The sequence below is a fragment of the Arthrobacter sp. JUb115 genome (assembly GCF_004365035.1).
Classification (GTDB): domain Bacteria; phylum Actinomycetota; class Actinomycetes; order Actinomycetales; family Micrococcaceae; genus Glutamicibacter.
Genome location: NZ_SOBS01000002.1, coordinates 401,570 through 459,240, shown reverse-complemented (window position 1 = coordinate 459,240; position 57,671 = coordinate 401,570). Strand labels below are relative to the sequence as shown.

Sequence of the window (57,671 nt, the reverse complement as noted above, 5' to 3'; positions counted from 1 at the left end):
TTTCACGGAGAATCCCTCACCACTTAATTCGAAGCATGACCAAGCATAATTCGCTGGGCAAGCTTTCTTCGGGATGTTTGCTATAAGCCGTTTTGCGTCGCGCTCGTCCCTGGCGTTATTCCGATTCTTCTTCGAAGTCCGCGGCGCGGATTGCAAGGTCGGGAATGTTGGATTAGCAACGCGTGCAAGTAGGGATTGGCAGGTCGTCTACGATATGCTGTGGTGAGTGCAACACCGGCATCGAGCTCTGAAAACTGGTTTCAGTTTGGGAACTTGGCCTACGGCAAGCTAAGATGAAATGTCGGACTATGTTTCTATAGGAGTCATCATTAGCGAAAAGCGTTCTGATCGATCGTCACACGGCGAACTCGATCGCAACTCGCCTCTGGTTTTTTCAACCAGGGAGCTCGGCCGTTCGCCTGGCTCAATGAAAACTCTCAATGAGCAGGTTTCGGCACCCGCAGATGTGGGAAATGCACTTATCGGTATTCGTGGAGGATCTGAGCTTGACTTAGATCTTCGCTTTGAAGCCGTGCATGAAGGAATTCTGGTATCGGGTACCGCTACAGCGCAAATCGCTGGGGAATGTGGACGATGCTTGGAGCCCATCGAGTACGACTTCGAGGCTGATATTCAAGAGCTCTTCTATTATGAAGAGAGCGAAGAATTCGAAGACGATGATGATGTGGATCAGTATTGGGTGGTCGGTGACTTGATTGACATCGATCCGGTAGTACGGAGCGCAGTGGTTACCGCCCTGCCGTTCCAGCCGGTTTGCCGGGAAGATTGCTTGGGGCTCTGCAGTGAATGCGGAATCAGTCTCAACGATGACCCTCAGCATGATCATGAGATCCTGGATCCACGTTGGGCAGCGCTAGCGCAGCTGTCCGATATTGTCGCAGAGGATGCGACAAATGATAAAACGTCAGACAAGAGAGAAGAGAAGTAGTCGTGGCTGTTCCAAAGCGGAAGATGTCCCGTGCGAATACTCGTGCCCGCCGTTCTCAGTGGAAGGCTACCGCACCGAACCTGGTGAAGACCGTTGAAAACGGTCGCGTAACCTACAGCCTGCCTCACCAGGCTAAGGTTGTCACCGACTCGGCTGGTACCGAATTGTTCCTTGAGTACAAGGGTCGCAAGGTCGCAGACGTCTAAGACATGTCTTCAAAAGAAGAACTTATGAAGCGTCTCGGAATCAATATTGATTCCGAGACGTTTCGTCTTGCATTTACCCACCGCTCATATTCCTATGAGAACGGTGGCATTCCAACGAATGAACGCCTTGAATTCTTAGGTGATTCAATTCTTGGCTTCTGCGTTGCAGAATACCTATACGCAACTTTCCCGAATTTGCCAGAAGGCGATCTCGCGAAGCGGCGAGCGGCTATTGTCAGTACCCGCGCCTTGGCGATCATTGCCCGTGATTTGGAAGTGGGGGAGCACCTGCTCCTAGGACGTGGGGAAGCCCAGTCCAACGGAGCCAATAAATCCTCCATTCTGGCAGACACCATGGAAGCAATTCTTGGGGCCACCTACTTGGTTCAAGGCATGGAAGCTGCGCGCTCGTTTGTGCTTCGCTTCGTCACTCCACTGCTGGAAGATCATCGGCTGCTGGGCGCGACGACTGACTGGAAAACTGTAATCCAGGAAGAAGTAGCCTCCCAAAAGCTAGGCGAGATGCACTACCAGGTCACTGGTTCCGGTCCTGACCACGCACGCACTTACCTTGCCGAACTCCGCATCGGAAACGAGGGATACGGCCAGGGGCATGGGCCATCCAAGAAGGAAGCTGAGCAGGAAGCGGCACACAAGACTTGGCTGTTGCTGCATCCAGGTGAGCAGCTACCTAAGGGATAGCGTTTAGTTCATGCCAGAACTGCCAGAAGTTGAAGTGGTCCGAGAAGGACTGGATAAGTGGGTTCGCACTCGAACGGTACTAACCGCTCAAGTGCTGGACCCGCGGTCCGTCCGCCGTCATACCGACGGCGTTGAAGATTTTGAACAGACATTGAGCGGTTGCTCTATCGCTTCCGTGGTTCGCCGGGGCAAGTTCCTCTGGATGGACCTCGAAGGCCTTTCAACTCCGGCAGCATTGGTTGCCCACCTCGGCATGAGCGGCCAACTTCTTGTCGAAGAACCTGATGCTCACGATGAGAAACATCTAAAAGTCAGGCTCTCACTCAGCGAGAGATCCGATTTCCCCAGCGAACTGCGTTTCGTAGACCAGCGAATCTTTGGGGGAATGTTTATCTCCCCACTGGTTGCAACAACCGATGGGTTGCCTGCCGGAGCCGGGTCGCTAAAAGCATCGATCCCACAGGCGGCTGCTCACATTGCCCGAGACGTGATGGATCCTCACCGCAAGACCGAAGACCTGTACGTCGCGCTTCGCAAAAAGACGACAGAACTCAAGAGAGCCATTCTGGACCAGGGGATCATTTCCGGAGTCGGCAACATCTATGCGGATGAAGCACTTTGGCAAGCAGGCCTTTCAGGTTTGCGCAATACTGGCACTATCAGGCGTCCAGAAGTGCAACGCCTCAATGATGCTTTGGTTGATGTGATGACACGCGCCCTCGCCGCTGGTGGTACGAGCTTTGATTCTCTATACGTGAATGTTAACGGCGCTAGCGGTTATTTCTCCAGGTCCTTGAACGCCTACGGGCGCGAAGGCAAAGCCTGTTTGCGTTGCAGAGAAAACGGCCGTGAGTCTCTGATTCGTCGTGATCCCTTCATGGGCCGTTCTTCCTATAGCTGCCCAGTGTGCCAGCCGCGACCACGCCGTGCACCGAGATAAGCTACTTTTCTGAAATTTGGTCGAATACTTGCACAAGGATTTCCTGATAGTACTCCGGCTGATAATGATACGGTGAACTACCCCATTTATGATTTTCATCGGATAGGCTGATATCCAGAGACGGTTTTATTGATCTAAAACCCAATTCTCGAAGGTACGAAAAATATGGTTCGTATAACTTATTCGCGTAATGAGCGGACCAGTTTCTGAATTTAGGAACGTTACTGCCTTGACAAGAATGATCAGTCCAAATGGTCTCAATGTATATGCTATTGCTGAATAGACCACATTCTACGAGAATATCTTTGAGGGTAAGTACTCCTTGTTTCCAAAGCTCAAAGTGTTGGCTGGTGCCAAAATGAATCTTAGCCTTGGCATACGGAAAATCATCTAAAAGACTTGATTTGGATAGTTCCGCGGAGTTCGTGATGTATCGCCCGCCCTGGAGTCGATAAACTCCTAGTCGTTCACTTAAGATGTCAAATAGGAATACTTCGACTTCATTCGATTTTTCACGCAAAGTAGAGAAGAGCGAGGACTTAATGTCTCCGACTACCATCCGGGAATTAAAGTTTGTCGATGAATTTGCTGTGTTAATTCGTGTCTCGGGTAGCGAGTTGGCGCTAATAAGCGACTGGCGAGCGATGTAACCCGTTAAATAATGTTCATCCTTGACCAGTTCATAGGCATCCCTAGAAACGCAGCCACCGTATATGAAGAAATTTACCATTGTTCCTGCGAAATAAATATTAGTAGTTATGAGAGAAAAGATTATCGGATACTGAAGATCTTAACCTAGTAAGACTATTCTTAATTACCCGAAACTGAGCCAAGACATGATCCCACCCAAACTGTAAAGATCACGGAGTTGCTTCTTGTTTAGTGAACTTGCAGTTGATAATTTACGAATGTATTCGATATCGACAGTTCCCTGTAAAGCAGTACCATTCGTTTGTTCGAGAGCGCTAGATAACAGTTCTTGTCCAGTCTCCTTGTAAACTATCTGCCAAAAATTAACTCCCAATCCGTTGGCTTCCTCCACCTTAGCTTTGCGTTGCGCGGCATTAAGTTTGGGTTCGGTGGCATTTAGGCGTCGAAGAACGGATAGGAAAGTGCTATCAGCTTCACATTCAGGTGTGAGCCCTTTTACAAAATTAATTTTCTCGTTATTCTTTGGCCATGAACGTAATTCTCGTCGATTTCTTAGTTGTAATAGGTCTTGGCTGAACCTGTCGTAATCGAAGGGCCATGATAATAGATCAGGTTTCAGCGAGTCTAGTAAATCATGGCCAATGAGATTTGCCGATCTGACATGTTGCGTAGATCTTCTGGCTAATTCGAAACCAGCAACAGAATACAACGGGTCAAACCTAGAGCCAACACGACTCCATAATAAAGACGTCTGACCGATATGGTAGCGATTCCGATTATGCGTATAAAACGCATCGCCTATGAAACTGGCATCCTGATAAAGATGGGACAAGTGATCGAATTTTTTTGTTAGTAATGATGAAACGTTCGCGATTGCTTCTGGCGAAAAATAGGTGCTCTTGGTATTTGCTGTGGGCAGATAGCTTGATATAAGGAGGCTGCTATCAAGTCGACCAAGTGAGTCGGTAATTTTTCTGTTTCCAAAGAATGTTCGAAGCACTTCTCCGTAGCCGCCGCCCATTGCGCTAACTGGTACAGAGATTTCTCGACCGAACGGGCCCGTATTAGTTATTCCACCACTCGCAAAGAGTGCGCCCATTAGTCGTTCTGACATGTTCGTCGTTGGTGCAGTCGTGAGCCCTGCCCCGTCTACTCGTTGTAGGCCGTATTGTCTCGTCAGGCCATCGGCGATTATTCGATCGGTGGAACCTTCAGGGCCGGAACAGAATATATTGACTCGATCTCGCAGTTCTAGGTTCAATACTGCGGAGAGAACTAGGCGTGAGTCAAAACCGCCTGTCAAGTGTGCGGTGATTTGCTGAGAATTCGTCTCTGCTATTGCTTGGACAGCGCCTTGGACGTCAGATCGAAGAATTGTAAACAAATCATAGAGCGATGCAGAGTCAAGGCTCTCGCGAATCTTGTAATTCTTTGTAAAGATTTGATTTCCGTACAATACGAAATACTGAAAAGGCTCAAGTGAATGTACACCCTTGTAACTTGCAGGTGTGAGCCCTCCGTTGCCAAGCATGAGACGCTCTACCTGAAACAATGGATCCTTTTCCAAGATGATTCCATGTGTCTCGGCTGCATGTACAAGTTCTACGATGCTGGTAGAAACGAATGCTTTGCCCTGCTTATTGAGAGAGAACGCAAGTGCACCGCCCAGTGGGTCAGGCAGACAAGCGCTCCATGAATCTACTGAATCTTCAATGAATAGTGCACCAGGGTTTCGTGCACCTTTCGACCACCAATCAGCAAGTTCTTCAATACTCCACCGTTCCGCTGCTTGTGGTAGTGACGAATCGAGATCCGCAGTTCGCTGAATGCATGTTCCGTTTAGAATTACGCTTCCATCGAGCCAGAATCGTCGTGAACCACGAATAACGGGATCTTCATTCCGTTTCACAACTGTGTTTATTGGCGCCGAACTGATTGAGGTATGCGGTAACCCCGTAATCACCGGAGCATAGGTCTTAGTAGAAGCCATACGTCTAACCTTACTATGTGATGTTTGTTCAAGTCTCGGTGGGCAGTCCCCGTGACTACGAGCAACCTGAACCCAAGATGATAATCACGAATGAACGGTGACTAGAACTGGAAGTACGGGTGCCTCAACTGGCAAAATTTGATAGCCCTGCGTTCCAATTCGGAGCATGGTTAACGAGTGACTTAAGAGGTTCCATGTATTCGTTCGCAGGAGGGACTATGTGCCCCTTTCCCCAATTCTGGATCTTAAAATGAATATTTGATTGCTCACGCGTAGCAGCCTCAAAGCGCGAGAAATGATTCTCGTAATACAGTCTGTCACCAGTATTTTGTATGTATGCCACGGTATTTTCTCTTCCTTTGGCGTACCACTTTGACATGCTTGTTGGAATTTTTGCGGCAATCATTTGTGGGTTCCATCCCGGATACGCTTTTCGGGAGTAGTCGTCAAAGCGATCAGGTTTTCCGAGAAGTTCAATGCGAGGATTCATCACTAATGCAACTGACTCTGGAAAGTAGGTACTGTAATGAAGAGCCGCATATCCGCCAGCGGAGGAACCAAAAAAAATAAGATGTTTTTCTTGCCCGGGACGTTGTGTCAGGGCGATGATTGACGGGATGAACTTACCAGACGGAACTCGTTTGGTGCTTTGGTGCCAAAAAGTGAGTAGTTTTTCTGCTCCGCCACAAGCGGAGTCGGCGAAGGCGAGTAAGTTGACACCGAGCTTCTCAGCGAAACGCGATCCGGTAAAAATAGGATACTCAACGGTTTTAGGTCCAGTTGCCGCATGGAATGTGACAAGGGTCACCGGAGAATTTCGGTCTTCGAAATAGAAATCGAAATATCGTCCGTTGGATTTGATAATGGTAAGCCCTTCAGAAAGACCTGCACGAAGTGCGCTATCAAAGTCGTCAAATATGCGTCTACCGCGGGAAGAGTGCTTCTTAATGTTCCTGGTACGATTCAGCATATCGAGGACCTTATCTGGGGCTGGATAGTTATTTTGACGGTCGATGGCTTCGTGTTATCGCAACGAAATCTCATTTGACCCATTGCGGGTAAACGAGGAGCGCGCATTTTGTTTCGTGACTCCGGCTTTAGGGTAGGAGTGTCCCGCTCTTCTTCATATCGAAAACATGGGCAATTTTCGAGGGATGAACCTAGGTCGGACAGTGCGAGCTGCTTAGCGGGAAGCATTGTCAGTCTCACTGGCTTCCGTTTTTTGATGAAGTCAATTTGAGTTTGCTTCTTAGAATTTTAAATCTTTGGCATTCATCGAGAGGTCCATTAATTGTTCCAAGAGGCTACCGATTAGGGTGGACGGTGGTGGTGCGTGCCCTTCGGCGAATTCCCTGACGAAGACGATGTGATTATCGTCCAGCGAATTGATCCCTTCTTGTAGTTCTTTTTGCGTCGTCATTGACCAGAGGGGCTTGAGGTGTTTGCTCCGATGCCAATCAGCACTGTTCTGAAGGTAAATAACACGTCGGGGCGCGGTAAGAGTCTGGCTTCGCAAAACGTGGGTGTGTACTTTGGAATCGGTTCTGCTCTTACAAAATTGTTTCCAATCGGGTGAGCCTAAAGTCGCAAAGGCGAAATTAAACCGACTTCTCAAGTATGCTTTTACGAAGCGTTCTGCGTATTCATATATATCCGTTTGTGGATTCCAAACCAGCGCGGTCGAGTCTCCTTTGAACCTTGAAGCGATATTTAGCGCAGCAAATCCACCTCCTGATCCACCTATGAAAATCAACTCGCGTTTAAGGCTCTCCTGAAGGACAGTTAAAGTCGCGAGTAGATTAGCTGTGAAGTTGTCGGTTGGACCACCTGTGTACCAAGCTAGGCTTAAGGAAGCGTCATCATCGAGGCTTGGGTCCGCGACGGCGATTAGTGGAAGTTTTTTATTGTTCGTCAGTCCCAGTCCGGAAAAGAATGGCCCTTTCTTATCTCCTCGTGAAGAGATGGCACCTGTGAAGAACACTGGTTGTGCTTTAAAATCTGACGCATTAATATATTCATTTACATAAATGTCAATTGGGGATTCATCTTTACCAAATTGAATGGTGTGGATCCCCGGTAGCATAATCCAGCGATTTTTAAAATCTGACAAGTTGTCCCATACGTAGTGCAGAACTTGCCACTGCCTGTAGTTTTTATCAGTCATTGAAATCCTCGTTAGTTCTGGATGATAGGTGTTGAAAGGAGTGAGCTGTAATAGTGATTATGCTTAGAATAGCTGTGATTCACACTGTTTCTATATCTGTTGATCAGTCTAGCTGTTTTGATCGAAGATCAAACTAAAGGATCGTAGGCAGACTGACTCGGAATAACTAGTTATTCCGAGTAATTTTCGTGGCGACTAGAACTTGGTCATTGAACGGGGCCCAAGTGTCAACAGCCCACTGGCCAAAGCTTTTATCGGTGAGCGTCACACAGGCCAGACGATGTTTAGGGTCCACCCAGAGGAACGTACCAGACTGCCCAAAGTGTCCATAGGTGGACGCTGGATGGCTTGCGCCTGTCCAGTGCGGCGCTTTGGACGATCGGATCTCAAACCCGAGTCCCCAGTCATTCGGGTTCTGCCGGCCATAGCCGGGCAGAATTCCAGCGAGGTTCTCGAAATGCACACGCGTTGCCTCGCTCAATGTTTCTTGCGCCACGATAGTTGGGGTCAAAAGTTCGGCAGCGAATTTTGCCAGGTCGGCAGCGGTGGATCGGCCATCCTTTGCGCAGCTGCCGGCAATTTCTGTATCAGCCATCCCCAGGGGAGCGAAGACCGCTTCCTGGGCATACTGGGCCATGCTGATTCTGGTCTGTTGTTCCAGATGCTCTGCGAGCTTTTCAAAGCCGTAATTCGAGTATCCGCGTTTAGTCCCTACGGCAAAGCGGATGGTTCCGGAATCAAAGTCATACCCGGCTGTGTGCGCCAATAGGTGGTGCACGGTTGAACCCTCTGGCCCTGCAGGGTCTTCGAGGGTGATGGCTTCTTCTTCCAGAGCAACCAAGAACGTGTAGGCACTGAGCAACTTGGTCACCGAAGCCAAGGGGTAAACACGGGCAGTATCACCGTGCTGGTCAACGATTGCACCATTGCCGTTCACCACCACGGATACCGCGTTGTCACTTGGCCACTGGTCAATCTGCGTCAGAATGCTCATAGAATGATCTATCCCTCGATTTTCTTCCTCGGATTTTGCGAGCACAACCAGATAATCCCCAGTGCGCTTCGCTAGAATTGCGACAAGGATTGGGTTTGATTGCCCAACCCAACTTTAGCGATTTCGCCCAAACATAGGAACTTCACGCCGTGCATCTCAAGACTCTCACCGTTCGCGGATTCAAGTCTTTCGCATCGGCGACCACTTTTGAGTTTGAACCGGGCGTCACGGCTGTTGTAGGACCTAACGGTTCCGGCAAGTCCAACGTGGTTGACGCGCTGTCCTGGGTCATGGGTGAACAGGGTGCCAAGACGCTTCGCGGCGGCAAGATGGAAGACGTGATCTTTGCTGGCACTTCTGGCCGCCCACCACTGGGCCGTGCCCATGTGTCCCTGACAATCGATAACTCTGATGGCCAGCTGCCTATCGACTATGCAGAAGTCACTATCTCCCGCACGCTGTTCCGTACTGGTGGATCCGAATACGCCATTAATGGAAGTTCTTGCCGTCTTCTGGACATTCAAGAGCTGCTTTCGGATTCCGGTCTGGGTCGAGAAATGCATGTGATTGTCGGTCAGGGACAGCTGGACCGCATCTTGCACGCTACCGCTGAAGATCGGCGTGGTTTCATCGAGGAAGCGGCCGGCGTGCTCAAGCACCGACGGCGCAAGGAGAAAACCCTGCGCAAGCTGCAAGCGATGCAGGGAAATCTGGATCGTCTTGAGGATTTGAGCGCCGAGGTTCGCCGCCAATTGGCTCCGTTGGGACGGCAAGCGAAAATCGCTCGCCGTGCGCAGACGGTGCAGCTTGATGTCAGGGATGCAAAGTCCCGTCTGCTGGCAGATGATTTGGTCACACTGAACAACAAGCTGGCCCAGGATATTGATGACGAATCCAAAATCCAAGCTCAGCAAGAAGACGCTGCGGCACGCCTGGAACGCATCAAGAAGCACATCGCTGAACTGACTGCCCAGATGGAAACCATTACCCCGCGACTGGTTCAGATCCAGGAAACGTGGGTTTCGTTGAGCACGCAGGCAGAGCGTTATCGATCGCTGGCCGCGTTGGCTCGTGAACGCGGGAAATTGCTGGAAAGCAATGAAACCCATTTCGATTCCAGCCGTGATCCTGAGCGTTTGGAAGCTCAAGCTGAGCGAATGAGCGAAGAACTTGAGGAACTTGAAGAAGCTCTTGAAGACCGCCACGAGATTCTTGCTGAAGCTGTAGAGGCTAAAGAGCAGGCCGAGGAAGCATCACGCGCCGAACAGCAGCGGATGGCTGCCATGCTCCGTGCCGCGGCGGACCGTCGAGAAGGCATGTCACGGCTCGCCTCGCAGGTGGCTTCCGCACGCAGCCGTGTCGACGTGACCCGGGCCGAAATATCCCGCCTCCAGGAAAGCGTCCAGTCCTTCGACTCGGACCTTGAACTGGATTTGCGCTCTCACGCAGAAGTTGCCAGTGATCTTGAAAAACAATTGGCGGGCGAAGCCCAACTGAATATCGATTTTGAGAGTGCTGATCGGGAACACGCAGCATTGTCAGAAGAGCACAATGCCGATAGTCAGCGTGAACGCGAGCTATCGGTGCGTGTTTCCGGATTGCGTGCTCGCCTTGAAGCCCTGAAGTTGAACTCCAAACCAGATGATCAGTCATCACAGCTTCTTGGATCAACATCCGGACTGCTCCTCGGCCGTTTGGGGGAGCTGATTACGGTTAATCCGGGATATGAACAGGCCATCGCCGCGATTTTGCGTGACAGTGCAGAAGCTTTGGTAGCCAAGAACCTTGGTGATGCGTTGGAGCTCATCGAAGCCCTGCAACAGCAGCAGGCCAGCCAAGTATTCCTGCACGCCGAAGTTCTGCCAAGTGGTGCAAAGGCTACTGCAATGCCTAATGCCGTCAGTGCTCGTGAAGTTGTAGCTGCCGATGGCCCACTGGATAGCTTGCTTGATCAGCTTCTTGTTGGCCATTACATCATTGAGGAAATGAGCCAAGCTCCTGCGGCCTTGGTGCAGAACCCATCTGCGTTGCTCACCACCTTGGATGGCATCACTGTTTCGGCAGTTCGCAGTTCCGTGGGGGACTCAGCAGGCGCTTCCCTGATCGCGCAGCAGGCCTTAGTGGAACAGACGGAAACTGAACTCTCCCAGTGCCAGGAAGAACTTTCCACAGTCGAGCACAGATTGGCTCAGCGGGGACCAGAGCTTTCCATCGCTCAGCAACAACGCGATGAGGCCCTGTCGGCGCTGGCTGAATCTGATGCCGCCATTGATGAATTATCCTCGTATTTGGCACGTCTTGGACAGAAACTTCGCAGCGCGCGATCGGACAAAGCCAAGCTGGAAGAAAAGCTCGAAGCAACGCTGGAGAAGCTGGAAATCGAGCAGGAATCTCTGGAAGAGATTACCGAGCGCATGGAGCTAGCTTCAACGGATCAAGATGAAGAAACCGTTGATGACGCGGCACGAGCGGCTCTTGCAGATGCTGCAGCCGCGGCACGACAGCAGGAATTAGAAGCCCGGCTTGCCTTGCGCAGTAGTGAAGAGCGCGTTTCTGCGTTGCGTTCGCGCGTTGAGGGTCTGCGCCGCACTGCGGCAGCTGAGCGCAATCACCGTGAAGTTGCAGCTCGTCGAGCGGAGCAGCGCAAGGCGCAAGCAGCCAATGCGATCCGTATTGAGCAAGCTGCTGAGCGCGTCCTGCGTTTCATTGAAGTATCGGTATCGATGGCTGGCCAAGAACGCGAAGAGCTGGCTGGAAAGAAATCCGAACTGGAATCCATGCTGGGCAGCCAACGCAAGGAAGCGGAGCAGCTCTCCGCCGAGCTGGCCCGTCTTGCTGATGCTGTGCATCGTGATGAGATGGCCCGTGCGGAACTGCGGATGCGCATTGAGAATCTTGAGACCAAGGCCCTGGAAGAACTCGGATACACCCCTGATCACCTCATCGCCAACTACGGTCCAGACCAGCTGATTCCGGAGGCCCTCGACGAAGATGACAAGTGGGGCGCGCTGCGGCAAAACGTTGATGAAGAAGGCAATCCTGTCGGCACCCGGGCATATGATCGCGTCGAGCAGGAAAAGCGGCTGAAGAAGTCCGAACGCGACCTGGCGGCCTTGGGCAAAGTCAATCCGTTGGCACTTGAAGAGTTCGCTGCCTTGGAGGAACGCCATAAGTTCCTCTCCGGCCAGCTCGAGGATTTGAAGAAGTCCAGAGGGGATTTGCAGCAGATCATTGCCGACGTTGATTCCCACGTCGAGCGGGTGTTCACCGAAGCCTACAACGACACCGCCGTTCAGTTCAGGCGGATCTTCGATCGCCTCTTCCCAGGCGGCGAGGGCCAGCTGGTGCTCACCGATCCCGAGAATATGCTCACCACAGGCATCGAGGTGGAAGCGCGTCCGGCCGGCAAGAAGATCAAGCGGCTCTCGCTGCTCTCCGGTGGAGAGCGTTCGCTGACTGCTGTCGCGTTGCTGGTCGCCATCTTCAAGGCTCGCCCGTCGCCGTTCTACGTGATGGACGAGGTGGAGGCGGCCTTGGACGATATGAATTTGGGACGCCTGATCACGATCTTCGAAGAGCTGCGCGAGTCATCGCAGCTGATTGTGATTACCCACCAGAAGAAGACCATGGAAGTAGCTGATGCTCTGTACGGCGTCACTATGCGCGGAGACGGGGTTTCTACAGTGATTAGCCAGAAAATGGAACGAGCTGTGACGACGTAGCTATTGCGGTAAAGTAGGGATTTGCAGGGGCGAACTTGCATGCTCCGTAATTCACTGTCTCTACTGAGGATGACATGGCATTTTTCCGTAAACGTATCAATGATAACCCTGCTGTTTCGAAGAGTCCGGCACATCGGGAAACAGGGGAGGAGGATGTCCTCCCGAGCGGGTCGATGCTCCAGGGATCTTCTCCATTGGTGAGTGTGGTTATTCCCGTTTATAACGCCATGCCGTTCCTTACGGAACTGCTTAATTCTCTAGAAGCCCAGGACCTGGAACCAGAAGAATTTGAAGTCATTGCAGTGGATGATGGCTCGACGGATTTTGGCGGAGAGATTTTGGATGTCTATGCGAAGCGAAATTCGAACTTCATCGCCTTGCATCAAGAGAACAGTGGTTGGCCGGGCAAGCCGCGCAATGTAGGCATTGAAAATGCGCGTGGAGAATATGTTTTCTTCATCGACAGTGATGACCGGCTCGGTCCCCAAGCGCTCAGGCGCATGACTTCATTTGCGCTGGAGCATGACGTGGATGTCCTCGTTCCGAAAATGGTCGGTTTGGACGGCCGGAGAGTTCAAGCGAAGCTGTTTGAAAAAACAATTCTCGATGTGGACTACGACTTCATTCTGCGGACCCTTTCGCCGCAAAAGATGATCCGGCGACGGCTTCTCAATTCGCATGGCATCCGCTTTGTCGAAGAAAAAGTCAGGCTTGAAGATGGCATCGCCATGGTCGAAGCCTATTCCGCTGCTCAGCGAATCAGCATCCTGGGCGATTACAACTACTACGAGATCCGGCTAAGGTCGGACGGCCAAAATATTAGTACGCAGCAAATCGATCCTGCCGGTTACGTAGGTTCTTTGACCAAGATCGCGGAAACTATCGCGACGTACACTGGGCCGGATCTGGAAGTGGCCAGGAAGCGCATTGCCGGATTGTTCGTTCGCAAGGGTTTGCGTTTCTATGACGGACAACGTTTCCTGCGTTATACCGCCGAACAGCGCGCAGCATGGGTGTCGAGCCACAAGAGCTTCTTGGAAACCTTCCATCTGGATAATTCTGCAGCGCTCTTCAAGCCGCAAGAGGCAAAGCTGGTCGACGCCATCCTCGCCGGCGACTTGGAATACCTGGAGCAGCTTGCCCAGAATAAAATGGAAGCTGAGAAAGCGCCTGCAGTTGTTTCGGTCGAGAATACTGCTGAACGCATCTGTCTGGTCGTCGATTTTCCAGTCTCGGGACCGTCGCCAATCGGCATTCATATAAGGGATCGAGACACCGAAACCGTGGCAAGAGGCGAGCTTGCAGTTGACGAAAGCGGATCGCGGCTCACTGCATCTTTCCCGCGTGCCGCCGTGCTTGAATCGATTTCTCGCTTGGGCAACATCTTCATCGAGTATCAGGGCGTTCCTGCAAAGCGGATCAGGATGGGGAAAAGCGTTGCGAGCCAGGAATTCTCGGGTTTGCTGGTCTACGCAACAGCCAATGGGTATATGAGCATAGATGCTCGCCAAGCTAAGTAGCACCGCGCTATAGGGAGCCGGGGTACCAGCCTTTCCCGGGACAGGCTCCCTCCTGCAGAACACAGAGAGGCTCGTAGTTGCCCCAAACAGCAACTACGAGCCTCTGTGCAGCTAGGCGAACCCTAACTCGCAACGCCTACGAACACGTATTGAGGGTTCCGTCATTTCGGTAGGCAACAGTCTCGTCGAGAACCAGCGGACCGCCAATCAGCACATTAGTCCAACCTTCCATGCCGGTCAGCGCTGAGCCTATGGACTTAGGCAGGCAGGACTTTTTAGCCAGCAGCACTGGCGCGCCGTTGTAGCCTGCAGCAACGGCACCGCTCAGTCCGTCGGGGAAGCTCTTGCCGTTGGCAATGAACTGGCGCTGCGCACCATTTGGCCAGAAGGCCTTCGCGATGACAGCACTGGTGTCATAACGTGATTCTCCGCCGTAACGAGCGATCCTGGCATTCGGAAGCGCTTTTCGGATCTCGTTTTCCGCATTTCTGGAGATTGCCAGTGGCCCACCAGCCAAGTACACGGTGGAGGGATTCAGGCGCTTGAGCTGCTTCAAGATGGTGCTTGGCACGTATTTCTTACTGCTCAGCAGCAATGGAGCCTTGCGGTCTGCCGCGACAGCTGCCATGGACAGGGCATCAGGGAACGAGCGTCCAGATGCCACAAACACGTTCTTGGCAGAAGACCAATTCGTAGCAATCTCTGCGCTGGTTCCATAGCGCGTGTTTCCTGCTTCTCGGGATACCGGTGCATACTTCTTCAGCTGCGTGAACGTCTTGCTGCTGACTGCGGTTGGGCCACCTGCAATGACGATGCGGGACGGATTGAGCCGCTTGATTTCCGCAGCCACTGCGCTCGGCAGATAGGCCTGCTTGGTCAGCAACAGGGGTGCATTGTGGCGGTTGGCCAGCGAGGTAACTGATAGTGCGTCAGCGAAGTGCTCGCCGGAAGCCACGACAACAGTTTTGGCCCCGTAGGGGAAGGTGCGCTTGGAGATCGCAACAGGCGTTCCATAACGGTTGGCGCCAGACATGCGTGATGGGCCCAAGCGGGTCGGCCAGACATCCATATTGCCAAAGTAGCTGGTAGTCAGCTTGTACTGCGTGCTGCGGCGGTTCTTCGCGAAGTCGCGCAGCGACGTCAGATCGCCGTTCCACACGTTGGCATCCACATTCTTCGTTGACCCCAACAAATTGGAGTTGGAAGAATACTGCCAGACATTGAACGTGGTCCAGCCTTCAGGAAGTTCGCGGGGATTCTTCGCAACGTCAGCGGTGGGGAAGATCGAGACATGCAGTGGCCAGGACTTGAACGCTGCGGAATCACCCGTGCACTCATCCCACCACGACTGGGCCGTGTAGATCATCGGCAGGCGACCGGTCTTGGCCTTGACAGTATTGCCGAAGTCCTTGATCCAGGTAACCAATTGGGAAGGCGTCATGCCGTAGCACATATCGCCCTTGCCCTGCGGATAAGCGGTCTTGTTGTACGGGTTCCACTCGATATCCAGCAGTGGGGGCATGGTGTACCCGTCATTGGTCCACCCACCACCGTTAGCCATGAATTCCCTGGCCTGAACAGCACCGGAAGAATGGGCAGGCATGGCGAAATGGTACGCACCGCGAATCAGGCCGGCATTGCGCGACTTGGTGTAGTTCTGGCTGAACTTAGGGTCCTTGTACAAGGAAGAAGGCCACGACTGGGTGGCCTTGATGTAGGCGAAACGTGCCCCGTTTGCCTTGGCAGTGGACCAGTTCACGTCGCCTTGATGGCGGGAAACATCGATCCCAAGGGTGCCCGGTGGACGCCAGGTTCGCAACTCATCAAGGGAAGCCGGCGCGCCCACCTGGAACGGAACTGAAGTCGCAGAATCATTTGAAGACAGCTTCGCGAGATCCGCTAGCTCATCCATGGTAGGGATCGTCGCGTCACCGGTTTCGGCAATTCGCTTGGCACCCTGGCCCAGCTGGGCATCGAGGTGCTCGAGCTCCATTTCGGCCAGCGCCTTGTCGGCTAGCTGTACGCGTTCTTTCTTGGAAAGATCATCGTCTTTGGACAGTGCCTTGGAAATTTCTTCAGCTGCTGGAGTGGCAATAGCAGCCGGCGCACTTGGTGCTGGCGCCTCGGACTCAACTTCGCTGGTGCTGGTCCCGGTGGCCTCGGCCTCGCGAGACGGCGTAGACGATGGTTCCGGCGCATCAGCCACGGTAGCAGTGGGCGAGGGAGACTGAACAGTTTGAGCGGAGGGCTCTTCTGTTGGCGAGGCGAACCCCGGACCAGCAGAAAGCGGGATGGAAAGTGCGGCTATAACCGCAATTGATAGAGCTTTGGATCGTCGCGTCCGGATAGCCGGCATGGATTCCCCTGAATAATCGAGTGCAAGTGAAATGGCGAAAGCCTTTGCTAGTATATCTACCCGATGTTTCCCGGCAAGATTCCGGGAATTAATATCGCCGCCGATGCCAAGGGAAATCTAAAACTGCGGAATTGCTTAATCGGCCAATTCCACCGGTTTTATGGTCTTTGGAACCAACAGCCAGGCAACCACTCCGACCAGGCCCACGACAGCCGAAATGTTGAAGGCTAATTGGAAGCTGATCATGTCGGCCATGGCCCCGGCCAGCAGCGGGCCGATGATGGAGCCTAGATCGGTGCACATCTGGAATCCGGCCAGTGCCTTGCCGCCGTTGCGGCCGGAACCAATCACGTCAGCCACGGACGCTTGCTGTGCTGGGCCCAGCAGCCCGCCGCCAATGCCTGCCAGGACCGAGAAGACGATGAAGCCAACCAGGGAGGTCGAATACCCCATCGCGCCAATGGACACGAGCAGGACACTCATGCCAAGGACCACGGGGATCTTGCGTCCAATGCTGTCTGTCAGGCGACCGGAGAACACCAGCGCGCAACCATTGCCGATGGCAAACACCGTCATGGAGATTCCGGCGGCCGTGGCACCCATGGTTTGGCCGAACACGGCCAAGGCGAAAAGCGGGATCATGCTGTTGCGCACGCCGAACGCCAGCCAGCCGTAGCTGAATCCGGAGAACAATGCCGCCCGGTAGGCGGGGGAGACCAGCGCCTCGCGGGTGGTCACCACTTCAATATCGGAATGCCTTGATCGCGGGTTTGCCGCATCTGCATCCAGATCGCGGCGACGGCCCAAGGCCATGTAGACCACGCCTGCGGCAATCACCAGGGCGGTGCCGTAAATCAAGAACGGAATACGCATGCCCAGCGGGGCAAGCAAGGTTCCAAGAACCGGGCCGAAGACGTTGCCCAAGAGGAACGAGCCGGCATACAAGCCCGAGATGCGTCCACGGGATTTCTCCGGAGCCAGGCGCGCAATTAATGCCATGGCTGAAATGGTGAACATGGTCGACCCGAAGCCGCCCAGTCCACGAGCAATCAATAGCTGCGTATAGTCCTGGACCACAGCGCAAAGCAAAGTCGATACCGCAACTAGCAGAACGCCGGTGACGTAGATCTTGGGCTCGCCGAGCTTCCCTACCAGGACGCCTGCTACCGGTGCGAAAATCAATCGGGTAAAGGCGAAAATGCTGACAATAATAGTGGCGGCCGCATTGCCGACATCAAAGCTCACTGCATACTGGGGCAAGATGGGGGCGATGAGCCCGAAACCCAATGCGATGATGAATGCCGCAACCAGCAATACGCTGATCTCTTGGGGGATGGGCGCCTTGGCAGCACGGGTGGTTTTCAATGCCATATCAATTGAACAGATGGTTCTGCCGCTCAGCGAGCAGTAACCCTCAGCCTTTCTGGAACGACGAACGGGGCTAAGCAACCCACCTGCCAGTCTAGCCTTGAATGCAAAATGCGCTGATGCTGGTGCTGCCTGCCATATGATCCCTAAATGGTTGGAGATATGAGACGATTTAGAGCGTGTCTGATTCGCTTATATTAACCATCATCATTGTCGCGGTTGTTGCCGTGGTGGCCATTGGCGTCATTGCCTTCGTCACCAAGGGCCGCAAGCCTAAGACTCCGTATACGTCAGAGCGCGATGCAGACGACTTGCCAGCTGGCCAGAGTGCTGAGGGCGATACTGATGCCGCAGCGGACACTGCCGGTGCAAGCGATGCGCCTGTCGCGGTCCAAGAGCCTGCCGCACCTGCTGCGCCACAACTCGATGTTCCAGAACCAGTGCAGGGCCGTCTGGCCCGGCTGCGTGCGCGACTGACAAAATCCAACAGCATGTTCTCCAAGGGCCTGCTGGCCCTGCTCAGCCAAGACTCGATTGACGAGGATGTCTGGGAAGAGATTGAAGAAAACCTGCTGATGGCAGACCTGGGTACCGAGCCTGCACTTGAGCTTGTTGACGCACTGCGTGAACGAGTGAAGATTGAAGGCAGCAAGGACCCGGCTCGCGTCAAGGCAATGCTTCGCGAGGAACTGCTCAAGCTGGTGGATCCTAGCTTGGACCGCAGCTACCTGCCTGAACCGCATCCGGACCGCCCAAGCATCATCATGGTGGTCGGTGTCAACGGTGTTGGCAAGACCACCACCATCGGCAAATTGGCGCGAGTGCTCGTTGCGGAAGACAAGGACGTCCTGCTGGGCGCTGCCGATACCTTCCGTGCGGCCGCCGCCGAGCAGCTGGCTACCTGGGGCGACCGCGTGGGCGTGCCTACCGTGCGTTCCGAGATCGACGGCGCCGACCCGGCCTCCGTTGCCTTTGAAGCCGTTTCCGCGGGCATCGAGCAGGAAGTCGACATCGTCATGATCGACACTGCCGGCCGCCTGCAGAACAAGGTCGGCCTGATGGACGAGTTGGGCAAGATCAAGCGAGTGGTCGAGAAGAAGGCCACCATTGACGAAGTCCTGCTGGTCCTCGATGCGACTACCGGGCAGAACGGCCTGCAGCAGGCCAAGGTCTTCTCCGAGGTTGTCAACGTTTCGGGCATCGTGCTGACCAAGCTCGACGGTACTGCCAAGGGCGGCATCGTCGTGGCTATCCAGCGTCAGCTCGGTGTTCCGGTGAAGCTGGTGGGATTGGGTGAGGGTCCGGATGATCTCGCGCCATTCAACCCGGAAGACTTCGTGGACGCACTGCTCGAAGGCTAATCGATAATTCCATATTTTCTTGATCTCCCCGTCGTTTCCTGCGGCGGGGAGATCTTGCTTAAGCGGGCGCTGCGCATCTGTAATCCTGCACAGAGCGGTTTTGTTCCTGCTGGGCCATGGGGCGCGCACAGGGGTTGGAATCAAGGGAATCTTGCAGTGAGGTCAGTCACACCACTCGCTCCTGGGTCCGAAACTTTCCTTGGGGCCTCTACGGAAAAGATCTAGTCAGTGAGTGAATGGAACTTTTCGGGCGCCTTCTGGCCGCAGGTCACCCAAGGAGGCAGTGACCAGCGCTACAGAAAACGTCCAGACTACTTGGGTAAAGATGTTTTCTGGGGAAATGTGTCCCTTCAATCTGTACGCACTGCATGAGGGATACTCCGGTTGGTTCTGGATGCCCCCGTGCGGTCAGACCAGCCGGTAAAGGATCCATCCAGAAGTGTCGTCGAACCAAGACCTGCCCATACCAGTCAAGCAGGACCCTAAGCCCAGGGCTTTCCGCATGGACATCCAGGGCCTGCGCGCCATCGCCGTAGGTGTTGTCGTGCTGTACCACTTCTGGGGGCACTATCTGCCCGGCGGCTTCGTCGGAGTCGACGTGTTCTTCGTGATCTCGGGATTCCTGATCACTTCGCATCTGCTCGCCAAGCCGCCGAAGAATATTGGCGATGTCGTCAATTTCTGGATGAGGCGAGTCAAGCGGCTGATCCCTGCCTCCTTCTTGGTGATCCTGGCCAGCGTATTGGGCATCTGGTTCTTCGCACCGTCCACGGTGTGGCAGGACTGGGGGCTGCAAGCGATGGCCGCGACGTTCTACTTCCAGAACTGGTACCTGGCACTGACCAAGGTCGATTACCTTGCCGAAGGCGAAGCTCCAAGCCCCTTCCAGCATTTCTGGTCCCTGTCTGCAGAAGAGCAGTTCTATTTCGTATGGCCAATTCTGATCGGCGTGCTGATCTTCGCCGCAATCAAGTCCGGAATCAAGCCGGCAACCGCCGCGTTGGCCGGAATCAGCGCCGTCTTCTTGATTTCCTTCGGATACTCGCTATACGCAACCGCGACTGAACCGGGCAGCGCGTACTTCTCGACCTTTACCCGAGTCTGGGAATTCTCGGCAGGCGCCCTGGTGGCGGCTTTGGGAGCGCGTGCGCATGCGGCCAAGAAGGATGCGATGAGCTTGATCGGGTCGTGGGGCGGAGTCCTTGCCATCGCATTCAGCGCGGTGGCCTTTACCGGGCAGATGCCGTTCCCCGGATACATCGCAGCGATTCCCGTATTCGGCACCGCACTGATCCTGCTCTGCCATTCCACGCATAAGTACTCGCCGAACATGTTCTTGAGCAGCAAGCCGTTCCAGTTCTTCGGTGACAATTCCTATGCCATCTACCTCTGGCATTGGCCGCTATTGATCCTGATGCCGTTCATGGTGGATGACTTCAAATGGCCCCAGAAGATCATTGCCCTGGCCTTGACGCTGGTTTTGGCTGTTTTGACGCAGAAGCTTGTCGAGGTTCGATTCCGTAAGTTCATTGACGCCTCGGTACTGCTCACGGCGCCACGCTTCCTTGCCACGGGCAGCCTCGTCTTGGCTTTGGTTGCCGGAGCTTTCTACCTCAACACCGAACGCATTATCAATGACGCCCAAGACGTCGACAAGGCCTTGGCCCAGGTCGAAAAGGAGCTGGGCGAAGACTGCTTCGGTGCCGCGTCGCTCAGTGAATCATGCGGTGAAGCAGTGAATATCGAGACGGCCTACCAGCCGGTGGCTCCCGCCCCGGTAGTTGCGAAGACCGACAAGCCGGTTGTCTACAAGGACGATTGCTTCGCCAGCCAGGACGCCGACTACAAGGACCGCCCGGTATGCAACTACGGTGATGGCAAGATCAAGGTAGCACTGGTTGGAAACTCGCATGCAGGCCAGTGGATTCCTGCCTTGGAACCTATGGCGAAGAAGAATGGCTGGAGTATTGATACCTATTTGGCCAGCCGATGCGCCGTCATGGGCGAACCCCAGGTCTTTGACTCCAAGGCACGGGAAAAGGGCTGCGCTGATTATGGCAGCTGGGTGACCAAGCAGATCGAAAAGGAAGACTATGATCTGGTGATCAGCTCCAACCGCCAGTCCCTTCCGGTTTCCGGATACGAAATGGAAAACACCGCTGAGCCTGCCCAGAAGGCCTACGAAAAGATTCTCCAGGACTGGGCCGGCACCGGCGCCGCTGTAGCGGTCATCCGGGATACGTCCTTCCCGGGGGAGACCGTGGAGAATGTGCCTGACTGCGTGGCCTCCAGCGATGGCGAATTCAGCGAATGCAGTGGCGAGGCGAAGCAATGGATTCCGATGGATCCGCAAGCCGACGCGGTGAAGGCCCTGGATAAGCCGAATATTATCGACGTCGACATGAATGACCAGCTGTGCGAGGACGGACGCTGCTTTGCGGTAGTCGGTGGCATCGTGGCCTATTGGGACCACTCGCACCTGACCGAAACCTTTGCCGAGTCCCTGTCCCAGACCCTGGAATCCCGGCTGAAGAAGGAACTGGATTCGAAGGAACTGTTCCCGGCAGCATAGGGCTTTGCGGCACCTTGCTCGATAGGCTCTGGCTTCAACGCATTAATTGCGTTGCAGCCAGAGCCTATTTCTGATTCCTGATGCCCGTGACTGCCCCAGGAGCATCGCGGCCCGGGCGAAAAGCGGAAACGCTTGGCTCATCGGGCAGCCAGAATCGCCAGGGGAACTGCGGACCGCCGGCTATCCCCGCGACGCCAACACGGGGTCCGGTGCGCAAAGCCTCCGGGGGACCAGAGGCAGCATGGAGGGTAAAGGGTGCAGCGAACAGATCCAGCCCGTCATGTTCCAATCTCGTGAGTCCCAATGCGGTGGCCAAGTTCCCCGGTCCACGGGCCAGCTGGATTTCCGGGATGGGATTGCGGGCGTAGCGGATGGGCCGCTTCTCCAGTCTTCGTGCGTGGGCCAGGTCGGCGCCGGAAATAATTTCGCCAGAACGTATCAGCACCCCGGACGCAGCTCCTGGCGGTGAGCAAACGAAATTCAGGGCGTAATGCATTCCATAGGTGAAGTACACGTACGCGTGCCCGGGTTCCAGGAACATGGACGCGTTGCGATCGGTTTTCCTGTCCTTCGAGTGGCTGCCCGGATCATAGGGCCCTGCGGTTCCCAGGCCCATGTACGCTTCGGTTTCGGTGATGCGCACGCTGACCGGTCCATCACTGGAATCCACGGTGAGTACTGCCCCGAGCAACCGGGGCGCAACGTCCAAGGCATCGGGCAAGAAGAAAGATCGGTCCATGCTTCCAGTGTGCCTGCTCCAGCTAAATTGTCCCCGGCCCCTGTAAGGATCATGGGTACTTGAAACTTGGGGGTTCAAGCAACTCGCACTCGTGAAATGGGGAATGAGCATGAAAAGGTTCTTAGCAACTGCAACCGCACTGGCCGGAATTCTATCGATGGCTGCCTGCGGGGTATCGGCAGAAGAGTTTGAGGCTGCGCAAACCTCGAGCGCAGCCATAGCTGCTGAAAAGGAAGCACTGCAAGCCCAGCTGGCAGAAGCAGAAGTGCAATTGGCCCTGGCCCCAAGGAAGAAGCAGCAGAGCTTCGCGCAGCCGCGGCTGAGAAAGCCACGGCCAACAAGGCCAAGAAGGTCACCAAGCGTGCTCTGGCGCACATCATGAAGCAACCGGACTCGCACATTGATCAGAATGTGATTCTCTACGGGCTGGTCACCCAGTTCGACTCCGCGACCGGTCCATGCACCTTCCATACCGAGCTGAGCCACGCGCAGGTGGGCAAATACGACTACGAGCACAATCCGATGTTCACTGCCGGTGACGGCCTGGCGGACTGCGAGGCGCCGGATGGCGTCGTGGCCGAGGGCATCGTCCAAATCACCGCCACGGTGACCGGATCCCTGAGCTACGACACGAGAATCGGCGGATCCCCTACGGTGCCGAAGTCCCGAGTCGTGAAGATCAAGCGGCTATAGCCGCTGCCGGCGTCCGCCCCGGGCTGTTCTTTTGACCGTCGGCCAGCAGCACCGTGAACTGTTCGAAACGGCGGCGAAACATTGCCGAGAAGCAAACGTTACCCCCGGCAGGAACTTGATACACAGCGGAAACGAAGCAGCGAGTGTTCGGAAACATCGGGCGCGTTAGATAGTCATAACACCACCGATACACCGAATACCTTGAGGGGAAGTGATCCAGATGGAGTTGGATGTAGCCAGCTTATGGATCCTGATAGCTGCCGCACTCGTATTGCTGATGACACCGGCACTGGGACTTTTCTACGGCGGCATGACTCGCGCCACCGGCGTGGTGAACATGATGCTGATGAGTTTCTCCGCCGCGGCGATCACCGCCGTTGTCTGGGTGCTCTGGGGCTACTCGTTCTCCGCCGGGGAACCAGCCATCGCCGGAATCGTCGGCAATCCAATCAGCGACTTTGCCATGCACAATACCGAGCAGTCCGAGCTGCTCGCCGCCGGATTCGCCGGTACCTTCGCCATGATCTCGGTAGCCATCATCTCCGGAGCCATCGCCGACCGTGCCCGCTTTGCGCCATGGCTGTTCTTCGTCCCGCTGTGGGTCACCCTGGTGTACGCACCGGTGGCCTTCTGGGTCTGGGGTGGAGGCTTGCTCTCCGCAGACGGATTCCTGGGCAGCATCTTCGGCGAAGCCATTGACTTCGCCGGCGGCGCAGTGGTCCACACCAACGCAGGTATCGCAGCCCTGGTCCTGGCCCTGAAGTTGGGCCAGCGCCACAACTTCCACGATCGTCCGCAGCCGCACAACACCCCGCTGGTCATGCTCGGTGCCGGCCTGCTGTGGTTCGGCTGGTTCGGTTTCAACGCCGGTGCGGCGACCACCGTCGAGCAGGCTGGACTCATCTGGGTCAACACCCTGGCAGCTCCGGGTGCGGCCGTCCTTGGCTGGATCCTGGTTGAGAAGCTTCGCGGTTCCCGCCCCAGCTCGCTGGGTGTCGCCTCCGGCCTGGTGGCCGGCCTGGTCGCCATCACCCCTTCCTGCGCAGATGTGGCCCCGTGGGCCGCGATGCTGCTGGGCGTACTGGCTGGCGCCGGTGCAGCCTGGGCAGTGAACTTGAAATGGAAGCTGGGCTACGACGACTCGCTGGATGTTGTCGGCGTGCACCTGGTCGCCGGCTTGATCGGAACCCTGTTCCTGGGCTTCTTCGCCCTGCCAACCGAGGAGAGCGCTGGCGGACTGTTCTACGGCGGAGGCGTCGCCCAGCTGATCGCCCAGGCAGCCACCCTGATTGTGGTCATGGTCTTCTCCGCGGTGATGACCTGGGTCATCGCCACGGTCATTGGAAAGTTCAGCCCATGGCGTGTCGCGGCAGATATCGAAATTGCCGGCATCGACGAGGCGGAGCACAACGAAAATGGATACCAGCTGGTTTCCAAGTAAGGAGCGGAATCTGGAAAATAACGCAGCACAAGCACGAGGGGCAGGGCGTTTCTGAAACGTCCTACCAGGACCGCCGGTGGGCCATGCAGCCACCGGCGGTCCTGGCGTGTTCACGCCCGGGGGCGGGCACATGTGTAAATCATGGGAATCGCCTAGTTCGCTGGCATCAGCGGTGCACCGGCCCCTAGCGTGGCATTCACCAGCCGATTATTCCCAAGCAGCTAGGAGAGTGCCATGGCCAGCGAACCACAACAGCAAGCAAGCCCGGGAGGGGAACCGGTCTTGTCCGGCCCCGGCCAGGACAGCGAATTCCTGACCACCAACCAGGGAGCTCCCGTCAGCGATACCGACCACTCGCTGAAAGCCGGAGAGCGCGGGCCCACCTTGCTGCAGGATCACCACCTGCGCGAGAAGATCATGCATTTCGACCATGAGCGGATTCCGGAGCGCGTGGTCCACGCCCGCGGGGCTGGCGCCCACGGCTCCTTCATCAGCTACGGCAACGCCTCCGAGCTGTGCCGGGCCGATTTCCTCAAGCCGGGAAAGCAGACCCGGGTCTTCGTGCGGTTCTCCACCGTGGTCGGTTCCCGCGGCTCGATGGACACGGCCCGCGATACCCGCGGCTTTGCCACGAAGTTCTATACCGAAGAGGGCATTTTCGACCTGGTGGGCAACAACATCCCGGTGTTCTTTATCCAGGATGGCATCAAGTTCCCGGATCTGGTCCATGCCGCGAAGCCGCACCCGGATACCGAGATCCCGCAGGCGCAATCGGCCCACGATACCTTCTGGGATTTCGTCTCCCTGCATACCCCTGCCCAAGCCCACGTGATGTGGCAGATGAGCGACCGCGCGATACCCCGCTCGCTGCGCATGATGGAAGGCTTCGGCGTGCACACCTTCCGCATGGTCAACGAGGCGGGCAAAGCGTCACTGGTGAAGTTCCATTGGAAGCCCAAGCTCGGCGTGCACTCGCTGGCCTGGGAAGAGTCCCAGCTGGCCGCCGGCGCGGATCCGGACTTCCACCGCCGCGATCTGGCCGAAGCCATTGATGCCGGAGCCTACCCCGAATGGGAACTGGGCGTGCAGATTTTCCCCGACGACGGTTCGGGGGTCTTCGAGGGCATCGACCTGCTGGATCCGACGAAATTCGTGCCAGAAGAACTGGCCCCGGTCCAGCCGCTGGGCAAGATGGTGCTGGACCGCAACCCGGAGAACTACTTCGCGCAGACTGAACAGGTCGCCTTCCACCCCGGGCATCTGGTTCCGGGCATCGATATCAGCGACGACCCGCTGCTGCAGGCGCGGCTCTTCTCCTACCTGGACACCCAGCTGACCCGGTTGGGCGGACCGAACTTCGCGCAGATCCCGATCAACTCGCCGGACTCTCCGGTCAACGACATGTTCCGCGACGGCTTCCACCAGCACCGGGTGCCCAAGGGCATCGCGCCGTACAAGCCGAACTCGCTGGATGGCGGCTGCCCGTACATGTCGCAGGTTCTCTCTGGCCAGCAGCCTCCGCTGGACTTCCCGCAGCCTGTGGCCTCCGGAAAGAAGGTGCGTTCCGAGCCGGCCAGCTTCTCGGACCACTACAGCCAGGCGCGCCTGTTCTACATCAGCCTCTCGGCCGTGGAGCGCGCCCACGTGCAGCAGGCCTACTCCTTTGAACTGGGCAAGTGCACCGATACCGCGATCCGCCAGCGGCAGGTGGAATGCCTGGCGAAGATCGATACCCAGCTGGCCGCCGGGGTCGCCCAGGCACTGGGCCTGCCGGCACCGGCCGCAGTGCAGCTGGATGATCCGGTGGCCAGCCCCGTGCTGTCCCAGATCGGAAAAGCCTGGCCAGTGGACGGGCGCAAGGTCGGGGTGGTATTCAACAGCGGAAACCACCAGCACGTGCCAGCAATAGCCCAGGCGCTGGCCGAACGGGGCATGTCCCCGCTGCTCGTTTCGGCCTCCGGCGGCGAGGTGGCCCCGGACCTGCCCATTGACCGCACCTACCTGACGGCGCGCTCCATCGAATTCGATGCGCTGGTGCTCATCGGCCCGTTGCCGCCGGCCCCGGACGCCGCGGTTGCGCTGGATGCCAAGGCCGGCGCCTTGGGGGCAGGCGGGGTTCCCATCGACCCGCGCGTGGCGTTGCTGGTTGCGGAGGCCTACCGGCACAACAAGGCCATCATCACCCTGGACGGGCTCTCCGATGGCCTGCTGCAAGCGGTGGGCCTGGAAGATGACGCGCCGGGCATCGCACTGGTCGAGCTTTCGGCGGTGGCCGAAAGCGCGGAGCAGCTGCTGTCCACCCACCGCGCGTGGGAGCGTTTCCCGGTCGCCGAGTAGCAGCGCGGCCCAGCTGGCCTAGCAGGTGGCGCGGCAGGTGCATGATTCGATTTGCCTGCCGCGCCGGCCTGGCCCAGCAGCAGGGCCGGCGGCAATCAACTGGCACAGATAGCTGATGAAAAGAGGTGCAAGATGCCTTCAGGAACCGATAGCCATGCCGGGAACGGGAACGCGGCCGAAACCGCTGCCAAAGCCCGGCACGCTCCTGGACCCGATGCCGAATCCAAACCCGATTCCCCGCCGGATATGCACTCCAGGTCATGGAAATACGCGGCCAAGCGCTCCATCAGGGAATTCTCCCGGAAGAAATGCACGGACATGGCGGCCTCGCTGACCTATTTCGCGATGCTCTCCATTTTCCCGGCCCTGCTGGCGGTAGTCTCCCTGCTCGGAGTTGCCGGCCAGGCGGAGAACATGACCCGCAACATCCTCTCGCTGATCCAGGAACTGGCCAGCAAGGAAGTGGTCGAAACCCTGCGCCAGCCCATCGAGCAGCTGGCCTCGGCCCCGTCGGCAGGCCTGGCGCTGATTGCCGGTCTGCTCGGTGCGCTATGGAGCGCCTCGGGGTATGTCGGGGCGTTCGGACGGGCAATGAACCAGATCTACGAGGTGGCCGAAGGCCGGCCGTTCTACAAGCTGCGCCCGCTGATGCTGCTGCTGACACTGGTGCTTCTTGTGGCCGTGTCCGTGCTGGGGATGCTGCTGATCGTCTCCGGTCCGCTGGCCCAGGCGCTGGGCAACGCCATGGGGCTGGGCGAGGGCGCGGTGGCGATATGGAATATCGCCAAATGGCCGGTGATCGTGCTGTGCGCGATTGTGCTGGTGGCCGTGCTCTACTACGGGGCTCCCAATGTGAAGCAACCGAAGTTCCGCTGGATCAGCCTCGGCTCGGCCATCGCGCTGCTCGTGCTGGCGGTAGCGACCGTCGGCTTCTTCTTCTACGTTTCGAACTTCGGCAACTACAACAAGACCTACGGCGCCATCGGCGGGGTCATCGTGCTGCTGCTGTGGCTGTGGATCGTCAACCTGTCGCTGCTGTTCGGCGCGGTCTTCGACGCGGAAGCCGAGCGCGGGCGCCAGCTGCAGGCGGGGATTGCCGCCGAGCGCTCGGTCCAGCTTCCGCCGCGGGATACCAAGGCCAGCATGAAGCAGGAGGAAAAAGAAGAGCAGGACATCAGCGACGGGCGGCAGCTGCGTTTCGCCAGCGAGCTGGACGCCGAAGAGCAAGCGGATCCGGATTCCAGGCGGAACCCGGAAAGCTGAGCAGGAGCCGAAGCTGGCAATCGCCTGGGCGCCCCTTGGCGCGGGCCAGCACCTCGGTAGCGTGTGAAACGACCAGATCATTCCAAGACAAAGGAGCTCTTCATGGCCAACGACGAGGCAAGCAAAGTCATCAGCATCATCCAGGACCTGCGGATCGCCATGGTCTCAACCCTCAGCGCTGGACGGCTGGCCAGCCGCCCCCTGACGCTGATTGAAGCCACCGACGAAGGAGAACTCTGGTTCTTCTCTACCGCCGACGCCGGGATTGTCCAGGAAATCCGGGCCCAGGGACTGGTCAATGCCGCGTTCAGCGGATCCAAGGCGTGGGTGTCGGTCAGCGGCCACGCCGAGGTGGTGCTCGATGTCGCCAAGAAGAAGGAACTGTGGAACGCCGCGGTGGAGACCTTCGCCAGCGAAGGCCCGGAATCTGCGCAGACTGTGCTGCTGCGCGTCGATGCCGACTCCGCTGAATACTGGGAGAACCCCGGTGGGGCAGCGAGCCTGGTGGCCGGCTGGGTGAAGCAGAAGCTCACCGGCAAACCTGCCGAGCCCGGGGACTCGAATAGCGTCGAACTCTAGGACGCCGAAAACCGCCAACGGCCGCTGCTCCAAATTCCTGGAGCAGCGGCCGTATTCCTGTGCACATTGCCTGGCGCAGAGCTATGCCCCATGGATTCGTATCCATGGGGCATAGCTGGTGGTGCGGTTTAGGACAGGTCGTCCTTGACATCCTTGGCGGCGTCCTTGACGTGTTCTCCTGCTTGCTTTGCCTTGGCGGCGGCCTGGTCCTTCACGCCTTCGGCTTGCAGGCGCTCATTATCAGTGGCATCGCCGTAGGCCTCCTTGGCCTTGCCAGATGCTTCCTGGGCCTTGTTCTGGATCTTGTCTCCAATTCCCATGATTCTTACCTCCTGTGTGGATCTGGTTACTGACAACTTGAACTATAGGGCAGATTGCAAATTGGGGTCCCGAAGCTGAAAGTTTGCTTGCGGCCAACTTTGCAGATCATCACAGTGCCGCCGTCGCGGCGGCCAATCCCATAAACTGCCTCGCTGCGTTGCGCTGTTCTTTGCGGTTATCAGGAGTCATTCAGCTGGGCCGGGCACGAATGGGCCGTGACCTAGACTGGCCAAAAGTTCCGCGCAGAGAAGGAGAATCGATGGACCAGCGGCCGGTGTCGTTTAGTGCAGCCGAACCAGGATCCCGCCCCCGCAACAGCGAGTTATGGTGGGGCGCCGAAGTCGCGGTGCGTGCGGCCGCCGTGCGCTGCGAGGGCAACCCGGAAGCGATGCTGCGTACGCTGGAAAGTTCGGGGGAGGAACCTCCGGTGCCAGCGGCCGGACAGACCCAGCGCCTGTGGGAGCTGCTGGCCTCCGTGGCCGCCACCGACCTGGTCGCGGCCAGGACGCTGGAACCGCATTTGGATGCCGCGGGAATCCTGAACCAGGCGGGCATGTCGTGGCCGGCCGGCACTGCATGGGGCGTTTTCGCCGCGCAGCCGCCCAACGCCACCCTGGAAGCGGTTCGCCAGTCCGGCGGGGGATGGGAGCTGAACGGCACCAAGCCCTGGTGCTCGTTGGCCGCGCAGCTGACGCATGCCCTGGTCACCGCCCCCACGCCCGATGGTGGCCGGCTGTTCATGGTTTCCTTGCGGCATCCGGGCGTTGAACCGGCATCGGATGCCTGGGTCAGCCGCGGCATGGCGCAGCTGCCCAGCGGCAGCGTGAACTTCACCGGCGTGCCGGCACAACCGGTGCAGGACGCCGGCTGGTACCTGTCCCGTCCCGGGTTCGCTGTCGGGGGCGTTGGCGTGGCCGCCTGCTGGTTCGGGGCAGCGGTGGGAATCTACCGCCATCTGCTGCGCAGCGCCCAAGCGCGCACCCCGGATCAGCTGGCCCTTGCTTGGCTCGGCGAAGCAGACCGCTTGCTGGCCAGCTGCGCCGCGCTGCTGGAACAGGCCGCCGGGCTGGCCGATGCCGGAGCGCTGGATGCCATTTCGGCCCATCGGGTCCGCGGCCAGGTGGCCGGGGCCTGCGAGCGGGTGTTGCAGCTCAGCGGCCAGTCCACCGGTCCGGGCCCGCTGACCGCCGATGAGGAGCATGCGCGGCGTGCAGCTGACCTGGGCATATATCTGCGCCAGCACCACGCGGCCCGCGACGACGCGGCGCTGGGCCAGTTGATTGCGGACCGCGCCGGAACGGAAAGTGGCAGCGCATGGTGAACTTCACGCATCAGGACCAGGGAACATCTGCAAGCTGCTGGCAGCAGGCTGGGCTTGAGCGGATCGCCGCACTGGATCCGGAGAAGCTCTTCCACGCAATCGCATCGGTGGTTGTCCTGGCCGCCCACCCGGATGACGAGACGCTGGGAGCCGGAGGGCTGATCCGCATGGCCCTTGGCCGGGGGATCGATGTCCACGTGATCGTCTGCAGCTTCGGGGAAGCCTCGCATCCGGACTCCACCACACACTCCCCGGCCCAGTTGGCCGCGCTGCGCCAGGCCGAGCTGGCCGAGGCCATGGACACGCTGCGCGCACAAGGACCGCGCAGCGGAACGCTGCATCTGCACTGCTTGGGCCTGGGCGACGGGAAACTCGAAGCGCAGCAGGAGCCGATCCGCGCAGCCCTTGAGCAGCACGCCGGCGAGCGCTGCCTGATCGCCAGCACCTACCGCAGCGACGGGCACCCGGACCACGAAATCCTGGGCCTGCTCGCCGCGGACTGCGCCCTGGCGCACAATGCCTGCCATCTGGAATTCCCCATTTGGTTCTGGCACTGGGCGCAACCGGACCGGCAGCCCAGCTTCAGGCATTGGCGCCGGCTGGCCCTGGATGCATCCAGCGCGGATGCCAAGGCCCGCGCCCTGGAGGCCCACCGTTCCCAAACCAGGCCGCTGTCCGCCCTGCCAGGAGACGAAGTCCTCCTTAGCGAAGGCTTCCTGCAGCATTTTTCCCGCGGCGCCGAGATCTTCCGCGCCACCTGGCCTGGCCACAAGGACGCCGCGTCGGCTCCGGTGGTCTTCGACGAGCTCTACGGGCAACGCGAAGATCCGTGGGAATACCGCAGCAGCCGCTACGAGCAGCGCAAGCAGCAGATCCTGCTCGCCTCCCTGCCCCGGGAACAGTATGCGGCGGTTTTGGAGCTGGGATGCTCCATCGGGGTGCAGAGCGCCGAACTGGGCCGCCGCAGCACCAGCCTGCTGGCGGTGGACGCCAGCGCTACCGCGTTAGCCCAGGCCCGGCGTGCCGTGGCCGGAATGGAGCACGTCAGCTTGCTGCAGGCCACCGTGCCCCAACAATTTCCGCAGCTGGAGCCGGGAAGCGTGCAGCTGGTAGTGCTCAGCGAAATCGGCTATTTCCTGGCCGCCGACGAACTTGAGCAGGTGCTCGCCGCCAGTGCCGCCGCACTGGAAGCCGGCGGAGAGCTGGTGCTCTGCCATTGGCTGCATCCCATTGAAGGCTGGCCGCTGGAAGGGGAAGACGTGCACCGGATGGCGGGGGACCTGGGGTGGGAGCGCATCGTGGAGCATCGCGAGGCCGATTTCCTGCTTGAAATACTGCGCAAGCCCGCTGGTGCCCATGGGTAGGCAGCTGGCGGCCATGGCGGTCATCATCCCGGCCCATGACGAGGAAGAACGCCTGGGCCGTTGCCTGGATTCGGTGCGTGCGGCCATGGACCGGTTGGCGGGTGCCCGCCCGCAGGTGCAGGTCCGGGCCATCGTGGTTGCCGACAGCTGCACCGACCGCACGGTACAGGTTGCCCAGCGGCAGATCAGCGCAGATCGGCGGATCAGCTTGCTGCAGGCCAGCTTCGGCAATGTCGGAGCCAGCCGGGCTGCCGGGGCACGCCACGCCCTGGCCAGCCTCGACGCGGACGCGGACCCGAGCGCCATCTGGCTGGCCAGCACCGACGCGGATACCTGCGTCGCCGAGCATTGGCTGGAGGGCTTTGCCACCCTGCACGCCGGCGGGGCCGATGCGGTGGCCGGAACCGTGGAACCGGACCGCGGCGAACTCGATGAGCATATCTTCGCCTTATGGGAGCAGGCCTACCAGCCGATCGAGGGGCATGGCCATATCCACGGCGCGAACTTCGGAGTGTGCGCTGCTGCCTACCTGGATGTTGGAGGCTTCGAGCCCTTGGCGGCCCGGGAGGATGTGGCCTTGGTCGAGGCGCTGCGCCGCGCCGGCTACCGGGTCCAGGCCACGGCCCGCCTGCAGGCGATCACCTCGGGGCGCTTGCGCGGGCGGTTGCGCGAGGGCTTCGCGGACTATCTTGCCGCGCTGGATCACCAGATGCTCCACGCCCGGTAGCGCCCAAGTAAGCGGTCCCGGTCCCTGGCATAGGAACAGCCCCCGGCGAATCTGCGCGGATGCGCGATTTCCCGGGGGCTGTGCCCGTTGCGGCGGTGCTTGCGGTTACACGCTGCTGCCGGACTCCTGCGTGGCGTACCTGTGTCCCAGCTTGCTGGCGTCGAAAGCCGGAACCGCGTGGGCGAGCGCAGTGTATTGCCAGTACTTCACACGGAATGCAGCCATTCCGCTGTGCTCGGCCTGGCCGAACAGATCCTTGATCTTGCTGCGCGGCGCGCTGGCCTGAACCACTTCCAAGACTGGAGACGGCTCGGAAATGTGCAAGAACTTCAGTTCCTCGGTCTGCGGTTCAACCATCGCGACCAGCACCGGCCGCTTGTGCACCGAGACCAGGCCCATCACATCATCGAGCGCTTCCAAAGGCTGTGTCATGACCACTGGCATTCCTTGGGTCCAGCCATAGCTGCTCAGATGCCTTCTTCCCTCGCGTGATCCCAGCAGCTCTGCTACGCGCAACGCGGTCTGGGACCTGACTAGCCTTCCTGGCATGTGAACTACCCTCCACTTCTAGACGATACTTCTCACTTCAACAATGCAGTTATCTGTCCCTCCGGACTGGGCAGCGTGGCCCTTGAAATGCGCTGTGGACCCTGCGGCCAGCGGTGGGGGACTCGATAAAAAATTATCATTGGCCCACCAAGTTGTTGCGAACAGGCCGCGATTCTGAGGAAATTCCCAGACTTTATTCTCTACTAGTCAGTATCCCTATTCAGCTACCGTGGTTGCGAGGCTCAGTGCCGCCCAAGATCACGCAGCGCCCGGTGCGCCGCATGCCAGCCGGCCATGCCATGCACCCCGCCGCCCGGAGGGGTGGAGGAGGAGCACAGGTACAGTCCCGGCACGCCCAGCGAATAGGGATTCAGCGAGGGCGAGGGGCGGAAGAACTGCTGGGTGCCGGCCAGTGATCCGCCGCCGATATCCCCGCCGACCAGATTCGGATTCCAGGCCTGCAGCTGAGCCGGGCCGGTGACTACCCGCTGCACGATCCGGTCCTTGAAGTCCGGCGCGAACCGCTGGATCTGCGCATCGATGAGCGCCCCGGCATCCCCGTCATAGCCTTGGGGCACGTGGGCGTAAGACCAGATGACCTGGCGGCCGGCCGGGGCGCGCGAGGCATCGGCGCTCGAAGGCTGGACCACCATCACGAACGGGCGTTCGGGCATTGACCCGGCGGCGACCTGGCGCTCGGCCCGGGCCAGCTCGGCGGCATCGCCGATCACATGCACGGTGCCGGCCTGCGCGGTGCGCGCATCCTTCCAGGGGATCGGTCCATCGAGCAGGTAGTCCACCTTGTAGGCCGCGGTGCCATAGCGCCAGCGCTCGAACCGCCGGCGCAGGCGTGCCGGGAGCTGGTCGCCGGCGAGCTGCACCGCTTGGCGGGGCGTGGCATCCAGGAAGGTGAGGTCCGCATCGGGAAGCTGCGCGAGGTGGGTGATCTGGTGCCCGGTATGGATCTGCACCCCCAGCCCGTCGAGCACCCGCAGCAGCGCGTCGATGATGCTGCCGGTGCCCCCGTGCGCCACCGGCCAGCCCCAGGATTGGCCCAAGGCCCCGAAGAGCGCGCCGAATCCCGAGGTGAACGGGTGGGAGAGCGGCAGCATGGAATGCGCGCTGGATCCGGCGAAGAGCGCCGCGGCCTGCCGGGTCCGGAACGCGGCGGAAGCCAGCAGCTTCGCCGGCGGCAGCGCGCGCAGCCCGAAGCGTGCCATGAGCACGGGATGCGGCGGGATGCCCAGCAGCGGGCTGGTGGCGTTGTCCAGGATCTCCTGCGGATGGCGCACCAGCGGGCCATGCAGCAGCTGCCAGATCTTCCGGTCTGCGGGGAACTGCGCCATGGTGGCTTCGAGGTCCTGGTGCAGGAAGACCGACTCGGCGTCGTCCAGCGGGTGGGCCAGCGGATAGCCGTGGAAATCCCACTGCAAACCATGTCCGGCCAGATCGAAATGCGCGAAGGCGCGGCTGCCATAGGCGAAGGGGTGGGCGGCAGCTCCCAGGTCCACAATGGTGCCTTCGCCCAGCGTGCTGCCGGAGGCCGCGGCACCGCCGGGACGGGCGTTGCGCTCGAAGACCTGGACGTCGAATCCCTGCTCGGCCAGGACCGCCGCGGCGACCAGCCCGTTGGGCCCGGCGCCGACAATGTTCGCTTTCCTGCCGGTCATGGGCGGTGTTCCCCCTGCTCATCGTTCACTGGCGGGGCGAAGCGCTCGGGCCAGGTTTCGTCGCTGAGCGCCTTGAGCTGGCTGATCTGCGACTCGGCCCGGTGCGACAGGTCCTGCAGCAGCGTCTGGTCCAGGCGCGGATCATGGGGCAGCATCAGCAGCAGCGTCTGCCACATGCGCAGCTTGGCATTGAGCAGCCCGGTGAGCACATCGAGCTGCACCTGCGCGGCAGCCAGCTTGCGCATGCGCAGCGGATTGAACGGGTTGACGTGCCCGGCCAGCTTGGCCGCCGGAGCGAGCAGGCGGGCCATCGGCCGCTTGGTGCAGCCCAGCCGGTCCATGATCCGTTTCAGGTCATCCTGATCCGCTTGGACCTGCTGGTGCAGCGATTCGAAGCGCTGGGCATAGGCGGTGTCCGCCCAGGTGCCGTGGGCGGCCTTGAAGTGGTTCAGTCCCGATTCGGAACCCAGCAGGTGTTCGCTCAGGTACCGGTGCAAGGTCGTCTGGTCGATGGTGTTGTGCGGCATGGGCCCGTCCTTAGTTCTCGCCTGGGGTCGCAGTCTTCTGCTGGCTGAAACGCTAGGGCACCGGCCGCCGCTGGCCAATGGCCGGGCACTGATCCGCAGGCTGCACCCAGCATCCGGCGGCTATCGGGCGGGGAAAGGCCGGGCTTCGAGCAGCCGCGCCAGATGCGCCGCGTTGCGCGTGGCGATCTGCGTGGCGTTCGCCGTGACCTGCGGGGTCTGGTCCAGATCCTGGTAGTCGGTGGTGTGCATGGCCTGCCCCACCCAATAGGTGGAGCCCTGGGCCGGCAGGGTGAACCCGACATCGGCCAGGCCCTGGCCCAGATCCGCAATCACGTGGTGCGCGCCGTCCTCATTGCCCACCACGGCCACCACGCCCACCTTGCCGAAGAGGATCGGGCGGCCCTGCTCGTCGGTCTGGGACAACTCGGCATCCAGCCGCTCCAGCACTCGCTGGGCCAGACTCGAGGGGTGGCCCAGCCAGATCGGGGGTGGCCAGCACCAGGATGTCCGCGGCCAGCAGCTTCTGCCGGATCCCCGGCCACTGGTCGCCGCCTCCCATGTCCTTGAGCACTCCGGGCCTCACGTCGAAATCGGCAATGCGCAGGATCTCGGAGTGGACCTGGTGCCCCGTGAATTCCGCCGCCACCTGCCGGGCCAGCAGATCGCTGCTGGAGGCTTTGGGCTAAGGGGAAAGGGTGCAGACCAGGATCAGTGCATTGATCGGTGTCTGGGCCATGGCTATCATTCCTTGTCATCGAGGGTGCTCCCGGGCAGCCGGATCAGCGCTTGATGCGTGCATCAACGCGTGCGGCCAGCTGCGTGGCGGTCTGCATCGCCCGCTCCAGCGATGCTGCGGTATCCCATAATCCGGAGTGCTGCGCGTGCGCCGGGCCGAAGGACAGCTGGGACAGGTCGTAGCGCAGGTTGCTGCTGGCGGCCTGCAGCACTGCGCGGACCATGCCCAGCGCTGCGGCGACATCGGCCACCAATTGCGGTTTCGCATGCTGGTCAAGCCAGCGCAGGTCATTCACTGCGGTCATGGCCAGCGCGCCGAGTGCGGCCGAGGATTTCGCGGCCTGCAAGCAGGCCTCGGCGAGCTGGCGGTCGCGCTGCTCCGAGGGCGGTTGCGCGGAGGCTTCCCCGAAATCCGCGGAGGCCTTGGCATCCCGGTCGGCCAGGCCCAGCGCGTCGATCCGCAGCTGCTTGGCCCGGGCCTGCAGGCCGGCGAGCTCTGCGTGGGCGGGTCCGGAGGCCGAGACGTAGCCGGCGGACATGGACATCAGCGCGGCGGCAGCACCGAGCATTAGTGCCGCCGCCGCTCCGCCGCCCGGGTTCCCGTCCGATTCGGCCAGTTCTTCAAGCCAGCGTCCTATGCGCGCCTCGCTGATCGGACGCTGCGGGCCGCTATTCGCCATGCCCCTGGTCTTGGCTCATCGAGCCTTCACCGGGAGGGGTTTCGCCCGGCGGCACCGAACCGCCCGGCTCCAGTCCGGTAATCAGTTGCTGCTCTGGGTCGGGGTTGGATGTGGCTGCGGCTTCGCGATTGGCCTCTTGGGCTTCATCCAACTGTGCGTCGGGCTGCGACGCGGAGGATTCCTGCGGGTCCATCGGCTGCTCCTATTCTGCATCTGGGCTGCGGGCTGGGGATCCAGCCCTTGTCCGCTCACGCTAGGCCAGGGCCCCGGCGGGCTCAACAGCACCGGGCGATTCACACGGAACGCACGGATTGCGGTGCGCTGCCTGCCGGAATTCAGCTGGCCGGCGGCAGTCCAGGCGCCAAGTGCTTGAGCACTGCGGCGTGCAGGCGCGCATCGCCCAGCAAGCGGAAATGCCCCAGTGTAGGCAGCTTGATGTTGGTGGCTCCGGCCAGGTCGCAGCCGCCGGGGATGTGCGGGTCGAAGCTGCTGTAGATGGAGATGATCCGGGAATTCACGCTCAGGTTGGCCGAGAGCTTGAGCAGACCCTGGTCGTTGGGCGACAGGGAACGCAGGGAGCGGACCGGCGCATAGCGTGCATAGCGCGAACCGGAGAAGGGGGTGCCAATGGCGATCATCCGATTGATCCGGTAGCCCTGCGGCGAGGCGGACATCAGGTACTTGCCGATCAGACCGCCCTTGCTGTGCGCCACCAGCACCGCATCGTCGAGCTGCGCCCGGCCCAGGTAGCTGGAGACCACCTGGGACATCTCCGGCACCGTGCCGCGGTTGAAGCCGAGCTGCGGGATCACGTGCACCGGGTGGCCGGCCTGGTGCAGCGCGTCGGCCAGCGGGAGCAGGAATTTCCAGGATTCCCAGATACCCGGAATCAGCACCACCGGTTCGGCTGCCGGATGGCTGCCGGAGCGCAGCCGGCCGGCCTCCGTACCTGGCAGCAGCGAACGCAGCTGCCAGGCACCGGCATAGAGATAATCCTGCAGCCAGGCGCGGGACAATACCGCCCACCGCGATAGCCTGCTGGACAGGGTGCTGGTCTCCACCGGTGCTCCTTTGCTGCGTGTTGCGCTGTGGGACCGGTTGCGCCGCGGCGCGGTCCCAAGAGCATTATCACCACATGAGTAGGGCTGAGTCCGGCAGTGACATCGCCCGGCCTGGGAAATTCCGGGACTCGGGCCGCCCGCCAGACCGCTGCCGCGGCGAGCTGAAGCCCTCTTCACGGCCCATGCCAGCCCACGTGCCATGTGGGGGCTTGAAATGCTTCAGCCCGAATCGGGTTACCAGCAGGTGTTGGCTGGCCTGGCGAGGCATGGTGCTTTGGCGGATCCCGGGGTGCGTCGGGCCTCGCCCAGGTCCCGAAACCGCATCGGACCGGTGCGGGATTTCCACGCGCGTGGCGTGGCCGCGATGGCGCAGGGGGGAAAGCGGTGGTGCATGGAATCCTCACGCTGCTGAAGAGGCTTCAACTAGCCATGGATTAATCATCGTGCCGGGGCTATTCTGAGGTTCTGTTGAGTAGTTGCAGTTTTTGGGGGACTGGCAAGTTATGAAACGACAACATCATGGTTTAAGCAGCTCTGTGCCGCGCGGCGTTTTGGGGAATGGCCGGCGGCTTCCGTATGGGGCGCTGGCCATTGCCGCGGCTTTCGCTTTAAGCAGTGCATTGGTTTGGCCCGGGGCGGCCGGTGCAGTGCCAGCCAGAGCCCAATCGAGCACACTGGCCTTTCCCGCCGCGCCAGCGCTGGCGCTCGGGAGCGAGGCTGTCACCGCACCGGATCTGGGCGGAACATCCGCTATCCAAGTCCTCGGACTGAGTTCACTTGGCGGAAGGACCGGAGGGTCCGCGCCCGACCCGCTGGCCCACGTGGCCGCCAATCGGGCGGCGATGACAGCAAAGACAAGCCCTGGAGCGCTGGCACAGCCCGCGCCGCTAGCTGCCAACCAGGGCATTCGTCCGGCAATGCTGAGCCCTGGTCTGCTCTTGGAGCATCCAGTGGCCACCCGCCGGATTTCCAGTCCGTACGGTTGGAGGTTCAACCCGACCGGGTTCGGCCGCCAAATCCATATCGGCCAGGATTATCCAATTTCCTGCGGTTCGCCCGTGCGCGCCAGCGAGTCGGGCCGGGTGGTCGTCGCGGGCTGGGCCGGCCATTCGGGCCAGCGGGTCACCATTGACCACGGGCATGAGGTGCAGACCGGGTACAGCCACAACTCGCTCTTGCTCGTCAGAGTGGGCGAGCTTGTCGTCCAAGGCCAGATCATCGCCCTGGCCGGGACCACCGGCAACTCCACGGGGTGCCATGTGCACTTCGAGGTCATCGTCAATGGCCAATGGCATAATCCGCGCAACTACCTTCCTTCAGGCGGAGGGCAGCGCCAGGCGTTGTTCGCTTCGACGCAATTTGCAGTCGATGCCGGCAGTGCGATGCGCCATCAACCGGCAACAGGAAGAAGCGGGCAGTACGACGGGGCGGCCAGGCATCACGGATCGACCCGAACGGAGAATCCAGCGCCGCCGAAGACCACGAGGCACTCCCACGCGGATCCGCTCCAGCGGCCAGCGGCGAGCAAGAAGAAACCAGCCGCGCCAGCCAAGCCGAAGGCCCAACCGAAAAAGGAAGCCGGCAAACTCCGCCCGACCCCGCGTCCCGCGCAACCGGCACCAGAGCCGAGCAAGAAACTCGAGCCGCCACAGAAGTTGAATACCGGAAGCCCGAAGGCCACGCCATCTGCATCAGCGTCACCGGCACCCGTTTCGGCCAAGCCGAGCGCGCCGAGCGTAGCGCCGACGCCCAGCACTGCACCAGTTGCTGAGCCGAGCCCGTCGAGGGCGCCGACCGCGTCGCCAAGTCCTTCGGCACTACCTTCCAGCGTGTCGCCATCAGCTCCGGATAGCGTTCCGGAGGCATCGGAATCGACCAACTCCACGCCAACCTCTGAACCAACCCAAGTGCCTGCACCCAGCGCGGAAACAGGCGTTGAACCCCCGGGAGGACCAGGGCCCAGGCGGTAAGGATGCTCCAGCCAGCGAGGATCCCACGGACCCTGCTGCCCGCGTCGAGCGCCAATTAGGTGCAGCCCAACCCAAGACCGTGGACTTGCAGGCACAAGAGCCGGAGAAGAAACCGCTAGTGGCCAAGGCCCTGCCACCGGCCAAGTCCACAACTGCGAAAAAGCCGGCTGCGAAGGAAGTACCGGCTGCGAAGTCCAAGCCCGAGGTCGCGGTGCCGGCTGCGAAAAAGCAGGCCAAGCCGCCATCGAAGCCCAAGGCCGCGGCCCCGGCCAAGCCTAAAGTTGCAGCGCCCGTGAAGCAGGTCGCCAAGGCGCCGGTCGCAACCCTGCCCAAGCCCAAGCCTGCTATCGCAGCACCGGCCGTGCAAAAAGCTGCCCCGGCACCGGCCAAGCCGAAGCCTCAGGCGACAGCGGCGGTGAAGCCCCAAGCGGGCGCCCCGGCCAAGCTCCCGCAGGCGCCGGCTGCAGCCGCACCACCTGCCAGCGAGGCCAAGCCGTAGTCCTTGGCTGCCCGGTTCCTTGATGCTGCTCCCGTCCCTTTGGACGGGAGCAACGTGGCGCTGGGGAAGAGACAACTGGTGAAACGCTGCACAGCTGGTTAGTTCAGCGCCCGATTATTGATATTCTTGGGAGTTGAGTCCTGTGCGATTTTCCAATGCGCACCACAAGACCTATCGAAAGAAGTGCCCGGCACGTGTTTAATTCACTTTCCGATCGCCTGACAGCAACCTTCAAGAACCTGCGCGGCAAGGGCCGCCTGACTGAAGCGGATATCGACGGTACCGCACGCGAGATCCGCCGCGCCCTGCTTGACGCCGACGTTGCCGTACCGGTGGTCCGCGGCTTCGTGGCCCAGGTGAAGGAACGCGCTCTGGGTGCCGAGGTCTCCGAGTCGCTGAACCCGGGCCAGCAGGTCGTCAAGATCGTCAACGAGGAACTCGTTGGCATCCTGGGCGGGGAAACCCGCCGCCTGAACCTGGCTAAGAACCCGCCGACGGTGATCATGCTCGCCGGCCTGCAGGGTGCCGGCAAGACCACCCTGGCCGGCAAGCTGGCCAAGCACCTGAAGTCCGAGGGCCACACCCCGTTGCTGGTGGCCTGCGACCTCCAGCGCCCCAACGCCGTCAAGCAGCTGCAGATCAACGGCGAGCGTGCCGGGGTGCCGGTCTACGCACCGCACCCGGGCGTCTCCTCGGAATTCGACACCGCCACCGGCGACCCGGTAGCGGTAGCCCGCGACGGCGTAGCCGAGGCCAAGGCCAAGCTGCACGACATCGTGATTGTCGATACCGCCGGCCGCTTGGGCGTGGACACCGAGATGATGGCCCAGGCCGCGAACATCCGCGCCGCCATCAACCCGGATGAAGTCCTCTTCGTCATTGACGCGATGATCGGCCAGGACGCGGTCAACACCGCCCAGGCCTTCCACGAGGGCGTCGACTTCACCGGTGTCGTGCTCTCCAAGCTCGATGGCGATGCCCGCGGCGGCGCCGCCCTGTCGGTCGCCTCGGTCACCGGCAAGCCGGTCATGTTCGCCTCCACCGGCGAGAACCTGGACGACTTCGAGATCTTCCACCCGGACCGCATGGCTTCGCGCATCCTGGACATGGGCGATGTGATGACGCTCATCGAGCAGGCCGAGAAGAACTGGGACAAGACCGAAGCCGAGCGCATGGCGAAGAAATTCGCCGACCAGGAAGACTTCACCCTGGACGACTTCCTGGCCCAGATGGCCCAGATCAAGAAGATGGGCTCGATGAAGAAGCTGCTGGGCATGATGCCCGGCGCGCAGATCTCCCGCCAGCAGCTCGAGCAGTTCGACGAACGCCAGATCGACCGCGTTGAGGCCATCGTCCGTTCGATGACCCAGCACGAGCGCGTGGCTCCGAAGATCATCAACGGCTCCCGCCGCGCGCGTATCGCCAAGGGTTCGGGCGTTTCGGTCTCCGAGGTGAACCAGATGCTGGAGCGTTTCGCCGAAGCGCAGAAGATGATGAAGAAGATGGCTGCCGGCGGCGGCGTCCCGGGCATGCCGGGGGCCGGCAAGGGCGCTGCCCGCAAGGCGAAGGCCAAGGGCAAGGGCAAGAAGCAGCAGAAGTTCGGCAACCCGGCCAAGGCCGCGCAGGCCGAGCTGGAGGCCAAGAACAAGAAGGCCGCCGCCCCGAGCGGTGCCGCCTTCGGGCAGGGCGCCAACCAGGACTTCGATCCTTCGAGCCTGAACCTGCCGGCAGGCTTCGAAAAGTACCTTGGCAACAAGTAGCAACCAGTCCTTGCAGGGCGGCGACCAGGAGCACACGCTGGTCGCCGCCCTGACTCTTTTCATCGAAGAACCCCAGGCGCAGCAGGCCGAAGCCAAGGTCCGCGAGCTGCTGGCCGCCCGCGAAGTGATCTCGCTGGTCTCCGTGCCGGTGCCCTGGAACGGGCTGGCGATGATCGAGGCCAGCCTGGCGGTGAACCACGAGGGGCTCTTGCTGCTCGCTGGCCCCGCGGGCGCCATCAGGCTGGGCCAGCAGGTCGAGGACTTCGCGTTGGCGCTGAAGCTGGGCACCGGTGCGCTGTACGTCGACCAGGACGACGCCGAGGTGCAAACCGGGGAGCCCATCGAGGATCCGCGGCTCGATGCCATGCCGCCGGGGTGGACCGTGGCCATCGGCGCGCTGAACGAGCCGGACATGGGGGTGTGGGCCGCCGCGAGCAAAACCAGCTGGCAGCTCCTGCCGCCGGAATCCGCCGGCGCCGCCGTGGCCGTGCACGAAGGCTTCCTGGTGGGCGGCGTGCTGGCTGCCAGCCAGCATCCGGCGATCATGCTCAGCCGCACCGGCGCGCGCTTCACCGCGAGCTTCTGGTTCGACAAGCAGCCGGCCAAGCTCGGCGGGCACCCGGCCTGGGTGCACATCTGGCCGGTCGCGGCCAGCCCCGCCTTCTGGCCTCAGGCCTCAACACCCGCCCGGCGCGAACTGGACTGGCTGCTCGCCAACCAGGACAGCGTCGATGGCCAGGAGCTCGACGAGCTGGCCGGGCTTGTGGTCGATGCCGAGAACATCGAGCGGCTCAAGCTGGCGCTGGTGGGCACCGGCAGCCTGCAGTCGGCCCAGCGGGTGCTGGAGACCTTCGGGCATCCACCGGTCCTGGCCCGCTATCTGGACGACGCCGATCTTCCCGAGGGCGCGCGATGGATCGAACCGGTGTCAATGGCCAGGGCAGTGGGCCGTGCACTGATCACCGAATCCCGCACCTCTGGTGCCCGGCCGCGATGGTACAACACGTTGTCGTGGAAACCCGCCGCGCAGCTGGCGCTGGGGCTCATCGAGGCCCTGGTATTCTCGCTGGTGCTTGCGGCCACCCATTGGCAGCAGCCCTGGGGGCCGCCCTGGGTAATCGTGCTGCTGCTGGTGCTCGGCTATGTTGATGCCACCGGGAATACCGTGCTCGGCGCGGTCCGCTGGTTCCGCGCCCGGCGCCGGCGCTAGCGCCAGGCAACCACCCGGGCGCTGCCTGCCAGGACGGCACGGGTTACCGCCTATGATTGACTTATCGCCATATCCAAATAACCAAAGGGGTTACTTTTCGTGGATTCAACCGGGTTCAACTACCTCAACCTAGAGTTCATTTTCATGGGCGACAAGCCTGAATCTGCACAACTGGTACGCACCGCGCTGGCCGATCGCCGCCTGCTGGGTTTCATCGGCGGAGCTGTTGAGCGCGAGAACTCCACTGAAGTAGCCGCCGAGGTGGCCACGGTGAGCGAAGCCCGCGATGCGGTGCTCTACCGCATCGATGCCAAGGGCAAGCTGCGCGAAGGCTCGCGCGTGACCAAACTGGTCCACGAACTGAAGAACTCCACCGGGGCCGACTACGTACTGGTGGACGGGGACGAAATTGACGGCCCCAACCCGGATGACGAGCAGCTCGGCGAGTACGGCGGCACCAACGAGCTGCTGCACGGGCCAAAGCTCAAGGGGTCCGAGCTGGTGCTGGCAGCGGGCTTTGCCGAGAACGAGATCACGGTTTGGGAGAACGCATCCGGGCTGATGGCCATGCCCAAGGAACCGGTCTATGCCCCGAGCATCTCGCGCTCGAACCGCCCGTACCTGTGCTTGGACCGTACCGGCAATGCCATTACCGCAACCATCGAGGCCAAGGGCTCGCGCCGGACCATGTTCGGTTCGTCGGTGTCCATGGTGGTGGACCTGGAACGCACGGCAATCCTGGAACCGGAAGCCGGTTCGCCGGCAGCGGTGCGCCTGGATGAGCTCAACAGCTTGCTCTTTGGCTGGGACGAAGAAGAAATGCAGATCATCGAGCAGCTGATTTCGGATCCGGCCGACCGCGCCGAGGCCCAGCAGCTGCTGTGCAGCAGCGGGGACCTGAAGGACATGAAGCGCCTGGTCTCGCTCTTCGGCTTCGACCCGCGCAGCATCGATTACCTCACCGGCCGCCCGCTGCCCGAAGACCGCAGGGTCATTGCTACCGGCGGCCCGTTCAAGACCTTGAAGTCCGCACTGGCTGAGCAGGAGCGCGAGGCCAAGGGCCTGGAACGGCTGCTGTACCGCCACAACTGGAATCCGAAAGCGCTAATGGGTTCGGGTGCCGCCGTACTGGCCTCCGGCGCGGCAGCGCACCTGGTCCTGGCCAAGAGCGGCAAGTTCGCCTGGCTGCCCAAGCCTGCGCGCCAGCTGCTGATGCTGGCCTGGTACGCCGATGGCGCCTTCTATCTGGGCAAGGGCATCGTCGATGCGCTGAAAGCCAAGAACAAGCGCTAGGCGCTCACCGCGTCCAAAGAACAGCCCGGCGGGAAGCTGGATCCGCTTCCCGCCGGGCTGTCTTCTGCCTTTTCGTTCCTAGCCGCGTTCCCTCAGCTCAGGGAAGTCGCTATCGCGGTACTCGCCGCTCGGGGTCGTGCCGGCCGCATGCTGCTCTTCCTCGGCCAGGCGCAGCTCCACGCGGCGGATCTTGCCCGAGATGGTCTTGGGCAGCGCGGTGAATTCGAGCCGCCGGATCCGCTTGTACGGCGCCAGGTGCTCGCGGCAGAAGCCGAGGATGTCCTTGGCGACCTCCGCGCCGGGCTCGACGTGCGATGCCAGCACCACAAAGGCCTTGGGCACCGAGAGCTTCAGCGGATCCGGCGAAGGCACCACCGCCACCTCGGCCACCGCGGGATGCTCCAGGACCACTGACTCCAGCTCGAAGGGGCTGAGCTTGTAGTCGCTGGATTTGAAGATGTCGTCGGCACGCCCCACATAGGTCAAGACGCCCTCATCATCGCGTTCGGCGATATCTCCCGTGTGGTACACGCCGCCACGCAGCGCCTCGGCGGTTTTCTCCGGATCGGCGAAATAGCCCTTCATCAACCCGGCAGGCCGGGGATCCAGTCGCAGGCAGATTTCCCCGATTTCGGCCAGCTGCCCGGTGGTCGGATTGCGCAGCTCCACCGCATAGCCCGGCATCGGGCGGCCCATCGCGCCGACCTTCACCTCGGTACCCGGCGAATTGGCAATCTGCACCGTGGTCTCGGTCTGCCCGTAGCCATCACGGATCACCTGCCCCCATGCGGTGCGCACCTGGTCGATGACCTCGGCGTTCAACGGCTCGCCGGCAGAGACCAGCTTGCGCGGGGGAGTCTGCAAGGTGCCCAGGTCCGCCTGGATCAGGTAGCGCCAGACAGTGGGCGGTGCGCAGAAGCTGGTGACCTTCTCCGTATCCATCTGGTTCATCAGCGCCAGCGGATCAAAGCGCTCGTAGTTGTAGACGAAGACCGTCGCTTCGGCGATCCACGGGCCGAAGAAATTCGACCAGGCATGCTTGCCCCACCCGGGGGACGCCACATTCAGATGGACATCGCCTGGTTCCAGGCCGATCCAGAACATGGTCGCCAGGTGGCCGATGGTGTACGAGGTATGGGTGTGCTGGACCAGCTTCGCCAACGAGGTGGTGCCCGAGGTGAAGTAGAGCAGCATGTTCTCATCGGCCAGGGTCGGGGAGTCCAGGCGGAATTCGGCCGGCGCATCGTGGGACTTGGCATAGTGCAAGGTCCCTTCGGCGGCCTGCCCGCGGACTTGCACGATCCGGTAGTCCCCGGGGACTGCTTCGAATTTGGCGACCTGGTCATGGCTGGTGATCACCCAGTTCGCGTTGCCGCGCTCGATGCGGTCGGCGAGGTCCGCGCTGACCAGCTGCGTGGTGGTCGGGATGATGACCGCACCGAGCTTCATGCCGGCCAGCATCACTTCCCAGAGGGCCACCTCGTTGCCCAGCATGACGATGATGGTATCGCCGCGCTGCAGGCCTTCGTCGGAAAGCCAGCGGGCCACCTGGGTGGAGCGGCGCGAAAGTTCGGCCCAGCTGTAGCGTGCCGAGCTGCCATCGGGTTCGGTGAGGATCAGTGCCGGTTCATTGGCTCGCGCCGGGTCCTTGGCTACCTCGTCGAACCAGTCGTAGGCAAAGTTGAAATCGGTGAATTCCGGCCACGTGAACTCTGCCCGAGCCCGGTCGTAGTCATCGCGTGCCGCCAGCAGCAGATCGCGTGCTGCCCGGAACTTCTCGGTATTGCCCATGGGGGTCCTTTGCGTGATGGGCGCCTGCGCCCGACAGAATTCTTCGGTCTTCAGGATTCAATATACTTCAGTGCACAGTTCTGGCGAATTGTTGCGTCACCATGCGCGGTGCAGGTGCTGAACTTCACGAATTTTGTCCAGTAGCTTCCAATACGGGCATGCATAGTGACCGAACGCCCGATCCGGCTGAACCCGCTGGCGGGGACGCTGCCGGTGGCAGGCTGGCCAAGGCGCCTGCGAGCAGTGCCGGGCAGGCAACTGGACTCGCAGATGCCGATGGTCTAGCGTCTGGACTATGCCAAAGGAAGAGACCCCCGCCAAGAAGCACAACCCCCTGTTGGTCTTGGGAAAAATCAGTTCCATCCTCGATTCCTTTTCACTGCGCCAGCCGGTGATGAACTTGGCCGATATCCGTGAAGCAACGGATTTGCCTGCCTCCACGGTGCAGCGGCTTGTCGCGAATTTGGTGGGGCAGGGTTTCTTGGACCGCGAGGATGACGGCTTCCGCATCGGGATGAAAATGGCCTACTGGGCCGCGCCGGCGACCCGGGGGCGGGAAGTGCTGGACGTCATCAGCCCGTCGTTGCGCGAACTGCGCGACTTCACCGGGGAAACAGCCTGCCTCTTCCGTGCCGAACAGCAATTCCGCGTGTGCGTGGGCATTGCCGAAACACGCCACGCGCTGCGCAGGGAAATGCACCTGGGCGAGCTCGCCCCATTGCATGCCGGATCTGCCGGCCGCGTGCTGCTGGCCTGGAAGCCCGAGCTCATGCAGCGGTTGCAGGAATCACAGCTGCAGCCGTTGACCGATGCCACGATTACCGGCATGGCCAACCTGGAAAAAGCGGTTCAGCAGACCCGCGCCGATGGCTTCGCGATCACCACGGGGGAGCGTGAAAGCGGGGCCTCGGGACTGTCCGCACCGGTGTTCGATTCCGCGGCGGGCCTGGTGGCGGCGGTGACCATCAGCGGGCCCACCCTGCGCATGCCGCGGGAGACCTGCCAGAGCTGGATCGAGCCGTTGCTGGACACCGCTGAACGGATGACCCGGCTGATCGGCGGACGCTTCCCGGGCGAAACCCACCGGCCTTCCGCCTAGCACCGCCCGCCCGGTCCGAGAGCCGCGGCGGCACCAGGCAGCAGCGGCACTAGAGGCTGGTGCCGCAATCCGGGGTGGCATCAGAGGGGATCACCCAGGCAAAGGCTTCTGCCTTGGAACGCGCCCCCTGGGCCGACTTGGAACGGTTCGGCTCGCCCAGCTCCTGCAGCAAGGATTCGGAGAGCCCGACGAGCCCGGCAAAGCGCTGCGGCGTGAGCCATGGCGGCTGGGTGGCGAACAGGATGTCCTCGCTGGAAGTGTTCCCGCTGGCCCCGGGGGCGAACGGACAGCCTCCCAGGCCGCCGAGCGCTCCATCAACCAGGGTGGCTCCTGCCGAAATGGCTGCCAGCGTATTGGCAACACCCAGCCCCCAGGTATCGTGGCCGTGGAACACGATGCGCCGTTGCGGGGTTTCGCCGTGGACCCTGGAGATGAGCGAGGCGACCTGTGCCGGAACTGCTTGGCCCAGGGTGTCGCAGATGACGATGTCGCAGGTGCCCTCGGCCCGTGGATCATTGGCGATCTCCAGCACGCGCTCGGCGGGGACCTGCCCCTCGAAAGGGCAGGTGAACGAGGTGGCCAGGCACAGCTGGATGCGCCCGCCGGCTTCCTGGGCATAGCGCACGGCTTCTGGCAGGGCGGCAAGGCTTGCCTCCGTGCTGCGCCCGATATTCGCCTGGTTGTGCGCATCGGAAACAGAGAGGCAATACTGGAAGTTCCGGAGGCCCGCCTTGGCCGCCTTGGCCACATGCCCCGGGGTCGCCACCCAGATCCAGCAGCGTTCCAGCTCGTCGGGGCGCAGCCCCCGGGCAACATCGAGGGTATCGGCCATGGGCGGCACCAGGTCGGCACGCGCCATGGAGCCGAGCTCGATTTCCTGGACTCCGAGCCGGATCAACTCGCGCACGGTCCTGATTTTCTCCGGGGTGCTCAGCAGCTTCCCGGTCAGCTGCAGCCCGTCACGCAGCGTGACGTCGCGCAACGCGGCCGCGGGGGTGAATGAGTAGCTCACGCGATATTCCTTTCGCCAGCCGAGGCTTGCGCAATTTGCGCATCGGTCATTCCCAGCAATCCGCCCAGTACCTGTTCGGTATGCTCCCCGAGGTCGGGGCCGAGGTTCCGGATGGGCAGCGAGGTGCCTCCCATGACCGGCACGATGCCGGGGAAGCCGACACCGTGCAAGGTTTCCTCTCCGGTGGAGACATCCAGATGCTGGATCATGTTCCGGGAGATGTATTGCGGCTCGTTGGCAATGTCCTTTGCGGTGTAGATCGGGCCGGCAGGAACTCCTGCCGCATCGAGGATGGCCAGGGCCGTGCTCGAATCCACGCTTGCGGCCCACTGGCCAATGGCGGCATCCAGCATTTCCCTGGCCTCCCAACGCTGGGCATTGCCCTGCAGCCGCGGATCGGCCCCGAGCTCCGGCCTGCCGATGGCTTCCATGTAGCGGCGGTAGATCCCGTCACCGTTTCCGGCCACGACAATGCTGGCCCCATCGGCGCAAACGTACGCATTGGATGGTGCAATGCCTTCCATGCGTCCACCGGTGCGGGTCCGGGTTTCGCCGTAGGCGCCGTGGTCAGGGAGCAAAGATTCCATCATGGAGAACATCGCCTCGTGCAGCGCAACATCGATCACGCGATGGTCCAGCCCGAGGGAGGCCTTTTCCCCGCGCGCCATCTCCCGCTGGTAGAGCGCCATCACCGCGCCGAACGCGGCGTACAGTCCGGCAATGGAATCGCCAATCGATACGCCGACACGAACCGGCGCGCGATCCGGATCGCCCACCAGATTGCGGAAGCCGCTGAAGGCCTCGGCCACGGCGGCAAAGCCCGGACGCTCGGAGAGTGGCCCAGTCTGGCCGAAGGCCGAGATGCGGGTGATCACCAGGTCCGGATTCACGGCGCTGAGTTCCTCTGGACCCAGGCCCCACTTCTCCAAGGTGCCCGGTCGGAAGTTTTCCAGCAGCACATCGCAGTGCTTGGCCAACTCCAGCACGGCCTCCCGGCCGGCGTCGCTGCGCAGGTCCAGGACGATGGACTTCTTGTTGCGGTTGATCGTCCGGTACAGCATCGAGACGCTGCCCTTCTTGAGCCGCCAATTTCGCAGCTCGTCCCCGGTTCCCGGGCGTTCCACCTTGATGACCTCGGCGCCGAAGTCCGCCAGGAGCCGGCCTGCAGTGGGGGCGGCAATGTAGTTGCCCAATTCGAGAACGCGGACACCCTTCAATGGGGCGATGTGCTCTGACATGTTCTGCCGTTCCTTTGCTGTCGCGCTAAATGAAGATGTTGAGGATCATGACCATTCCAAGGGCCACGATGGATGCGACCGACACGCCTACGCTGACGGTCTTCAGCGCACCGCGCACGGTCTGCCCGAACAACGACTGCAGGAGCCAGAAGGTGTTCGAGGTGACATGGACCATGAACAGCGCTCCGGAACCTGCCGCCAACGCGATGAGCACCGGGTCGATGCCCAGGCTCGGGGCGATCGGTGCCAAGAGGCTTGCCGCAGTAATTCCGGAAAGGGTCACCGAGCCAACGGCAATGTGAAGCAGGGCCGCGATGCCCCAGACCACTACCAGAGGTGCAACGGTGCTGGCCGAGAAGAACTGGCCCATGATGTCGCCCAATCCAGCCGTGGAAACCGTGGCTGCCAAGGAGCCGCCGACACCGGTCAGCAGCAGGATCTGCCCGCTTTCCCTGAACCCGCTGGCCACGCCGCGGTCAATCGCCTTCTGGCCGATGGTGTAGCGTGCCACGGCAATCGTTCCGACCAGGCCGATGAGCAGGGCAACTACCGGATTGCCGACCAGCTGGATCCAGCTGGCCTCATAGCCGAGGATTTCGGCCAGCGCGCCGCTGGCGATGAGCAGCAAGGATACGAGCAGCGGCAGGAAGAGCAGGAACAGGGGCGCCTCGCGGCGCTGCCCGGTCTGCACCGCGGTGGCCGCGGTGGCTGTTCCGGCGTTGCCGGTGCGTGCCGCATCCTGGCCGGTTCCTTCGCGGTTCTCCAGCTTGCGGGTTCCCGGTGTCGGCTCGTCTTGCGCCAGCAGCTGCTCATCGCTCTCGGCTTTCCAGAAGCCGCGGTCGAAGAAGAAGGACATGATGGCGACGGAAATCAAGACCGTGGGCACGACGACCAGCAGGCCGAAGATCAGCATCTTGCCCAGGGGAACTTCAAGCATGCCGGCCAAGGCGACGGCGCCGACGCCAGGGACCATGAGGACGATTCCGACCTCGCCGGCGATGGCCATGGCCGTGGCAATGCGCGCGGTTCCGTGCTTGCCGATTTTCGGCGCCATGCGCCGGGCCAAGGGGGCCGCGATGACCAGTAGCACATCGAGGAAAATGGTCTGCAGCGCGGTGCTGACAGCCAACGCCATGGTGTAGGGCAGCCGTTTGGGGCCGAAAGTGTTCAGCAGGTGCTCGACCAGGCGGCGGATGGCGCCGGTCTCATTGAGGATGGAACCCATCAGCACGCCGAAAGCCACCAGTAGTCCGACTTCCACCATGATGTCGCCGAAACCCTGGGTGATGGTCTCGATGGTCTTGGTGACTCCCAAGCCGGTGGATAGGCCCAGGTAGAGCGAGCCAATGACCAAGGCGATGACTGGGTTGACCTTGAATCTCACGATAAGCACCACGGCGGCAAGCACGGCCACCGCGGTATTTATCAGAATCGCGATATCGGACATGTTGGATCCGTTCTAGAGGAATCGGGGAGCAGTGTGACATAAGCCACGGCATGAGAACTCATGGTATGAGTGTCAGCTCACGATGTAAACTATTGGCTTCTTAAGCGGGAAACCTCTGGAAATAAACCCGCGGCGAACCCTGGCGGCTTGACGCGAGGAAGGGGAGCGGTGATGGGCTGGCGGACGTTTCGAGGGAAGAGAAAAATCCAGGGCGCCTGCCGAAGTCATGTCCGGAATGCGCCCTGGATGCTCGATCCGGTTGCAGCCGCTGGCGAAGACGCTGCTGGTGGCGGGCTCTCGCAGCGGGCTTCGGGGTCGGAGTGCCGGTTGCCAATGCAGCAGCACCGGCGCTCATGTTGCGTCTTAGTCCCTTTGATGCAGGAGAATCATGCTTATTTTAGTGGTAAATCGGTGGTAAGGTCGTGGTATCAGGGAATCTCGGCGAGAAAGGCAAGGGGCCTGCAGGTGGGAATCACAACGACGATTGGAACGGCTCACGCGGAAACGTCTCGCATGGATTTCCGTGAGATTGTGCGGAGATTGAACGCATCCCTCGGAGCCGCAATGGTATCCGCGATAGCGGGCGCGAAGGACCCTAAAGCAAGCTACCGCTGGCAAAAGGAGAACGGAACGGTCCCCTCGGATGCGTCCCAAGCTCGTATTCTGCTAGCTCACCGTGCGTGGATGATGGTCTCGGATGTTGATGGAGAACAGGTAGCTCGCCAATGGTTCCTCGGCGCTAATCCCTGGCTCGACGAGATTTCACCCGTCGAAGCCATTTACCAGGATCGGTTCAAGGCTGTGATCGATGCAGCCGAGGCCATGTCCTCAGGTGGGTACAACGGATAATGAACGGCACATCGGAAGAAGTGGACGGTCAGCCGAGCATTGTGCGCGAACCCCTGGCCGGCTTCCGCATCGCAGCTGAAAGCTACGGTGCGATTAATCCCCCGAAGCGGGGTTACTTCTTCCCTGATGATGTCGGAGTATGGAACAGGTATGACACAACCGGCCGCACTCTGTACGCGGCGTCCACGCGCCAGGGCGCCTTTACTGAATGCCTTGACGGTTACCGGCTGGACCGTAAGTCCCGGACTGCCATCGACTTCATGGCAGAACTGTTCAACATCACACAGGCAGAGGCCCACGCTCTACACATCGAGGAGCAGAAAGCGCTGGGGCACGATGAACCCGGAACGTTTCCTAGAAATTGGCGCGAAGGCCGCCGGCTCTACGAACTGACGAGCAAGACCGACCTGCTGTGGTTCGACCTGAACACAGCGCATTCGCTGGCCTATATCGACCGGACCTTAGGCTCCGAAATAGCCAATACCTGTGGTGTGAACGCCGTTGACCTATCTCACCTGCTCGGAGCAGATCGCAAACTCACCACCTTGATTTCCACGAGATTGCGTAACTTGCGGCTCCGCGATGGTAGCTTCGCGGACGGGATCCGCTTCACTTCCCGCCACGGCGTCGGTACTTGTTGGGCGTTTTGGATGAGGCGTACCGATGACGGGCTCGACAACGAACTGGTCTTCGCAAGCGAGGGCCGGAAGATACGCGCAGACGATCGGGATCTGCTGAATGTCTCTGAACGGTTCAACATCCGTTTTAGCTAAACGGCTATTCTGCTTCTATGTCTTCTTCTGATCGTGCAGCCTGGGCCGTTAGCTTATCCGTGCTTTCTGATAGCGATCCCTGCAGTTTGTTGCACTGGTGGCCAACGTGCAGCACTAGAAAATGCCCTCACTCTCAGGGCTTTCGCGGCGGTTGCCATTGGACGCAATGTTTCAATGTTCTCGGAAGCTTGGCGTGGCGCGGCAGGCTATTTACTTCTGGTGCGGAAAAGCTCGGGAAACAAACCCATAGGAACCAGCATCGTCGACTCCGAATGAAGTGCACTGCCCTCGAACTTCGCGCGCAGACAGAATCTGTTGGATGCTCTCATCGCAAGGCGAATCCAGGGCACCTGCCGAAGCCATGTCCGGAAGGCGCCCTGGATGCTGGAGGTCCCTATCCCTTGAGATTCGGGAAGTCGGTGTCCCTGTATTCGGTGCCCGCGGGGGCGCCGGCGCGGTGCCGGTCCTCTTCAGCCTGGCGCAGCTCCACCCGGCGGATCTTGCCCGAGATCGTCTTGGGCAGGTCCGCGAATTCCAGCCGGCGGATGCGCTTGAAGGCCGAAAGGTGCTCGCGGCAGTAGGCCAGGATCGATTCGGCCAATTCCGGTCCGGGCTCATGCCCGCCGGACGCGACGATGTAGGCCTTGGGCACCGTGAGCCGCAGCTCATCCGGTGCTGGAACGACGGCCGCTTCGGCCACGCCCGGATGCTCAATCAGAACCGATTCGAGTTCGAAAGGGCTGATCTTGTAGTCGCTGGATTTGAAGACGTCATCGGCGCGCCCCACATAGGTCAGGACGCCGCGTTCGTCCCGCTCGGCGATATCCCCGGTGTGGTAGACCCCGTCCCGGAAGACCTCATTGGTCTTTTCCTCGTTCTCGAAATAGCCTTTCATCAGCCCCAGCGGGCGCTGGGCGGTGACCAGGCAGATCTCGCCCACATCGCCTTCTTCCCCGGTGGCCGGATCGCGCAGCACGATCTCGTAGCCGGGCATCGGGCGCCCCATGGCGCCGATGGTGATGGGCTCTGCCGGGGGATTGGCGATCTGCACCGTGGTTTCGGTCTGCCCGAACCCGTCGCGGATCACCTGCCCCCAGGCCTTGTGGACCTGGTCGATGACCTCTGCGTTCAGCGGCTCGCCGGCCGAGACCAGTTTCTGCGGCGGATGCTCCAGCGCACCGAGGTCGGCCTGGATGAGCAGGCGCCAGACCGTCGGTGGCGCGCAGAAGCTGGTGACCTGCTGGGCGTCCATCTGGTTCATCAGGGCCACTGGGTCGAAGCGGTCGTAGTTGTAGATGAAGACCGTCGCTTCAGCGATCCACGGGGTGAAGAAGTTGGACCACGCGTGCTTTGCCCAGCCCGGCGAGGCGACGTTCAGGTGGACATCGCCTGGTTCGAGGCCGATCCAGAACATCGTGCTCAAGTGCCCGACCGGATACGAGGTATGCGTATGCTCGACCAGCTTGGCCTTCGAGGTGGTGCCGGAGGTGAAATAGCGCAGCAGCGTTTCATCGGCGCGGGTCGGGTGCTCCAGGGCGAAGGCCGCTTCTGCCGAGGATGACTGGGAGTAGTCGAGGATTCCGGCCGGTGGCTGCCCGCCGATCTGGATCAGCGTGTAATCGCCCGGCACCGATTCGAACTTGGGGATTTCGCCCTCGTTGGTGACGACCCATTGGATATGGCCGCGGGCAATGCGGTCGGCCAGATCGGTGGGCGTCAGCTGCGTGGTGCAGGGGACCATGACCGCACCCAGCTTGATGCCTGCCAGCATCGATTCCCAAAGCTCGACCTGGTTGCCCAGCATGATGGCGATTGAATCCCCGCGCTTGATACCCTGGTCACTGAGCCAGCGCGCAAGTTGGGTGGACCGGGTTGATAGTTCTGCCCAGGTCCGCTGGGTGCAGCTGCCGTCGGATTCGGCGATGACCAGTGCTGGGCGCTCAGAGCGTTGCGGATCCCGGGCGACGTGGTCGAACCAGTCGAAGCCGAAATTGAACTCGGTGAATTCCGGCCAGGCGAACTCGGCGCGAGCCTGGTGGTAATCCTCCCTTAGCTCCAGGAGACGGTCACGGGCTGCTCTGAATTCTTCGGTAACGCTCACAACTAACCTTCCGTAGCTCTGGGTAAACCACCAAAACCCAAGGTGAGGTGGATCACCAGTCAATATACTTGGAAGTCCTAGCGAGTGGAAGATCGCCACCGATATAAAACCGGGCCACCCCATGATTGCTGTGCGAAGTCGGACTGAATCCCGGTCCCTGGTTACGCGGTGACCAGAGCCCAGCTAGCAGTTTGTTCCCGATATCCCGTCTGTAGCCGCGGCGTGTGGCCTTGCATTATTTCTGGGGTCCGACTGCCCGGACGCAGGCTTCGTCGTTTTTGGCCTTGAGGTCTTCGGCCAGGGCTGTTAATGCTGCATTTCCAGGGCAGTGGTTTTACCGATCCTCGCGGATGCAACCCGTACGCCGGGGCAATGGCATGGAATGCAGTGGCTGCAGTGTGGCCCGGGGCCGCTGCGGAATCTGCCTGATCGGCGAGCTCGTCTGCCTGTTCCATTGTTGTCGCATCAGCGGTTTCGCTTGCGACCGGAGTAGTTGAAGCGGGTAGAAACGTGCTGTTGATTGATCTGGATCCACGAGCAGTCCAGACCTATCCTCTATTAAGTGCCGACCAAGAAATGGGACTGGGTGACCCATGGTTAAAGCCAAGCGGCTTTGTCCGGGCAGCCCATTTTCCGTGAAATCTGAGTATCAACTGCGATGCCCCATGGAAACAGGGATCGGGTTGCACTTGGGGATAGAGTCTCTCGAAGACGGCTAGAAGTTGTACCATATCCAGTACTGACCAAGGAGGGGCATGGCAATCACAGCGAGTGAGGCGCGCCGCGATCTTTTCGGCTTGATCGAACGAGTCAATCTTGACCATGCCGAAGTGGAGATCTTGTCAAAGCGCGGATCTGCAGTCCTCATGTCAAAAGATGAGTATGACTCTCTGGTGGAAACGAGCTACCTTCTGCGCTCGCCGAGGAATGCGCTCCGCCTGCTTGCTTCGCTGGAAGCGGTACGCGGTAGCCAAGTGTCCGAGCGTGGACCTATTGATCCCTGAGTGAAAGACTGCTGACCTGGACGACTGCCGGCTGTGAAGACTATTTCCACTGGCAGACCCAAGATCGCAAAACGCTCAGGCGTATCCATGCGTTGATTGAGGCTGTGCTGCGCTGTGACCCATTTGAGGGTATTGGCAAGCCTGAACTGTTGAGGCGTACCCTGGCTGGCGCATGGTCGCGCCGCATCGATGAAGCTAATCGACTGGTCTATATTGCCGATGATCGCGCGGTGGCAATCCTGCAGGCCAGATATCATTACTGAACGGTTTTAATCACACGGCCGCCTGGCAAGCGCGCGTTATCGCGGCGCTTCGAGGGGAACGTGCGGGCGATATCTCTATTGATGGGCAGATCGCTTCCATGGACGGCTGCAAGGGTCCGGCACGCATGGTCCGTGCAGGGCACGTTGTAATCCCAAGCTGACTCTTTGTCCTGCCGGCAGGGTGTGCTCAAGATATTCGGCAGCCGCTGGCCCGAGGCATTTGACCCCATTGCCCGGGTGAATGGCTTCGGGGATGTCGATGTTCAGCAGCTGGACTCGAGTTTCTGCGCCCGCCACCTTGGCATCCATGGTGTCGCCATCGCCATCGGCAACCCGGGTGGCCGTACCGCGATTCTCCGATCCGCCACTGCTGGTGAGTTCTATGGCACTGGCAAACAGCGACCCTGCCGCCGCAAGGAAATCCGGATGGCCTTCGTAGTTTTTGCAGCGGGGTTCTTGGTGTGCGAGCAGGGGAGGCTAATGCCATCCCCGGAACAGAATTCGCTGTGATCGGCTGAACATCCCAATTTCATTGAAGCATCAAGTAATTTGCGATAGGCTGTTAATCAATAAGGAATCGATGCACTTGGAAAAGGAGCTTGCCATGTCAGTACTCCAGCAAGACAAACTAGCGGCCACCACCCACATGAACGCAGTCCAGCTCAAGGTCGGCGACATGAAAACCATGAGCGAGTACTACCAGAAGGCCCTGGGCCTTGAAGTGCTGGCCGAATCAGCCGAAGGCACCCGCCTGGGCCGCGGAACCCAGGAACTGGTCAACCTGCAGAACGCGCCAGGACTGCAGCTCCCATCGCGCAACGAAGCGGGCCTGTTCCATACCGCGCTGCTCTTCGACACCAAGGCTGATCTGGCTGCGACCGTCCTGTCGGCAGCCCAGTTCGACCAGAGCCGCTTCGTGGGCAGCTCCGATCACCTGGTATCCGAAGCGTTCTACTTCACCGACCCGGAGGGCAACGGCATCGAGCTGTACTGGGACCGCCCGCGCGAGACCTGGAGCTGGAGCGGCGGCGAGGTGGCCATGGACACCATCTACCTGGATCCGAACAAGTTCCTCAATGAGCACCTGACCGAGCAGTCCATTGCCGGACAGCGCAAGGCCGCCGCGGATGTAGGCCACGTGCACCTGCAGGTGGGCGATGTCGCAACCGCCCGCCAGTTCTACGTCAGCACCCTGGGCTTTGACGAAACCACCACCCTGGGCGAGCAGGCACTGTTCGTCTCGGCTGGCGGGTACCACCACCATATGGCCATGAACGTCTGGAACTCGCGCGGAGCCGGCCCGCGCAAGGACACGCTGGGGCTGGGCGAAGTGCTGATCAACGTCCCGACCGAAGAAGAAGTGGGCAAGCTCGCCGAGCGGCTGGCCTACGCCAAGGTGGCAAACCACCACACCGGAGCCGAACTTCGCTTCCGGGACCCCTGGAACAACGAACTGCGCGTCGCCGTAGGCTAACGCGGATCCGGCACACCGAGGCTTCATTGCCCCGGGCGCTCGCCGAATCGGCGAGCGCCCGGGGGCACTTCCTGTCTTCACCCGGTTCCGGTGCCCAGGGCCTCCAGGTGCTCGGCAATGGTCTTGGCGGTCAAGGGCCTCGTCTGGAATGGCCGCACAGTCCCTGCCTCGGCCTGCTCGAGCACCTGCTGGGCGAAGGCGGCCGGGTTGGCCACGTCCAGGTGGGTCAGGTTCTCCGGGGCGTACTGCCACCACTGCGATGCCTGGAGGGCCTGGACGGTCGGCGCATCGAAGCGGTCGCGGATCTTCTTGGCCGGCAGGCCGCCGACCACGGTGTACGGCTCGACATCGCTGGTGACTACGGAATTCGAGGCGATGACCGCGCC

At 60.6% G+C, this 57,671-nt stretch carries 49 protein-coding genes and 2 pseudogenes (2 of these 51 running past the window's edge); 27 read left to right on the top strand and 24 right to left on the bottom strand.

The genetic code is table 11. From position 1 onward, the window contains the following. Positions 1-6, bottom strand: partial view of a CDP-glycerol glycerophosphotransferase family protein gene (locus tag EDF61_RS05320; RefSeq protein WP_133833482.1) — the 5' portion only. Its footprint begins 1,209 nt before the window's first position; 6 of the gene's 1,215 nt are visible here — the first part of the coding sequence; the start codon lies at positions 4-6; its stop codon lies off the left edge, out of view. Between the two features lie 421 nt (positions 7-427). Here EDF61_RS05320 and EDF61_RS05315 point away from each other — a divergent pair, with 421 nt between their 5' ends. The 4 genes from EDF61_RS05315 to mutM are packed head-to-tail and all read left to right on the top strand — an operon-like array spanning position 428 to position 2,797. Then, entirely contained in the window at positions 428-949 is a 522-nt protein-coding gene (locus EDF61_RS05315) for a YceD family protein (protein WP_181148963.1), read from the top strand. A 2-nt stretch (positions 950-951) separates the two neighbouring features. Continuing rightward, positions 952-1,155, top strand: a complete 204-nt coding sequence (gene rpmF, locus EDF61_RS05310) for a 50S ribosomal protein L32 (protein WP_013348816.1) — start codon at positions 952-954, stop codon at positions 1,153-1,155. Between the two features lie 3 nt (positions 1,156-1,158). Continuing rightward, entirely contained in the window at positions 1,159-1,857 is a 699-nt protein-coding gene (gene rnc / locus EDF61_RS05305; protein WP_105659217.1) for a ribonuclease III, read from the top strand. A 10-nt stretch (positions 1,858-1,867) separates the two neighbouring features. After that, complete coding sequence (gene mutM, locus EDF61_RS05300) at positions 1,868-2,797, top strand: bifunctional DNA-formamidopyrimidine glycosylase/DNA-(apurinic or apyrimidinic site) lyase (RefSeq protein ID WP_133833481.1); 930 nt, start codon at positions 1,868-1,870, stop codon at positions 2,795-2,797. Between the two features lies 1 nt (position 2,798). Here mutM and EDF61_RS05295 read toward each other — a convergent pair whose 3' ends face one another. The 5 genes from EDF61_RS05295 to EDF61_RS05275 form a co-directional block, all read right to left on the bottom strand. Further along, on the bottom strand, positions 2,799-3,527 hold the full coding sequence (locus tag EDF61_RS05295; RefSeq protein WP_133833480.1) for a DUF6270 domain-containing protein: 729 nt from the start codon (positions 3,525-3,527) through the stop codon (positions 2,799-2,801). An 84-nt stretch (positions 3,528-3,611) separates the two neighbouring features. Next, complete coding sequence (locus EDF61_RS05290; RefSeq protein WP_133833479.1) at positions 3,612-5,438, bottom strand: hypothetical protein; 1,827 nt, start codon at positions 5,436-5,438, stop codon at positions 3,612-3,614. Between the two features lie 124 nt (positions 5,439-5,562). Beyond that, complete coding sequence (locus EDF61_RS05285) at positions 5,563-6,408, bottom strand: hypothetical protein (protein ID WP_133833478.1); 846 nt, start codon at positions 6,406-6,408, stop codon at positions 5,563-5,565. Positions 6,409-6,687: 279 nt separating this feature from the next. After that, the gene (locus EDF61_RS05280) at positions 6,688-7,602 is read right to left on the bottom strand and encodes a hypothetical protein (protein ID WP_133833477.1); all 915 of its coding nucleotides are present in this window, start codon (positions 7,600-7,602) and stop codon (positions 6,688-6,690) included. Positions 7,603-7,768: 166 nt separating this feature from the next. Further along, complete coding sequence (locus EDF61_RS05275; protein WP_286172112.1) at positions 7,769-8,641, bottom strand: serine hydrolase domain-containing protein; 873 nt, start codon at positions 8,639-8,641, stop codon at positions 7,769-7,771. Positions 8,642-8,745: 104 nt separating this feature from the next. Between EDF61_RS05275 and smc the strand changes: the two genes are divergently transcribed. Next, entirely contained in the window at positions 8,746-12,318 is a 3,573-nt protein-coding gene (gene smc / locus EDF61_RS05270) for a chromosome segregation protein SMC (protein WP_133833476.1), read from the top strand. Between the two features lie 74 nt (positions 12,319-12,392). Further along, positions 12,393-13,838, top strand: coding sequence for a glycosyltransferase family 2 protein (locus tag EDF61_RS05265; RefSeq protein ID WP_133833475.1), 1,446 nt, complete (start codon positions 12,393-12,395; stop codon positions 13,836-13,838). A gap of 136 nt (positions 13,839-13,974) precedes the next feature. Here EDF61_RS05265 and EDF61_RS05260 read toward each other — a convergent pair whose 3' ends face one another. Continuing rightward, the gene (locus EDF61_RS05260; protein ID WP_166650698.1) at positions 13,975-16,044 is read right to left on the bottom strand and encodes a cell wall-binding repeat-containing protein; all 2,070 of its coding nucleotides are present in this window, start codon (positions 16,042-16,044) and stop codon (positions 13,975-13,977) included. A 285-nt stretch (positions 16,045-16,329) separates the two neighbouring features. Beyond that, on the bottom strand, positions 16,330-17,565 hold the full coding sequence (locus EDF61_RS05255) for an MFS transporter (protein WP_133833473.1): 1,236 nt from the start codon (positions 17,563-17,565) through the stop codon (positions 16,330-16,332). Between the two features lie 176 nt (positions 17,566-17,741). Between EDF61_RS05255 and ftsY the strand changes: the two genes are divergently transcribed. Beyond that, positions 17,742-18,923 (top strand): signal recognition particle-docking protein FtsY, encoded by a 1,182-nt coding sequence (ftsY, locus tag EDF61_RS05250; protein WP_105657694.1) that lies wholly within the window; start codon positions 17,742-17,744, stop codon positions 18,921-18,923. A gap of 439 nt (positions 18,924-19,362) precedes the next feature. Next, entirely contained in the window at positions 19,363-21,495 is a 2,133-nt protein-coding gene (locus EDF61_RS05245) for an acyltransferase family protein (protein ID WP_133833472.1), read from the top strand. A gap of 64 nt (positions 21,496-21,559) precedes the next feature. On the opposite strand, the gene EDF61_RS05240 is transcribed toward EDF61_RS05245, so the two are convergent. Next, a complete protein-coding gene (locus tag EDF61_RS05240) occupies positions 21,560-22,234 on the bottom strand; it encodes a DNA-3-methyladenine glycosylase (RefSeq protein WP_133833471.1) in 675 nt (224 codons plus the stop codon). A gap of 378 nt (positions 22,235-22,612) precedes the next feature. Here EDF61_RS05240 and EDF61_RS05235 point away from each other — a divergent pair, with 378 nt between their 5' ends. The 5 genes from EDF61_RS05235 (at position 22,613) to EDF61_RS05215 (ending at position 28,547) form a co-directional block, all read left to right on the top strand. Continuing rightward, positions 22,613-22,927: a hypothetical protein gene (locus tag EDF61_RS05235; RefSeq protein WP_105657697.1), complete on the top strand. Its 315-nt coding sequence runs from the start codon at positions 22,613-22,615 to the stop codon at positions 22,925-22,927. Between the two features lie 220 nt (positions 22,928-23,147). Then, on the top strand, positions 23,148-24,368 hold the full coding sequence (locus tag EDF61_RS05230; RefSeq protein ID WP_105657853.1) for an ammonium transporter: 1,221 nt from the start codon (positions 23,148-23,150) through the stop codon (positions 24,366-24,368). A 234-nt stretch (positions 24,369-24,602) separates the two neighbouring features. After that, positions 24,603-26,705 carry a catalase gene (locus tag EDF61_RS05225; protein WP_133833470.1) on the top strand — a complete coding sequence of 701 codons (2,103 nt, stop codon included), beginning with the start codon at positions 24,603-24,605 and terminating at the stop codon, positions 26,703-26,705. Between the two features lie 132 nt (positions 26,706-26,837). Beyond that, entirely contained in the window at positions 26,838-27,968 is a 1,131-nt protein-coding gene (locus EDF61_RS05220) for a YihY/virulence factor BrkB family protein (protein WP_133833469.1), read from the top strand. A gap of 102 nt (positions 27,969-28,070) precedes the next feature. Beyond that, a complete protein-coding gene (locus tag EDF61_RS05215; RefSeq protein ID WP_133833468.1) occupies positions 28,071-28,547 on the top strand; it encodes a pyridoxamine 5'-phosphate oxidase family protein in 477 nt (158 codons plus the stop codon). Between the two features lie 128 nt (positions 28,548-28,675). On the opposite strand, the gene EDF61_RS05210 is transcribed toward EDF61_RS05215, so the two are convergent. Continuing rightward, positions 28,676-28,867: a CsbD family protein gene (locus EDF61_RS05210; RefSeq protein WP_105657701.1), complete on the bottom strand. Its 192-nt coding sequence runs from the start codon at positions 28,865-28,867 to the stop codon at positions 28,676-28,678. Between the two features lie 260 nt (positions 28,868-29,127). Here EDF61_RS05210 and EDF61_RS05205 point away from each other — a divergent pair, with 260 nt between their 5' ends. Genes EDF61_RS05205 through EDF61_RS05195 form a run of 3 tightly spaced genes read left to right on the top strand, consistent with a single transcriptional unit; the run spans position 29,128 to position 32,280 of the window. Next, the gene (locus EDF61_RS05205; protein WP_133833467.1) at positions 29,128-30,189 is read left to right on the top strand and encodes an acyl-CoA dehydrogenase family protein; all 1,062 of its coding nucleotides are present in this window, start codon (positions 29,128-29,130) and stop codon (positions 30,187-30,189) included. Then, positions 30,183-31,553, top strand: a complete 1,371-nt coding sequence (locus EDF61_RS05200; protein ID WP_133833466.1) for a bifunctional PIG-L family deacetylase/class I SAM-dependent methyltransferase — start codon at positions 30,183-30,185, stop codon at positions 31,551-31,553. The genes EDF61_RS05205 and EDF61_RS05200 overlap by 7 nt, the downstream gene beginning before the upstream one ends. After that, complete coding sequence (locus tag EDF61_RS05195) at positions 31,546-32,280, top strand: glycosyltransferase family 2 protein (RefSeq protein ID WP_133833465.1); 735 nt, start codon at positions 31,546-31,548, stop codon at positions 32,278-32,280. The genes EDF61_RS05200 and EDF61_RS05195 overlap by 8 nt, the downstream gene beginning before the upstream one ends. Positions 32,281-32,385: 105 nt before the next feature. On the opposite strand, the gene EDF61_RS05190 is transcribed toward EDF61_RS05195, so the two are convergent. From EDF61_RS05190 to EDF61_RS05160, 7 genes and pseudogenes are all read right to left on the bottom strand, one after another. Next, positions 32,386-32,712 carry a hypothetical protein gene (locus EDF61_RS05190; RefSeq protein ID WP_286134535.1) on the bottom strand — a complete coding sequence of 109 codons (327 nt, stop codon included), beginning with the start codon at positions 32,710-32,712 and terminating at the stop codon, positions 32,386-32,388. A gap of 359 nt (positions 32,713-33,071) precedes the next feature. Then, positions 33,072-34,499: a phytoene desaturase family protein gene (locus EDF61_RS05185; RefSeq protein WP_133833464.1), complete on the bottom strand. Its 1,428-nt coding sequence runs from the start codon at positions 34,497-34,499 to the stop codon at positions 33,072-33,074. After that, positions 34,496-35,026: a hypothetical protein gene (locus EDF61_RS05180; protein WP_105657707.1), complete on the bottom strand. Its 531-nt coding sequence runs from the start codon at positions 35,024-35,026 to the stop codon at positions 34,496-34,498. The genes EDF61_RS05185 and EDF61_RS05180 overlap by 4 nt, the downstream gene beginning before the upstream one ends. A gap of 120 nt (positions 35,027-35,146) precedes the next feature. Beyond that, positions 35,147-35,687 (bottom strand): annotated as a pseudogene (locus EDF61_RS05175) (flavodoxin family protein). Between the two features lie 118 nt (positions 35,688-35,805). Then, positions 35,806-36,441, bottom strand: coding sequence for a cyclodeaminase/cyclohydrolase family protein (locus EDF61_RS05170; RefSeq protein ID WP_133833463.1), 636 nt, complete (start codon positions 36,439-36,441; stop codon positions 35,806-35,808). Then, positions 36,431-36,634, bottom strand: a complete 204-nt coding sequence (locus EDF61_RS05165; protein ID WP_105657709.1) for a DUF6480 family protein — start codon at positions 36,632-36,634, stop codon at positions 36,431-36,433. The genes EDF61_RS05170 and EDF61_RS05165 overlap by 11 nt, the downstream gene beginning before the upstream one ends. Before the next feature lie 142 nt (positions 36,635-36,776). Beyond that, on the bottom strand, positions 36,777-37,502 hold the full coding sequence (locus EDF61_RS05160; RefSeq protein ID WP_286134214.1) for a lipase family protein: 726 nt from the start codon (positions 37,500-37,502) through the stop codon (positions 36,777-36,779). 503 nt (positions 37,503-38,005) lie between these two features. On the opposite strand from EDF61_RS05160, the pseudogene EDF61_RS19175 reads away from it, so the two are divergent. Further along, a pseudogene (locus tag EDF61_RS19175) lies at positions 38,006-38,743 on the top strand (M23 family metallopeptidase); the annotation flags it as partial. Positions 38,744-38,940: 197 nt separating this feature from the next. Here the strand turns inward: EDF61_RS19175 and EDF61_RS19055 are convergent. Then, a complete protein-coding gene (locus EDF61_RS19055) occupies positions 38,941-39,387 on the bottom strand; it encodes a hypothetical protein (protein WP_286172109.1) in 447 nt (148 codons plus the stop codon). Between the two features lie 50 nt (positions 39,388-39,437). On the opposite strand from EDF61_RS19055, the gene EDF61_RS05150 reads away from it, so the two are divergent. The 4 genes from EDF61_RS05150 (at position 39,438) to EDF61_RS05135 (ending at position 44,234) form a co-directional block, all read left to right on the top strand. After that, positions 39,438-39,971: a hypothetical protein gene (locus tag EDF61_RS05150; protein WP_133833461.1), complete on the top strand. Its 534-nt coding sequence runs from the start codon at positions 39,438-39,440 to the stop codon at positions 39,969-39,971. Between the two features lie 194 nt (positions 39,972-40,165). Further along, entirely contained in the window at positions 40,166-41,731 is a 1,566-nt protein-coding gene (gene ffh, locus EDF61_RS05145; RefSeq protein WP_133833460.1) for a signal recognition particle protein, read from the top strand. Beyond that, positions 41,718-42,941, top strand: coding sequence for a hypothetical protein (locus tag EDF61_RS05140; RefSeq protein WP_133833459.1), 1,224 nt, complete (start codon positions 41,718-41,720; stop codon positions 42,939-42,941). Before ffh ends, EDF61_RS05140 begins: the two co-directional genes overlap by 14 nt. Positions 42,942-43,040: 99 nt before the next feature. Beyond that, a complete protein-coding gene (locus tag EDF61_RS05135; protein WP_133833458.1) occupies positions 43,041-44,234 on the top strand; it encodes a hypothetical protein in 1,194 nt (397 codons plus the stop codon). Between the two features lie 78 nt (positions 44,235-44,312). On the opposite strand, the gene EDF61_RS05130 is transcribed toward EDF61_RS05135, so the two are convergent. Further along, the gene (locus EDF61_RS05130) at positions 44,313-46,025 is read right to left on the bottom strand and encodes an AMP-binding protein (RefSeq protein ID WP_133833457.1); all 1,713 of its coding nucleotides are present in this window, start codon (positions 46,023-46,025) and stop codon (positions 44,313-44,315) included. Positions 46,026-46,320: 295 nt separating this feature from the next. On the opposite strand from EDF61_RS05130, the gene EDF61_RS05125 reads away from it, so the two are divergent. Further along, positions 46,321-47,124, top strand: a complete 804-nt coding sequence (locus EDF61_RS05125; protein WP_133833456.1) for an IclR family transcriptional regulator — start codon at positions 46,321-46,323, stop codon at positions 47,122-47,124. A 49-nt stretch (positions 47,125-47,173) separates the two neighbouring features. Here EDF61_RS05125 and EDF61_RS05120 read toward each other — a convergent pair whose 3' ends face one another. The 3 genes from EDF61_RS05120 to EDF61_RS05110 are packed head-to-tail and all read right to left on the bottom strand — an operon-like array spanning position 47,174 to position 50,821. Next, positions 47,174-48,136 carry a hydroxymethylglutaryl-CoA lyase-like TIM-barrel protein gene (locus tag EDF61_RS05120; protein WP_133833455.1) on the bottom strand — a complete coding sequence of 321 codons (963 nt, stop codon included), beginning with the start codon at positions 48,134-48,136 and terminating at the stop codon, positions 47,174-47,176. Next, positions 48,133-49,374, bottom strand: coding sequence for a CaiB/BaiF CoA transferase family protein (locus tag EDF61_RS05115; protein WP_133833454.1), 1,242 nt, complete (start codon positions 49,372-49,374; stop codon positions 48,133-48,135). Before EDF61_RS05115 ends, EDF61_RS05120 begins: the two co-directional genes overlap by 4 nt. A gap of 25 nt (positions 49,375-49,399) precedes the next feature. Next, a complete protein-coding gene (locus tag EDF61_RS05110; protein ID WP_133833453.1) occupies positions 49,400-50,821 on the bottom strand; it encodes a GntP family permease in 1,422 nt (473 codons plus the stop codon). Positions 50,822-51,505: 684 nt separating this feature from the next. On the opposite strand from EDF61_RS05110, the gene EDF61_RS19050 reads away from it, so the two are divergent. Both EDF61_RS19050 and EDF61_RS05100 read left to right on the top strand, forming a co-directional pair. Beyond that, positions 51,506-51,670 (top strand): hypothetical protein, encoded by a 165-nt coding sequence (locus tag EDF61_RS19050; RefSeq protein ID WP_286172108.1) that lies wholly within the window; start codon positions 51,506-51,508, stop codon positions 51,668-51,670. Beyond that, positions 51,670-52,443: a hypothetical protein gene (locus EDF61_RS05100; RefSeq protein WP_133833451.1), complete on the top strand. Its 774-nt coding sequence runs from the start codon at positions 51,670-51,672 to the stop codon at positions 52,441-52,443. The genes EDF61_RS19050 and EDF61_RS05100 overlap by 1 nt, the downstream gene beginning before the upstream one ends. Before the next feature lie 394 nt (positions 52,444-52,837). Here the strand turns inward: EDF61_RS05100 and EDF61_RS05095 are convergent, their stop codons facing one another. Then, positions 52,838-54,544 carry an AMP-binding protein gene (locus EDF61_RS05095; RefSeq protein ID WP_133833450.1) on the bottom strand — a complete coding sequence of 569 codons (1,707 nt, stop codon included), beginning with the start codon at positions 54,542-54,544 and terminating at the stop codon, positions 52,838-52,840. Positions 54,545-55,299: 755 nt separating this feature from the next. On the opposite strand from EDF61_RS05095, the gene EDF61_RS05090 reads away from it, so the two are divergent. The 3 genes from EDF61_RS05090 to EDF61_RS05080 all read left to right on the top strand — a co-directional run bounded on the left by EDF61_RS05090 (position 55,300) and on the right by EDF61_RS05080 (position 57,285). After that, entirely contained in the window at positions 55,300-55,548 is a 249-nt protein-coding gene (locus tag EDF61_RS05090) for a type II toxin-antitoxin system Phd/YefM family antitoxin (protein ID WP_133833449.1), read from the top strand. After that, a complete protein-coding gene (locus EDF61_RS05085) occupies positions 55,545-55,811 on the top strand; it encodes a Txe/YoeB family addiction module toxin (RefSeq protein ID WP_133833509.1) in 267 nt (88 codons plus the stop codon). Before EDF61_RS05090 ends, EDF61_RS05085 begins: the two co-directional genes overlap by 4 nt. Before the next feature lie 604 nt (positions 55,812-56,415). Next, positions 56,416-57,285: a VOC family protein gene (locus tag EDF61_RS05080; RefSeq protein ID WP_133833448.1), complete on the top strand. Its 870-nt coding sequence runs from the start codon at positions 56,416-56,418 to the stop codon at positions 57,283-57,285. Between the two features lie 77 nt (positions 57,286-57,362). On the opposite strand, the gene EDF61_RS19170 is transcribed toward EDF61_RS05080, so the two are convergent. Then, positions 57,363-57,671: the 3' end of a CatB-related O-acetyltransferase gene (locus EDF61_RS19170; RefSeq protein ID WP_133833447.1), read on the bottom strand. The gene runs 483 nt beyond the window's last position; only the last 309 of its 792 coding nucleotides appear in the window; the start codon falls outside the window, past its right edge — the gene reads right to left on this strand; its stop codon occupies positions 57,363-57,365.

Excerpts from the sequence above, each read along its gene's own strand:
- EDF61_RS05315 (WP_181148963.1), top strand. The coding sequence starts at position 428 with ATGAAAACTCTCAATGAGCAGGTTTCGGCACCCGCAGATGTGGGAAAT.
- rnc (WP_105659217.1), top strand. The coding sequence starts at position 1,159 with ATGTCTTCAAAAGAAGAACTTATGAAGCGTCTCGGAATCAATATTGAT.
- mutM (WP_133833481.1), top strand. The coding sequence starts at position 1,868 with ATGCCAGAACTGCCAGAAGTTGAAGTGGTCCGAGAAGGACTGGATAAG.
- EDF61_RS05295 (WP_133833480.1), bottom strand. The coding sequence starts at position 3,527 with ATGGTAAATTTCTTCATATACGGTGGCTGCGTTTCTAGGGATGCCTAT.
- EDF61_RS05290 (WP_133833479.1), bottom strand. The coding sequence starts at position 5,438 with ATGGCTTCTACTAAGACCTATGCTCCGGTGATTACGGGGTTACCGCAT.
- EDF61_RS05285 (WP_133833478.1), bottom strand. The coding sequence starts at position 6,408 with ATGCTGAATCGTACCAGGAACATTAAGAAGCACTCTTCCCGCGGTAGA.
- EDF61_RS05280 (WP_133833477.1), bottom strand. The coding sequence starts at position 7,602 with ATGACTGATAAAAACTACAGGCAGTGGCAAGTTCTGCACTACGTATGG.
- EDF61_RS05265 (WP_133833475.1), top strand. The coding sequence starts at position 12,393 with ATGGCATTTTTCCGTAAACGTATCAATGATAACCCTGCTGTTTCGAAG.
- EDF61_RS05255 (WP_133833473.1), bottom strand. The coding sequence starts at position 17,565 with ATGGCATTGAAAACCACCCGTGCTGCCAAGGCGCCCATCCCCCAAGAG.
- EDF61_RS05240 (WP_133833471.1), bottom strand. The coding sequence starts at position 22,234 with ATGGACCGATCTTTCTTCTTGCCCGATGCCTTGGACGTTGCGCCCCGG.
- EDF61_RS05235 (WP_105657697.1), top strand. The coding sequence starts at position 22,613 with ATGAAGCAACCGGACTCGCACATTGATCAGAATGTGATTCTCTACGGG.
- EDF61_RS05230 (WP_105657853.1), top strand. The coding sequence starts at position 23,148 with ATGGAGTTGGATGTAGCCAGCTTATGGATCCTGATAGCTGCCGCACTC.
- EDF61_RS05225 (WP_133833470.1), top strand. The coding sequence starts at position 24,603 with ATGGCCAGCGAACCACAACAGCAAGCAAGCCCGGGAGGGGAACCGGTC.
- EDF61_RS05220 (WP_133833469.1), top strand. The coding sequence starts at position 26,838 with ATGCCTTCAGGAACCGATAGCCATGCCGGGAACGGGAACGCGGCCGAA.
- EDF61_RS05215 (WP_133833468.1), top strand. The coding sequence starts at position 28,071 with ATGGCCAACGACGAGGCAAGCAAAGTCATCAGCATCATCCAGGACCTG.
- EDF61_RS05210 (WP_105657701.1), bottom strand. The coding sequence starts at position 28,867 with ATGGGAATTGGAGACAAGATCCAGAACAAGGCCCAGGAAGCATCTGGC.
- EDF61_RS05205 (WP_133833467.1), top strand. The coding sequence starts at position 29,128 with ATGGACCAGCGGCCGGTGTCGTTTAGTGCAGCCGAACCAGGATCCCGC.
- EDF61_RS05200 (WP_133833466.1), top strand. The coding sequence starts at position 30,183 with ATGGTGAACTTCACGCATCAGGACCAGGGAACATCTGCAAGCTGCTGG.
- EDF61_RS05195 (WP_133833465.1), top strand. The coding sequence starts at position 31,546 with ATGGGTAGGCAGCTGGCGGCCATGGCGGTCATCATCCCGGCCCATGAC.
- EDF61_RS05190 (WP_286134535.1), bottom strand. The coding sequence starts at position 32,712 with ATGACACAGCCTTTGGAAGCGCTCGATGATGTGATGGGCCTGGTCTCG.
- EDF61_RS05185 (WP_133833464.1), bottom strand. The coding sequence starts at position 34,499 with ATGACCGGCAGGAAAGCGAACATTGTCGGCGCCGGGCCCAACGGGCTG.
- EDF61_RS05180 (WP_105657707.1), bottom strand. The coding sequence starts at position 35,026 with ATGCCGCACAACACCATCGACCAGACGACCTTGCACCGGTACCTGAGC.
- EDF61_RS05170 (WP_133833463.1), bottom strand. The coding sequence starts at position 36,441 with ATGGCGAATAGCGGCCCGCAGCGTCCGATCAGCGAGGCGCGCATAGGA.
- EDF61_RS05165 (WP_105657709.1), bottom strand. The coding sequence starts at position 36,634 with ATGGACCCGCAGGAATCCTCCGCGTCGCAGCCCGACGCACAGTTGGAT.
- EDF61_RS05130 (WP_133833457.1), bottom strand. The coding sequence starts at position 46,025 with ATGGGCAATACCGAGAAGTTCCGGGCAGCACGCGATCTGCTGCTGGCG.
- EDF61_RS05125 (WP_133833456.1), top strand. The coding sequence starts at position 46,321 with ATGCCAAAGGAAGAGACCCCCGCCAAGAAGCACAACCCCCTGTTGGTC.
- EDF61_RS05115 (WP_133833454.1), bottom strand. The coding sequence starts at position 49,374 with ATGTCAGAGCACATCGCCCCATTGAAGGGTGTCCGCGTTCTCGAATTG.
- EDF61_RS05110 (WP_133833453.1), bottom strand. The coding sequence starts at position 50,821 with ATGTCCGATATCGCGATTCTGATAAATACCGCGGTGGCCGTGCTTGCC.
- EDF61_RS19050 (WP_286172108.1), top strand. The coding sequence starts at position 51,506 with ATGATGGTCTCGGATGTTGATGGAGAACAGGTAGCTCGCCAATGGTTC.
- EDF61_RS05100 (WP_133833451.1), top strand. The coding sequence starts at position 51,670 with ATGAACGGCACATCGGAAGAAGTGGACGGTCAGCCGAGCATTGTGCGC.
- EDF61_RS05090 (WP_133833449.1), top strand. The coding sequence starts at position 55,300 with ATGGCAATCACAGCGAGTGAGGCGCGCCGCGATCTTTTCGGCTTGATC.
- EDF61_RS05080 (WP_133833448.1), top strand. The coding sequence starts at position 56,416 with ATGTCAGTACTCCAGCAAGACAAACTAGCGGCCACCACCCACATGAAC.